Annotated in this window: 52 protein-coding genes and 1 tRNA gene (1 of these 53 cut by a window edge); 32 read left to right on the top strand and 21 right to left on the bottom strand. The window is 66.8% G+C overall.

All coding sequences use genetic code 11. The features are described 5' to 3' along the window. The 5 genes from argH to IEW98_RS13545 all read left to right on the top strand — a co-directional run. On the top strand, window positions 1-161 hold the 3' end of the coding sequence (argH, locus tag IEW98_RS13565; RefSeq protein ID WP_188763620.1) for an argininosuccinate lyase. It extends 1,207 nt beyond the left edge of the window; 161 of the gene's 1,368 nt are visible here — the last part of the coding sequence; its start codon lies beyond the left edge, outside the window; its stop codon occupies window positions 159-161. Continuing rightward, the gene (locus IEW98_RS13560; protein WP_188763618.1) at window positions 158-400 is read left to right on the top strand and encodes a hypothetical protein; all 243 of its coding nucleotides are present in this window, start codon (window positions 158-160) and stop codon (window positions 398-400) included. Before argH ends, IEW98_RS13560 begins: the two co-directional genes overlap by 4 nt. Further along, entirely contained in the window at window positions 400-1,665 is a 1,266-nt protein-coding gene (gene lysA, locus IEW98_RS13555) for a diaminopimelate decarboxylase (protein ID WP_188763616.1), read from the top strand. The genes IEW98_RS13560 and lysA overlap by 1 nt, the downstream gene beginning before the upstream one ends. A 132-nt stretch (window positions 1,666-1,797) precedes the next feature. Beyond that, on the top strand, window positions 1,798-2,676 hold the full coding sequence (locus IEW98_RS13550; RefSeq protein WP_188763614.1) for a UTP--glucose-1-phosphate uridylyltransferase: 879 nt from the start codon (window positions 1,798-1,800) through the stop codon (window positions 2,674-2,676). A 202-nt stretch (window positions 2,677-2,878) separates the two neighbouring features. Continuing rightward, window positions 2,879-3,370: a hypothetical protein gene (locus IEW98_RS13545; RefSeq protein WP_188763612.1), complete on the top strand. Its 492-nt coding sequence runs from the start codon at window positions 2,879-2,881 to the stop codon at window positions 3,368-3,370. On the opposite strand, the gene IEW98_RS13540 is transcribed toward IEW98_RS13545, so the two are convergent. Genes IEW98_RS13540 through IEW98_RS13530 form a run of 3 tightly spaced genes read right to left on the bottom strand, consistent with a single transcriptional unit; the run spans window position 3,303 to window position 7,646 of the window. Next, a complete protein-coding gene (locus IEW98_RS13540; protein ID WP_188763610.1) occupies window positions 3,303-5,624 on the bottom strand; it encodes a CHASE2 domain-containing protein in 2,322 nt (773 codons plus the stop codon). The two genes, IEW98_RS13545 and IEW98_RS13540, sit on opposite strands and share 68 nt — an antisense overlap. Continuing rightward, window positions 5,605-6,939 (bottom strand): FecR family protein, encoded by a 1,335-nt coding sequence (locus IEW98_RS13535; RefSeq protein ID WP_188763608.1) that lies wholly within the window; start codon window positions 6,937-6,939, stop codon window positions 5,605-5,607. The genes IEW98_RS13540 and IEW98_RS13535 overlap by 20 nt, the downstream gene beginning before the upstream one ends. A 2-nt stretch (window positions 6,940-6,941) precedes the next feature. After that, a complete protein-coding gene (locus IEW98_RS13530; protein ID WP_188763607.1) occupies window positions 6,942-7,646 on the bottom strand; it encodes a response regulator transcription factor in 705 nt (234 codons plus the stop codon). Window positions 7,647-7,998: 352 nt separating this feature from the next. On the opposite strand from IEW98_RS13530, the gene IEW98_RS13525 reads away from it, so the two are divergent. From IEW98_RS13525 to IEW98_RS13515, 3 genes are read left to right on the top strand one after another with little or no spacing between them, the layout of a single operon-like run. Continuing rightward, window positions 7,999-8,496, top strand: a complete 498-nt coding sequence (locus tag IEW98_RS13525) for a flavin reductase family protein (protein ID WP_188763605.1) — start codon at window positions 7,999-8,001, stop codon at window positions 8,494-8,496. Beyond that, window positions 8,483-10,105 carry a lipopolysaccharide biosynthesis protein gene (locus IEW98_RS13520; protein WP_188763603.1) on the top strand — a complete coding sequence of 541 codons (1,623 nt, stop codon included), beginning with the start codon at window positions 8,483-8,485 and terminating at the stop codon, window positions 10,103-10,105. Before IEW98_RS13525 ends, IEW98_RS13520 begins: the two co-directional genes overlap by 14 nt. 2 nt (window positions 10,106-10,107) lie before the next feature. After that, complete coding sequence (locus tag IEW98_RS13515) at window positions 10,108-11,949, top strand: DUF885 domain-containing protein (protein ID WP_188763602.1); 1,842 nt, start codon at window positions 10,108-10,110, stop codon at window positions 11,947-11,949. 175 nt (window positions 11,950-12,124) lie between these two features. Here IEW98_RS13515 and IEW98_RS13510 read toward each other — a convergent pair whose 3' ends face one another. Then, complete coding sequence (locus IEW98_RS13510) at window positions 12,125-14,296, bottom strand: primosomal protein N' (RefSeq protein WP_188763600.1); 2,172 nt, start codon at window positions 14,294-14,296, stop codon at window positions 12,125-12,127. Window positions 14,297-14,473: 177 nt separating this feature from the next. Between IEW98_RS13510 and purB the strand changes: the two genes are divergently transcribed. Beyond that, the gene (gene purB / locus IEW98_RS13505; protein ID WP_188763598.1) at window positions 14,474-15,772 is read left to right on the top strand and encodes an adenylosuccinate lyase; all 1,299 of its coding nucleotides are present in this window, start codon (window positions 14,474-14,476) and stop codon (window positions 15,770-15,772) included. 81 nt (window positions 15,773-15,853) lie between these two features. On the opposite strand, the gene IEW98_RS13500 is transcribed toward purB, so the two are convergent. Next, a complete protein-coding gene (locus tag IEW98_RS13500) occupies window positions 15,854-16,528 on the bottom strand; it encodes a fumarylacetoacetate hydrolase family protein (RefSeq protein WP_188763596.1) in 675 nt (224 codons plus the stop codon). 32 nt (window positions 16,529-16,560) lie between these two features. Continuing rightward, window positions 16,561-18,174 carry a hypothetical protein gene (locus IEW98_RS13495; RefSeq protein ID WP_188763594.1) on the bottom strand — a complete coding sequence of 538 codons (1,614 nt, stop codon included), beginning with the start codon at window positions 18,172-18,174 and terminating at the stop codon, window positions 16,561-16,563. A gap of 71 nt (window positions 18,175-18,245) precedes the next feature. On the opposite strand from IEW98_RS13495, the gene IEW98_RS13490 reads away from it, so the two are divergent. Continuing rightward, on the top strand, window positions 18,246-18,890 hold the full coding sequence (locus tag IEW98_RS13490) for a 2-hydroxychromene-2-carboxylate isomerase (protein WP_188763693.1): 645 nt from the start codon (window positions 18,246-18,248) through the stop codon (window positions 18,888-18,890). 1 nt (window position 18,891) lies between these two features. On the opposite strand, the gene IEW98_RS13485 is transcribed toward IEW98_RS13490, so the two are convergent. Both IEW98_RS13485 and IEW98_RS13480 read right to left on the bottom strand, forming a co-directional pair. Continuing rightward, window positions 18,892-18,967 (bottom strand) — tRNA-Thr (locus IEW98_RS13485). A 48-nt stretch (window positions 18,968-19,015) separates the two neighbouring features. Then, window positions 19,016-19,294: a BolA family protein gene (locus IEW98_RS13480; RefSeq protein WP_188763592.1), complete on the bottom strand. Its 279-nt coding sequence runs from the start codon at window positions 19,292-19,294 to the stop codon at window positions 19,016-19,018. Here IEW98_RS13480 and IEW98_RS13475 point away from each other — a divergent pair. The 3 genes from IEW98_RS13475 to cobT are packed head-to-tail and all read left to right on the top strand — an operon-like array spanning window position 19,224 to window position 22,784. Continuing rightward, window positions 19,224-19,922, top strand: a complete 699-nt coding sequence (locus IEW98_RS13475; protein WP_243450767.1) for a J domain-containing protein — start codon at window positions 19,224-19,226, stop codon at window positions 19,920-19,922. The two genes, IEW98_RS13480 and IEW98_RS13475, sit on opposite strands and share 71 nt — an antisense overlap. A 17-nt stretch (window positions 19,923-19,939) precedes the next feature. Further along, entirely contained in the window at window positions 19,940-20,929 is a 990-nt protein-coding gene (gene cobS / locus IEW98_RS13470) for a cobaltochelatase subunit CobS (RefSeq protein ID WP_188763590.1), read from the top strand. Between the two features lie 10 nt (window positions 20,930-20,939). Beyond that, complete coding sequence (gene cobT, locus IEW98_RS13465) at window positions 20,940-22,784, top strand: cobaltochelatase subunit CobT (RefSeq protein ID WP_188763588.1); 1,845 nt, start codon at window positions 20,940-20,942, stop codon at window positions 22,782-22,784. 127 nt (window positions 22,785-22,911) lie between these two features. Here cobT and IEW98_RS13460 read toward each other — a convergent pair whose 3' ends face one another. Next, on the bottom strand, window positions 22,912-23,196 hold the full coding sequence (locus IEW98_RS13460) for a hypothetical protein (RefSeq protein WP_188763586.1): 285 nt from the start codon (window positions 23,194-23,196) through the stop codon (window positions 22,912-22,914). Window positions 23,197-23,358: 162 nt separating this feature from the next. Here IEW98_RS13460 and IEW98_RS13455 point away from each other — a divergent pair, with 162 nt between their 5' ends. Beyond that, window positions 23,359-24,216, top strand: coding sequence for a glycine zipper 2TM domain-containing protein (locus IEW98_RS13455; RefSeq protein WP_188763583.1), 858 nt, complete (start codon window positions 23,359-23,361; stop codon window positions 24,214-24,216). A gap of 24 nt (window positions 24,217-24,240) precedes the next feature. On the opposite strand, the gene recQ is transcribed toward IEW98_RS13455, so the two are convergent. After that, window positions 24,241-26,031, bottom strand: coding sequence for a DNA helicase RecQ (recQ, locus tag IEW98_RS13450; protein ID WP_188763582.1), 1,791 nt, complete (start codon window positions 26,029-26,031; stop codon window positions 24,241-24,243). Between the two features lie 48 nt (window positions 26,032-26,079). Between recQ and IEW98_RS13445 the strand changes: the two genes are divergently transcribed. Beyond that, window positions 26,080-27,105 (top strand): esterase-like activity of phytase family protein, encoded by a 1,026-nt coding sequence (locus IEW98_RS13445; protein WP_188763580.1) that lies wholly within the window; start codon window positions 26,080-26,082, stop codon window positions 27,103-27,105. A 141-nt stretch (window positions 27,106-27,246) separates the two neighbouring features. Here IEW98_RS13445 and IEW98_RS13440 read toward each other — a convergent pair whose 3' ends face one another. The 4 genes from IEW98_RS13440 to IEW98_RS13425 form a co-directional block, all read right to left on the bottom strand. Beyond that, entirely contained in the window at window positions 27,247-27,858 is a 612-nt protein-coding gene (locus IEW98_RS13440; RefSeq protein ID WP_188763578.1) for a GNAT family N-acetyltransferase, read from the bottom strand. A gap of 64 nt (window positions 27,859-27,922) precedes the next feature. Continuing rightward, on the bottom strand, window positions 27,923-28,249 hold the full coding sequence (rpmB, locus tag IEW98_RS13435; protein ID WP_188763575.1) for a 50S ribosomal protein L28: 327 nt from the start codon (window positions 28,247-28,249) through the stop codon (window positions 27,923-27,925). 140 nt (window positions 28,250-28,389) lie between these two features. Then, the gene (locus IEW98_RS13430; protein ID WP_188763573.1) at window positions 28,390-29,073 is read right to left on the bottom strand and encodes an LrgB family protein; all 684 of its coding nucleotides are present in this window, start codon (window positions 29,071-29,073) and stop codon (window positions 28,390-28,392) included. Further along, entirely contained in the window at window positions 29,070-29,423 is a 354-nt protein-coding gene (locus tag IEW98_RS13425; RefSeq protein WP_188763571.1) for a CidA/LrgA family protein, read from the bottom strand. Before IEW98_RS13425 ends, IEW98_RS13430 begins: the two co-directional genes overlap by 4 nt. Window positions 29,424-29,468: 45 nt before the next feature. Between IEW98_RS13425 and IEW98_RS13420 the strand changes: the two genes are divergently transcribed. Then, the gene (locus IEW98_RS13420) at window positions 29,469-29,765 is read left to right on the top strand and encodes a YciI family protein (RefSeq protein WP_243450766.1); all 297 of its coding nucleotides are present in this window, start codon (window positions 29,469-29,471) and stop codon (window positions 29,763-29,765) included. A 113-nt stretch (window positions 29,766-29,878) separates the two neighbouring features. Here IEW98_RS13420 and ptsP read toward each other — a convergent pair whose 3' ends face one another. Genes ptsP through IEW98_RS13405 form a run of 3 tightly spaced genes read right to left on the bottom strand, consistent with a single transcriptional unit; the run spans window position 29,879 to window position 34,397 of the window. Further along, window positions 29,879-32,140 (bottom strand): phosphoenolpyruvate--protein phosphotransferase, encoded by a 2,262-nt coding sequence (gene ptsP / locus IEW98_RS13415; protein WP_188763569.1) that lies wholly within the window; start codon window positions 32,138-32,140, stop codon window positions 29,879-29,881. Beyond that, window positions 32,140-33,171 (bottom strand): NAD(P)H-dependent flavin oxidoreductase, encoded by a 1,032-nt coding sequence (locus IEW98_RS13410; protein WP_188763567.1) that lies wholly within the window; start codon window positions 33,169-33,171, stop codon window positions 32,140-32,142. The genes ptsP and IEW98_RS13410 overlap by 1 nt, the downstream gene beginning before the upstream one ends. Continuing rightward, a complete protein-coding gene (locus IEW98_RS13405; RefSeq protein WP_188763565.1) occupies window positions 33,168-34,397 on the bottom strand; it encodes an aspartate kinase in 1,230 nt (409 codons plus the stop codon). The genes IEW98_RS13410 and IEW98_RS13405 overlap by 4 nt, the downstream gene beginning before the upstream one ends. Window positions 34,398-34,504: 107 nt before the next feature. Between IEW98_RS13405 and ubiG the strand changes: the two genes are divergently transcribed. Continuing rightward, entirely contained in the window at window positions 34,505-35,272 is a 768-nt protein-coding gene (gene ubiG / locus IEW98_RS13400) for a bifunctional 2-polyprenyl-6-hydroxyphenol methylase/3-demethylubiquinol 3-O-methyltransferase UbiG (RefSeq protein ID WP_188763563.1), read from the top strand. On the opposite strand, the gene IEW98_RS13395 is transcribed toward ubiG, so the two are convergent. The 3 genes from IEW98_RS13395 to IEW98_RS13385 form a co-directional block, all read right to left on the bottom strand. Beyond that, window positions 35,263-35,784, bottom strand: coding sequence for an RcnB family protein (locus tag IEW98_RS13395; RefSeq protein ID WP_188763561.1), 522 nt, complete (start codon window positions 35,782-35,784; stop codon window positions 35,263-35,265). The two genes, ubiG and IEW98_RS13395, sit on opposite strands and share 10 nt — an antisense overlap. A 234-nt stretch (window positions 35,785-36,018) precedes the next feature. Next, window positions 36,019-36,819 carry a LytR/AlgR family response regulator transcription factor gene (locus IEW98_RS13390; RefSeq protein ID WP_188763559.1) on the bottom strand — a complete coding sequence of 267 codons (801 nt, stop codon included), beginning with the start codon at window positions 36,817-36,819 and terminating at the stop codon, window positions 36,019-36,021. 16 nt (window positions 36,820-36,835) lie between these two features. Next, window positions 36,836-38,035 (bottom strand): sensor histidine kinase, encoded by a 1,200-nt coding sequence (locus tag IEW98_RS13385; RefSeq protein ID WP_188763557.1) that lies wholly within the window; start codon window positions 38,033-38,035, stop codon window positions 36,836-36,838. 120 nt (window positions 38,036-38,155) lie between these two features. Between IEW98_RS13385 and IEW98_RS13380 the strand changes: the two genes are divergently transcribed. From IEW98_RS13380 to IEW98_RS13330, 11 genes are all read left to right on the top strand, one after another. After that, window positions 38,156-38,779 carry a DNA-3-methyladenine glycosylase family protein gene (locus IEW98_RS13380; protein ID WP_188763555.1) on the top strand — a complete coding sequence of 208 codons (624 nt, stop codon included), beginning with the start codon at window positions 38,156-38,158 and terminating at the stop codon, window positions 38,777-38,779. Between the two features lie 35 nt (window positions 38,780-38,814). Next, complete coding sequence (locus IEW98_RS13375) at window positions 38,815-39,393, top strand: ANTAR domain-containing response regulator (RefSeq protein ID WP_188763553.1); 579 nt, start codon at window positions 38,815-38,817, stop codon at window positions 39,391-39,393. A 2-nt stretch (window positions 39,394-39,395) separates the two neighbouring features. Then, window positions 39,396-40,604, top strand: a complete 1,209-nt coding sequence (locus tag IEW98_RS13370; protein ID WP_188763551.1) for an ABC transporter substrate-binding protein — start codon at window positions 39,396-39,398, stop codon at window positions 40,602-40,604. 196 nt (window positions 40,605-40,800) lie between these two features. Further along, complete coding sequence (locus tag IEW98_RS13365; protein WP_207792575.1) at window positions 40,801-42,180, top strand: MFS transporter; 1,380 nt, start codon at window positions 40,801-40,803, stop codon at window positions 42,178-42,180. Beyond that, a complete protein-coding gene (locus tag IEW98_RS13360) occupies window positions 42,177-43,391 on the top strand; it encodes an alginate export family protein (RefSeq protein ID WP_188763549.1) in 1,215 nt (404 codons plus the stop codon). The genes IEW98_RS13365 and IEW98_RS13360 overlap by 4 nt, the downstream gene beginning before the upstream one ends. Beyond that, the gene (gene nirB / locus IEW98_RS13355) at window positions 43,388-45,844 is read left to right on the top strand and encodes a nitrite reductase large subunit NirB (protein ID WP_188763547.1); all 2,457 of its coding nucleotides are present in this window, start codon (window positions 43,388-43,390) and stop codon (window positions 45,842-45,844) included. The genes IEW98_RS13360 and nirB overlap by 4 nt, the downstream gene beginning before the upstream one ends. After that, complete coding sequence (nirD, locus tag IEW98_RS13350) at window positions 45,841-46,185, top strand: nitrite reductase small subunit NirD (RefSeq protein WP_188763545.1); 345 nt, start codon at window positions 45,841-45,843, stop codon at window positions 46,183-46,185. The genes nirB and nirD overlap by 4 nt, the downstream gene beginning before the upstream one ends. Continuing rightward, the gene (locus IEW98_RS13345; RefSeq protein WP_188763543.1) at window positions 46,182-48,791 is read left to right on the top strand and encodes a nitrate reductase; all 2,610 of its coding nucleotides are present in this window, start codon (window positions 46,182-46,184) and stop codon (window positions 48,789-48,791) included. Before nirD ends, IEW98_RS13345 begins: the two co-directional genes overlap by 4 nt. Beyond that, on the top strand, window positions 48,784-49,584 hold the full coding sequence (cobA, locus tag IEW98_RS13340; protein WP_371870780.1) for a uroporphyrinogen-III C-methyltransferase: 801 nt from the start codon (window positions 48,784-48,786) through the stop codon (window positions 49,582-49,584). Before IEW98_RS13345 ends, cobA begins: the two co-directional genes overlap by 8 nt. Further along, a complete protein-coding gene (locus tag IEW98_RS13335) occupies window positions 49,581-50,396 on the top strand; it encodes a TrmH family RNA methyltransferase (protein WP_188763539.1) in 816 nt (271 codons plus the stop codon). Before cobA ends, IEW98_RS13335 begins: the two co-directional genes overlap by 4 nt. A gap of 69 nt (window positions 50,397-50,465) precedes the next feature. After that, on the top strand, window positions 50,466-50,699 hold the full coding sequence (locus IEW98_RS13330) for a helix-turn-helix domain-containing protein (protein ID WP_188763537.1): 234 nt from the start codon (window positions 50,466-50,468) through the stop codon (window positions 50,697-50,699). 161 nt (window positions 50,700-50,860) lie between these two features. Here the strand turns inward: IEW98_RS13330 and IEW98_RS13325 are convergent, their stop codons facing one another. Beyond that, window positions 50,861-52,684 carry an ABCB family ABC transporter ATP-binding protein/permease gene (locus IEW98_RS13325; protein WP_188763535.1) on the bottom strand — a complete coding sequence of 608 codons (1,824 nt, stop codon included), beginning with the start codon at window positions 52,682-52,684 and terminating at the stop codon, window positions 50,861-50,863. Window positions 52,685-52,774: 90 nt separating this feature from the next. On the opposite strand from IEW98_RS13325, the gene IEW98_RS13320 reads away from it, so the two are divergent. From IEW98_RS13320 to IEW98_RS13305, 4 genes are all read left to right on the top strand, one after another. Further along, on the top strand, window positions 52,775-52,987 hold the full coding sequence (locus tag IEW98_RS13320) for a hypothetical protein (protein ID WP_188763534.1): 213 nt from the start codon (window positions 52,775-52,777) through the stop codon (window positions 52,985-52,987). A 125-nt stretch (window positions 52,988-53,112) separates the two neighbouring features. Continuing rightward, complete coding sequence (locus IEW98_RS13315; protein ID WP_188763532.1) at window positions 53,113-55,317, top strand: ribonuclease R family protein; 2,205 nt, start codon at window positions 53,113-53,115, stop codon at window positions 55,315-55,317. 3 nt (window positions 55,318-55,320) lie between these two features. Further along, window positions 55,321-56,433 carry a calcium:cation antiporter gene (locus IEW98_RS13310; protein ID WP_207792574.1) on the top strand — a complete coding sequence of 371 codons (1,113 nt, stop codon included), beginning with the start codon at window positions 55,321-55,323 and terminating at the stop codon, window positions 56,431-56,433. A 17-nt stretch (window positions 56,434-56,450) separates the two neighbouring features. Further along, window positions 56,451-57,101: a glutathione S-transferase family protein gene (locus IEW98_RS13305; RefSeq protein WP_188763530.1), complete on the top strand. Its 651-nt coding sequence runs from the start codon at window positions 56,451-56,453 to the stop codon at window positions 57,099-57,101. Window positions 57,102-57,202: the final 101 nt, after the last annotated feature.

The following is a 57,202-nucleotide window of genomic DNA, read 5'->3' as shown; positions in this document are numbered from 1 at the left end:
TCACCGACGCGGCCTTGGCCGCCATCGACCCGCGCATCACCCCCGGCGTGCGCAGCGTGCTCTCGGTCGAGGCCTCGGTCGCCAGCCGCACCAGCTTCGGCGGAACGGCGCCCGCCAACGTCCGCGCCGCCATCGCCGCCGCCAGGGAGGCCCTCGCATGAACCGTCTCGCCCTGATCGCGCTCCTCGCCCTCGCCGCCTGCGGCAAGCAGGGCGGCCTCACCCCCGTCCCGCCGCGCCCGGCGCCGCTCCAGGCCAGCGACGCCATTCGCCCCGCGACGCCCACCGAAATGCTCGTGCTGCCGCCCCAATCGCTGCCCAACCGCGTCGATGACCCGCTGCTCCGGTCGCAGGATCGCCCCGACGACCGTTTCAACCTGCCGCCGCCGGGAACCCGCTGATGGACCATTTCGAAATTCGGGACGGCGTGATGCACGCCGAAAAAATCAGCCTCGAAACCCTCGCCGCCGCAGTCGGCACGCCCTTCTACTGCTACAGCTCGGCCACTATCGAACGCCACTACAACGTCTTCGCCGCCGCCGTCGCCGGCCTTGGCGACGGCAACCCCCTCGTCGCTTTCGCCGTCAAGGCGAACCCCAACCTCTCGGTCCTCGCCACTCTCGCCCATCTCGGCGCCGGTGCCGATGTCGTCTCGAGCGGTGAACTCGCCCGCGCGCTCGCCGCCGGCATCCCGGCCGACCGCATCGTCTTTTCCGGCGTCGGCAAGCAGGCCCATGAACTCGCCGCAGGCATCGAGGCCGGCATCCTCCAGTTCAACGTCGAATCCGAAGCCGAGATCGTCATGCTCGGCGAGATCGCTGCCCAGCTCGGCAAGATCGTCGAAATCGCCATCCGCATCAATCCGGCCGTCGATCCCAAGACCCATGGCAAGATCAGCACCGGCGGTGCCGACGCCAAGTTCGGCATTCCCTGGGACCGCGTCCCCGCCGCCTTCGCCCTCGCCGCGGCGCAGACGAACCTGCGCGCCATCGGCCTCGCCGCCCACATCGGCAGCCAGCTCACCGACCTCTCCCCCGTCGAGCACACCATCCGCCGCCTCGGCGACCTCGCCCAGCAGATGGAGGCCGCCGGCCACACCATCACGCGGATCGATTGCGGCGGCGGCCTCGGCGTGCCCTACCGCAACGACGTCCCCGCCCCGCCCAGCCCGGCGCATTATGCCGCCATGGTCGCGCGCGTCACCACAGGCTGGAAGTGGCGGCTGATCTTCGAACCCGGCCGCATGATCGTCGGCAATGCCGGCGTCCTCGTCTCCACCGTCATCCTGACCAAGGAAGGCGCCAGCAAGCATTTCGTCGTCGTCGATGCGGCAATGAACGACCTGCTCCGTCCCTCGCTCTACAACGCCTGGCACGACATCAAGGCGATCCGCCCGCAAGAAACCCGCGTCGTCGCCACCGTCGTCGGCCCGATCTGCGAAACCGGCGACACCTTCGCCGAAGACCGCGACATCGAGGCGGTTACCGCCGGCGACCGCATCGCCTTCATGACCGCCGGCGCATACGGCGCCACCATGGCCAGCACCTACAACTCCCGCCCGCTGGTCCCCGAAGTCATGGTCCACGGCGATCTCTGGTCGATCGTTTCCGAACGCAACCAGCCCGCCGCCATGCTTGCCCTCGACAACCGCGCGCCCTGGCTATGAGCGTGGCTATGAGGGAGCCCCTCCTCCGGAAAACCTTGAAACCGGAACCGGCCGGCGCATAAATCGTAAAGGTGTCAACGGTATCGCAACGCATTCCGGGCAATGACGCGGTGCACAATCCATGGGGTCTCGATGACAATCAAGCCGGTCTCTACCGCAGTCTTTCCCGTCGGCGGCCAGGGCACCCGCTTCCTCCCCGCCACCAAGGCGGTCCCCAAGGAACTCCTCCCCGTCGTCGATCGCCCGCTTCTCCAATACGCCGTCGACGAAGCCCTGTCGGCCGGCATCGAGCGTCTCGTCTTCGTCACCGCGCGCGGTAAAAGCGCTCTCGAGGACTATTTCGACATCGCCAGCGAGCTCGTCTCCAGCCTCAAGGCCAAGGGCAAGCACGCCGAACTCGCCGTCCTCGCCGACACTCAATTGTCGCCCGGCCAGATCGCCTATGTCCGCCAGCAGGAGCCCGCCGGCCTCGGCCACGCCGTCTGGTGCGCTCGTCATATCACCGGCAACGACGCCTTTGCCGTCCTCCTCCCCGATGAACTCCTTTGGAACCCGGCAGCCCCCGCCCTCGCCGAAATGCACACCGCCTATAAAAAATACGGCGGCAACATCATCTCGGTCATGGAAGTCCCCGCCGAACACACCCAGCGCTACGGCATCGTCACTCCCGGCGCTGTCGACGGCCTCATCACCGAGGTCAAAGGCCTCGTCGAAAAGCCCGCTGCCGGCACCGCCCCGTCGCGTCTCGCCGCCATCGGCCGCTACATCCTGCAACCCGAGATCATGACGCTGTTGGCGCGCGGCGAACGCGGCGCCGGCGGCGAAATCCAGCTCACCGACGCCATGGCCCAGCTCATCGGGACCCAACCATTCCACGCCCTGACCTTCACCGGCCAGCGCTTCGATTGCGGCGACAAGGCCGGCCACATCACCGCCAACATCGCCCTCGCCCTCGCCCGCGACGACATCGGCCCCGCGGTACGCGAATGGCTCCGCACGCAGGACATCTAGTCCAGAGAAGTTTGGCAAACCGAACTCTCTCTCTCTTTCTTTCTTTGCCGTGACCCCCACTTTTTCTGCCGTCACCCCGGCGAAGGCCGGGGCCCATCTCCCGACCCAACCGAGTAAAACCCGCACCAGATCCGCGCCGCAGGTGATCCCCCACCCCCACCGATAATTTGCACGGCGCCCAACAACCCGTCACCATAACCCAATGAACCCCGCCCATCTGCTACCGCTCCTCGCGCTCGCCGCCTGCGCCGCCACCCCGCCCCTCGTCACCACCACCGGCACCATCCCCGCAAGCGTCCCCGCCCCCGGCTACACCGTAACCGGCGACACCCCCGCCGCTTCCGAAGTCCGCCGCCAGCTAGCCGCCCGCAATACCGCCGCCGGCCCCACCATCATCCGCGTCGGCTTTGCCACAACCCCGCGCCAGGTCGGCATCTGCACCGCCCCGGCGAACGCCGTCCCCAACACCGCCGCCAAAGGCTGTGCAGAGTGGCTCGACGCCCCCCAATCCGGCTTCGCGCCGTTCGCGCCCAAGCAGCGCTACCGCCTCACCCTCGCCCTCGACACCGGCAGCATCACCGTTCTCCAGCCGGCATCGGGCAAGACCGTCCCGATCGCGGCGATGGTCAGTGCAGCGCTGGCGGCGCTACCCCCGTCAGCGGCGCCGCCAACATCAGCGGCAACCACAGACTGAATTTCGCACCGGCGCCGGCGGTGCTGGTGCAGGTGATCGTGCCGCCATGGCCATCCGCCACGGCGCGCACGAACGCCAACCCGAGCCCGACACCGTCCGACCCGGCTCCCGCCTTCGGCCCCGTGCGGAACCGCCCGAACAACCGCGCCTGTTCCGCGCCCGTCAGCCCCGGTCCCGTATCGATGACGTCGAACCGCCAGCCACCGGCCGCCGCCCCTACACGTGCCGTGACGACCGATCCCTGCGGCGCGAATTTCACGGCATTGCCGATCAAATTGACCGCCGCGCGCAGCAGCAACTGGTAATTGCCCGTCAACAACGCCTCGTCGTCGAGCTGTTCGCCGACCAACCTGACGTCCTTCGCCTGCGACTGCGGCCACAGCTCGTCCACCGCCTCGGTCACGATCGCTGCCAAATCGACTTCCGTCATCGCGTAATCCCCAGCATCGGCGCGCGCCAACTGCAGATACCCGTCCGCCAGTGCCACCGTCCGCGTCGCCAACTGCCGCAATCGCGCCGCCAGGTCGGCGTCGAGCTCGGGATGCCGGTCGAGCAGCGCCAGGATCGTCGCCTGCGGCGCGCGCATGTCGTGCGTCAGCAACTGCAGCGCCTCCTCGCGCGCCATCTCGGCGCGCCGCAATGCGCTGATATCGGCAAATCGCACGATCCAGCCCAGTGGCGCGCCCTGCGCATCGCGCCACGGCGTAAACCGTATATCGCGAATACTGCCGTCGCGCGCGCCGTGCTCGCCCCGCCAGGCCGAATTGGGGTCGGCCAGCGTCGCCGTGCCAAAGCCGGGCAGTCCGGCATTCATCGCGGCATCGACAGACGCCAGCGTTGGCGCCTGCCCGAACAGCGCCGCCGCTGCCCCATTCGCCGCCACGATGCCGCCGCCCCGGTCGACCAGCAACGTCGCATCGGGCAACCCGCGCAGCGCCGCATTGGCCAGTTCGCGTAGCGATTCGACCCGCTCGATCATCGCTTCAAGCAATTCCGTCGTCTTCGTTACCGGATCACGCGTCACCGGATCGGCCGCCGCCGTCCCCGCTGCCACCGCCGCCATGCCCGGTTGCCGGCCCAGCGCCGCCAGCACGGTCAGCATCCCGTCGTTGACCACCGCCAGTCGCCGCCATGCCCATACCGGCTGCGCCAGCAACAGCACCGCCAATGCCGCGCCGGGCCCGATCCACAACCCTGTCTGCCGGAACACCAGCGCCGCGCCCACCGCCGTCATCACCGTCAGCGCCGCGCCGTACATCGCCGCCGCCGCCGGCTGCAGCCGCAACAGCGCCGCCATGCCGAGCCACAGCGCCACCAGACCAAGCCCGATCGACCACCCCCGCCCCGCCCGCCGCAAGTGTCGCCCCTGGATCAGGTCGGCGATGAAACTCGCCTGCATCTCGACCCCCGGCATCTCGGCCGTCGCGCCGGCTGTGGGCGTCGAAAACTGGTCGCCCAGCCCCGCCGCCGTCGCACCGACCAGCACGATCCGCCCGGCGAGCAGTTCCGGCGGCACTTCACCCGCCAGCAACGCTGCAAACGGCACGCTGCGAAATCGTCCGGGCCCACCGCGAAACCCGACCAGCCGTTCGCCCCGCCGAACCAGCGGCGCTCCTGCTTCCGCTGCCACGAATGCCGGCAAGCCGCCGTCTACCCCCGCCAGCAACGCCGCCACATGCCACCGCCGCTCGCTGCCATCCATGGCCAGGTCGAGCGTGCGAACGACGCCGTCTTCCTCCAGATGGACGCTGGCATGGCCGACCCGCGCCGCCGTCCCGCCCACGACCGGCGGCACCGCGTCATAACCCCGCCCATTGCTGCCCGGCACGCGGAACTGCGTCGGCAAAACCACCGGAACCCGGCCATTCAGCGCCGCCGACAGCACCGCATCGCCGGGCCGCGGTTCGGTGAACAGCACGTCATAGCCAATGGCCCGCGCCCCCGCCGCACTGATCCGGGCGATCGCCTCGGCATGGAACCGCCGCGGCCACGGCCAAGGTCCCAATTGCGCCAGGCTGGTTTCGTCGATGCCGATAATGATGATGTCGCCGGGCGGCGGCGGCGGGCGCGTCACCAGCACATAGTCGTACAGGACCTGGTCGAACCGCCGCGCCGCCCCGGTCAACACCAGCGCCGTCAGCAGCAGCGACAACAGCCCGCCCACGACCAGCCATTCGGTCAGCAACCGGCCCGGCTGCCATCCCGGCAACCGGCCCGGCACGTCGGCGGGCGGTTCAGCGTTCCGGACGGGCAATCGTCAATGTCCGCACCGGCAATTCCTTCACGAACCGCTTGCCACCCTCGATCGCGGTCACCGTAATCCGCCAATACCAGACACCCGGCGGCAGCGCCGTCAGGCCGATCTCGGTGCCCGCCAGCCCCGGTGCATCGACGATACGATCGGTCAATGCCGCATCGCGCGCCAGCACGAAATCATAGCTGCGCGTTCCACTCCCCGTCGGCTGCCAGCGGAACAGCGTCCGCCGCGGCTTGCCCGGCACCTCTCCCGCCTCGGCATCGACGCCGCTCAAGAACCGCTCGACTTCGTAACTCGAAGGCAGCCCCTCGACCCCCTCGGCATCGACCGCCGTCACCCGCACATAGATGGTCCCGTTCGCGATCCCCGCGAATCGCACCTCGCCGTCATTGGTCTCGGTTTCGGCGAACAGATCGACAAAACCCGCATCCCGCGCCAACTGGACCAGCCGCCGCACGCCCGCACCGTGCACCGCGAACACCAGTTCCGCATCGTCCTGCACCTTGCCCGGGCGCAGCAATGCCGGCGCCGGCAACAATGCCTTCGTCCGCGCGCTGCCCGCGTCATGAACCGCTGCGGACCCCGCCGGCACCGATGTCTCGCCGGCGAGTGCGTGCGGACGGCTGGCGACATTGCCCTCGACGACGCTGATGACGCTGATCGCGCCGATATGCTTGACCCGAAACTCAGTTCCGCGCACCGCCGCCACCGCCACCGGTGTCTTCACCAAAAACCGGTCGCCCGCATTCTGGCGCGGCGACACGCCGAAATCCGACCGACCCTGCTCGACGACAAAGCGCCGTTCCAGCCGCCCACCCAGCGCCAGCCTGTCGAGCGTCTCGATCCGCACCACCGATTGCGACGGCAGCGTCACCCGGCTGCCATCCGCCAGCCCCAGCGTCACGAAACTATTGGCCCCGGTCGTGATCCGTCCGCCGGCACCGATCTGCGCGCCCAGCCTGGTGGGCCCGCCCGGCTCGAGCCCGACATTGCCGGAAAACGCCACCACATTGGCGACCTGTGCCTCGCGCCGCAACAGCCGGTCCGGGATCACCAGCATTTTGCCGACCGGCAGCCGCCGCGGATCGCCGACGCGATTGACCCGCGCCACCACCCGCCAGTCCCGCGCCCGCGCCAGGACGCGCTCGCCAAGCCCGATCAATGTCTCGCCGGCCGCCACCACATGCACGGCCGGCGGCGGCGCCTTTGCCGTCGCCAGGTTTTGCTTCACCGGTGCCGCCGCCGCCAGCGGCACCATCCCGGCCACCAGCGGCACCATCCCGACCGCCAGCACCCCACGGGCAAATTTCAATGTCAGGCGTCTCCGGGCCGCGATTCCAAGCGTTCCAACCGATACCCGAAACTATACACCGAAGCGAGCCGAAGCCCATGTTCCGGCCGCAGGAACAATCGGCTGCGGATCTGCGACACATGCGCATCGAGCGTTCGGCTGGGAATATCCGGATTGCGGCCCCACACCGATTCCATGATGTGCGCCCGCGACAACGGCCGGTTCAAATTGCGGAACAGCAACAGCGCCAGCCCGAATTCCTTCGCGGTCACGTCCACCGTCTTGCCGCGCACCGTCACCGTCATCGCCATCGGGTCGAACTGATGGTCGCCGAACGTCTCGACGCGCGGTGCGCCCGTGGCGCCGTAGCTGCGCCGCAGCAGCGCATCGACCCGCGCCTTTAGCACCGCGGTCTGCACCGGCTTGGTCACATAATCATCGGCGCCGATATCGAGCCCCTTGACGATATCGCCGTCATCGCTGCGCGCCGTCAGCATGATCACCGGCGGCGGCGACGGCAGATTCGCCCGCGCCCAGGCCAGAAGCTCGACACCCGAAAGGTCCGGCAACTCCCAGTCGAGGATCAACAGGTCATAGCTTTCGCGTCGCAGCGCCCGCCGCAATGCCTCGCCGCTGTGAAACTCAAAGCAGGCATGACCAGCGCTGCGCATGATCGACGCGACCTGGGCGCATAGCTCCCTGTCGTCGTCCAGAATTGCGAGCCGCATAAAATTCCTCTTTCGATCGCGCTTTTCCCCCAAATCGGGGCCAATGCGGCGCTCTATCAGTCAAAAGATGAACAAATGGCCTGAAATTTCGCTATGTTTGCAATGTTTATCATGTTCAAAGATAAATTGCTTACACTTTCGTGACACGCCGCTTTGTTGCGTGCAAGCATCGAATTTTGACACTTTTTTTACAACCCTTTGCGCCGGTACAAATCGCGAATCACCGGCGCGCGCCTGTCGATCTTGAACAGCTACGTCCCGGGCCAGCCCACGGACGCTGCACCAAGCGATAACAGCCCCACACGTCGCTTGCCCGTTGACCCCGCGTCCACAAGCCTTACGGGTGCGGACGATGGACGTATCGCACCCCCAGTTCGACGCCCGCATCCTGCGCGATGCCTTTGGCGGCTTTGCCACCGGCGTTACCATCGTCACCTGCCGCACGCCGGAAGGCGGCCGCACCGGTCTCACCGCCAACAGTTTCACCAGCGTCTCGCTCGATCCACCGCTGCTGCTGTTCTGCCCGGCCAACAACGCCTCCGCCCTGCCCGCGCTGCGCGCCACCGGCCGCTTCGCCATCAACGTCCTCGATACCGACAGCCAGGCCGTCGCCGACCGCTTCGCTCAAAAAGGCATCGACCGCTTCGCCGACGCCGATTGGGACGAATGGGACGGCCTGCCCGTCCTTCAGGGTGCCAAGGCCGCCTTCGCCTGCGTCCTCCACGCCGAGCACGACGGCGGCGACCACCGCATCATCGTCGGCCGCGTCACCCGCCTAGATCACGCCCCCAGCCGCGAATCGCTGCTCTACCTCCACGGCCGCTACCGCCGGGTGCATGGTGGCGGCTGATCTCGCAGCCGACCCGGCAAGCAGCGCAGCCACCAACGCCGCCGAAACCGCAGCCCTCGCCCGCGGCGGCCGCACCAGCTTCCTCGGCTATGTCCTGCGCCTCGCCGCGCGCTTCCCGTTCCTGTTCATCGCCGGCCGCATGGACGGCTATGGCGCCGAGGCCCTTGGCCGCTTTGCCTATGCCACCATGGTCGTCGAACTCGTCGCCATGTTCGCCACCCTCGGCCTCAAGCGCGGCCTGGCGGAAGACATGGCCCGGCGCGGAGCGCCATTTAAAGACGACCGCGGAACCAACAACGAAGCCCCCGCCGCCGCCGAAGCACACGCCCTCTACGACGCCCTCCTCGTCTCGATCCTCGCCGCCATCATCGGCGCCGCAATCCTCATCGCCATCCCGCAGATCGTCTTCCCGTCCTCCAAGATCACCGGCCTCGATCGCTTCTTCCCGCTGATCATCATCGCCATCGTCGTCTCCGACATCTGCCTTGCCGGCCTCGCCTTCCGCCACGATATCGCCGCCACCGTCCGCGCCCGCTCGCTCGTCGAACCCTGGGTGCTCAGCATCGCCGCGCTCGGCCTCGCCTTCACCAACCTGCGCATCGATGGCCTGATCATTGCCTATCTCCTTTCGATGGTCGCCGCCGCGGTCGCCTCGCTCTGGCCCGCCCTGCGCAGCTTCGGCCTCGTCGGCCACTGGCGCCCCAACCCGGTCCTGCTCTGGCAACTGGCGCGCAAGAACGTGCCGCTTGCGGGCGCCGACATCGCCGAATGGGGCGCCCGCCGCCTCGACATCTTCATCCTCGGCCGCTTCGCCACGCCCGAGATCGTCGGCATCTATTATGTCGCCCAGCAGATCGCCTCGCTGCCCCAGCGCCTGAAATCGAGCTTCGACCCCATCCTCGCCCCCGTCCTCACCACCAACCTCGCCGCCCGCAACCTCGGCAAGGTCGCCGCCCATATCCGCCAGATCAGTTTCTGGGTCGGCTCGGCGCAGCTCGGCGTCGTCCTCGCGCTCGGCATGACCGGACAGGCCGGCATGGGGCTGTTCGGGCCAGTCTTCGCCAGCGGCGCGCTGATCCTCGTCGGCCTGCTCATCGCCGAGCTTCTCGCAGCGCAAGCCGCCGTCGCCGAATCGGCGCTGATCTACGTTGCCCGCCACCGCAACCTCATGTGGTCGCTCGCCGGCATCCTCATCCAGATCGGCGTCAGCCTCATCCTCGTCCCGCGCTACGGCGGCGTCGGCGCCGCGGCCGGACTCGCTACCTCCGCCCTCATCCTCTCGGTCGCCAAGTCCCGCCTGCTGGCGCGCACGCTGAACGCCCCTGTGGCCGGCTGGCGCTGGATCATGCTCATCGCCGCCATCCCCGCCTTCGCCGCCGGGTTGTTGTTCATGCAGCTGCCCGAATGGTTCCAGCTGGCCATCGGCCAGTTCCTCATCCTCGCCATCTTCTGCGGCATCATCTGGCGCTTCGGCTTCAAGGGCGCCGACCGCCTGCTCTTCGCCCGTGGCCTTCGAGGCGCGACCGATGCGCCTGGCGGCGGGGACTTCCCGCCCGTCACCGACACGCCTAGCATCCCGCCTATTCAGCCGACCCTGGGGAACAACTGACCATGCTCGAATATTCGACGTCCCGCCGCGCCCTGCTCGGCGGCGCCGCCACCGCTGCCGCCTTCATCGCCATCCCGGGAATTGCGCGTGCCGCAACCGCCACCCCCGCCGGCAACCCGCAACTCGCCGCCACCCTCAAGTCCATCGCCGAGGCGCTCCTCCAGCGCTCGCCCGAACAGGCGACCCTGCTCGGTGCCGACATCGGTCCCAACGCCGTCCTCGCGACCCGCTTTTCCGATATCACCCCCGCCGGCGAGGCCGCAGACCGCCGCGTCTATGCCGACGCCCGCACCAAACTCGCCGCCATCCCGCGCGCCTCGCTCCAAGGCTCCGACATCAACAATTACGACTCCGCCGCCTGGGCGATGAACATCGCCGGCGAGGGCGCCGCCTTCCCGTTCGGCTTCACGAGCTCGTCGGGCGGCACGCCCTATGTCGTCAGCCAGCAGAACGGCACCTACAACCAGGCCGCCGAATTCCTCGATTCCTACCACCGCGTCGAAAATGCCACCGGTGCTGCCGCCTATATCAGCCGACTGAACCAGGTCGCCGGCATGCTCGACGAGGAAACCCGCCGCATCGTCGCCGACGCCGGCAAGGGCGTCATCCCGCCCGATTTCATCATCTCGAACATCCTTGGCCAACAGGCCCAGATGCGCGGCGTCCCGGCCGCCCAATCGCGCTTCGTCACCTCGATCGCCGCGCGCACAAAAAAGCTCGGCCTGCCCGATCCCAGCGCCGGCGCCACCAAAACCGTCGAAAGCCAGATCTACCCCGCGCTCGATCGCCAGATGGCCGCATTGAAGGGCCTCAAGGCGAATTCCGACGCCGGTGTCTGGAAGTTTTCCGATGGCGAAGCCTATTACCAGTTCCTGCTGAAAAGCCAGACGACGACCAGCCTCAGCGCCGCGGAAATCCACAAGACCGGCTGGGAGCAAAACCGCGCCATCGAGGCCGAGATGGACAAGATCCTCCGTTCGCAAGGCTTCACCAAGGGCAGCGTCGGCGAACGCACCGCCGCGCTGACGACCGATCCGCGCTTCATCCGCCCCGATACCGATGCCGGCCGCGCCGCCATCCTCGGCCTCGTCCAGGGCCATATCGACGCCATCCGGCCGTTGCTGCCGCGTGTATCCAAACTCGGGCTGAAGGCTGAAACCCAGGTCAAGCGCGTCCCCATCGACATCCAGGACGGCGCCGCGCTCGGTTACATGAACTTCGCCAGCCCCGACGGAAAACGCCCGGCGATCTACTACATCAACCTCAAGAGCATGACGTCATGGCCGACCTGGACGCTCGCCTCGCTGACCGCGCACGAGGCCGTCCCCGGCCACGCCTGGCAGGGTGCCTTCCTTGCCGAACACCCCGAGATCGTCTCGCCGCTGGCCCAGCTAATGGGCTTCAACGCCTTCACCGAAGGCTGGGCGCTCTACGCCGAACAACTCGTCGACGAGCTCGGCCTCTATGAAAACGATCCTTTCGGCCGCCTCGGCTATTTCCAGGCGCAACGTTTCCGCGCCGTCCGCCTGATCGTCGATACCGGCCTGCATTCGATGCGCTGGACCCGCGACAAGGCCATCGACACCATGGCCGCCGAAACCGGCCGCGACCGCGGTGCCGTCACCTCCGAAATCGATCGTTATTGTGCGAGCCCAGGCCAGGCCTGCGGCTACAAGATCGGCCACAACGAGATCATCAAGCAACGCACCCGAGCCAAGGCCGCCCTCGGCGCCAAATGGGACGTCCGCGACTTCAACGACGCCCTCGTCAGCAGCGGCGGCGTCCCCCTCGACGCCCTCCCCGGCGTTGTCGACCGCATGGTCGCCGGCATCGAGCGCAGCTGACCGCAGCGCCTTGCCGCACAGCAGCCGGGCCCTGTCCTACAGGGCCCGATTGCGCTATCGTATCGGCTGTTCCCTCGATCGCTCTTTGAACGCACTTCGATCCATACGATGAAGCGAGTAAAAAGCGTCGAAAACGGAAAATGCGGAAAATGTTAACGCATGTGACAGCAGCGCCTTAGACGAAGCTATAAGGGTCGACATCCACGACCACCCGCACATTGCCGGGCACCGCCACCGCGCCCAGCCAGTCGCGCAAGACCCGCTGCAATGCCAGGCTCCGCCGCGCCTGTACCAGCAACCGCTGCCGGTGCCGCCCGCGCAGCATCGCCAATGGCGCCGCCGCCGGCCCGAGCACGCTCAATCCCTCCATCTGCGGGGCAGCAGCGCCGATCGCCCGCGCCGCCGCCAGTGCCGCCGCCGCATCCTCGCTCGACACGATGATCGCCGCCAACCGCCCGAACGGCGGCAGCCCCAGGTCCCGCCGCGCCTCGGTCTCCGCCTCGTAGAACGCCGCCGGATCACCCGCCACCAACGCCTGCATCAACCGCGCCTGCGGCTGGTGCGTTTGGATCAACACCTTGCCAGGCTTGGCCCCGCGCCCGGCCCGCCCCGCCACCTGCGCCACCTGCTGGAATGTCCGTTCGCCGGCGCGCAGATCACCCCCCGACAGCCCCAGATCGGCATCGACCACGCCCACCAAAGTCAGTTCGGGAAAATGATAACCCTTGGTCACCATCTGCGTGCCGATCAGCACGTCGATCTCCTTCGCCTCGACCGCGCGCACCAGTTCCGCCGCCCGCGCCGGCGAATTGACCGTGTCCGACGTCACAATGGCCACCCGCGCCTCGGGCCACACCCGCCCGACCTCCTCGGCGATCCGCTCGACCCCCGGTCCGCACGCCACCAGCGAATCCGCCTCGCCGCACTCGGGGCACCGCGGCGGCACCGGCGTCTGGTGCCCGCAATGATGGCACGCCAGCCGCTTCGACAGCCGATGCTCGACCATCCACGCCGTGCAATTCGGACACTGGATCCGCTCGCCGCAGTGCCGGCACAAAGTCAGCGGCGCATAACCCCGGCGATTGAGGAACAGCAGCGCCTGTTCCCCCCGTCCCAGTGTTGCCGTCACCGCAGCCGCCAGCGGCGGACTCAACCAATGCCCCCGCGCCGGCGGATAGCGCCGCAAATCGACCGCCGAGATATCGGGCATCTGCGCCCCCCCGAACCGCGCCGGCAGCTGCAAATGCCGATACGTGCCTTTCGCCGCCTGCACCTGCGTCTCGATCGCCGGCGTCGCCGTTGCGAGGATCACGACCGCATCCTCCTCGCGCGCCCGCATCACCGCGACGTCCCGGGCATGATAATGTACGCCCTCTTCCTGCTTGAAACTCGTTTCGTGCGCCTCGTCGACGATCGTCACCCGCAAGTCCTTGAACGGCAGGAACAGCGCCGACCGCGCCCCGACCACAACCTTTGCCCGCCCATCCGCCACCGCCGCCCACGCCGCCCGCCGCTCGCTCGCCTTCAAATCCGAATGCCACGACACCGGCGCACACCCGAACCGCGCCGCGAACCGCGCCAGCCAAGGCGCCGTCAACGCAATCTCCGGCACCAGCACGAGCGCCTGCCCACCAGCCTCCAAAGCCGCCGCCACCGCCTCGAAATACACCTCGGTCTTGCCCGACCCGGTCACCCCCTCGAGCAGATACGGCGCAAAGCCTCCCGCTCCAACCGCCGCCGCCATCTCGCCGGCAACCTCGGCCTGCGCCGCCTCGAGCACCGGCGGCGCAAATCCCGCATCCGGCTGCGCCAACGCCCCATCCGCCCCCACGACCTCGGCCACCAGCGTCCCCGCCGTCACCAGCCCGCGCACGACCGCCTCCGACACATCCGCCATCCGCGCCAGGTCGCGCACGATCCCCTGCCGCCCCTCCAACCTCTCGACCGCCTGCAACCGCGCTGGCGTCATCCGCCCCGGCAACTGCCCCCCCAATCGATATTCAACAATCTCGCGCTCGCCGAGGAACGCCACCGAAGGCCAAACCATCCGGATCACCCCCGCCAGCGAAGCCAGATAATAGTCCGCCACCCACTCGCAAAGCCGCCGCATCGGCGCGGACAACGGCGGAATATCCAGCTTGCCCGCGACAGGCCGCAACCGCTTCGCCTCGACCTCGCGCCCCTCCAGCCGCCCCTCGTCCCACACCACGCCGCTGATCACCCGCGGCCCCAGCGGCACCGAAACCGCATCCCCCGGCGCCAGCGTCAATCCCGCCGGCACAGCATAATCCAGCGCCCCCAACCCATGCTGGAACACGACGACACGAACGGAGGCGGGAGAAGTCACTACCCGCAGTTAGTGCCTCCCCCCTTGCAATGGAATGCCCACCTCACTTCCCCCCTCCCTTCTTCAAGGGAGGGGTCGGGGGCGGGTCCCTTCCTTCCTTCCCCCTTTCCTGATTCCGCCCGCCTTCCCCACATTCCAACCCCGTGCTAACCCCCGGCCCAACAACGGAGCCCTCCCATGATCCCCCGCTATTCCCGCCCCGAGATGGTCGCCATCTGGGAACCCGAAGCCCGCTACCAGATCTGGTTCGAGATCGAGGCGCACGCCATGGATGCGCTCGTCACCCTCGGCGTCGTCCCCGCCGACGCTGCCAAAGCCGTCTGGGAACGCGGCAAGTTCGAAGTCGCCCGCATCGACGAGATCGAGCGCGAAACCCGCCACGACGTCATCGCCTTCCTGACCAACCTCGCCGAGCACGTCGGCCCCGAGGCCCGCTTCGTCCACCAGGGCATGACCAGCTCCGACGTCCTCGACACCTGCCTGTCGGTGCAACTCGCCCGCGCCGCCGACATCCTCATCGCCGACACCGATGCGCTCCTCGCCGCCATCAAGCGCCGCGCCTATGAGCACAAGGACACGCCCACCATGGGCCGCAGCCACGGCATCCACGCCGAACCGACGACTTTCGGCCTCAAGCTTGCGCAAGCCTATGCCGAGTTCGTGCGCTGCCGTGCGCGTCTCGTGGCTGCACGTGAAGAAATCGCCACCTGCGCGATTTCAGGCGCCGTCGGCACCTTCGCCAACATCGATCCCGCCGTCGAAGCCCATGTCGCCAAGGCGATGCACCTGACCATCGAGCCCGTCTCGACGCAGGTCATCCCCCGCGATCGCCACGCCATGTTCTTCGCCACCCTCGGCGTCGTCGCCGGCTCGGTCGAGCGTCTCGCCACCGAAATCCGCCACCTCCAGCGCACCGAAGTCCTCGAAGCCGAGGAATATTTCGCTCCCGGCCAAAAGGGCAGCAGCGCCATGCCGCACAAGCGCAACCCGGTGCTCACCGAGAACCTCACCGGGCTAGCGCGCCTCGTTCGCGGTTACGTCACCCCGGCGCTCGAGAATGTCGCGCTCTGGCACGAACGCGACATCAGCCATTCGTCGGTTGAGCGCATGATCGGCCCCGACAGCACGATCACCCTCGATTTCGCCCTCCACCGCCTCACCGGCGTCATCGACAAGCTGCTGATCTACCCCGATCGCATGCTCAAGAACCTCAACAAGATGGGCGGCCTCATCCACAGCCAGCGCATCCTGCTCGCCCTCACCCAGGCCGGCGCCAGCCGCGAGGACAGCTATCGCCTCGTCCAGCGCAACGCCATGAAAGTCTGGGAATCCGACGGCCAGCTCCAGCTCTTCGACCTGCTCATCGCCGACCCCGAAGTCACCGCCTGGCTCCCCGTCGCCCAGCTCGAACCGCTGTTCGACCTCGGCTACCACCTCAAGCACGTCGACACGATCTTCAACCGCGTCTTCGCGTAGCTCGTCCCCTCTCCCCTTGAGGGAGAGGGCGACTCGCGCCCCAGCGCGGCGGGGAGAGGGGTCTCGCCTTCCCCGAAAAACTCACCCCAAAAACCGCACCTCGACCACCCCCGCCCCCGCAATCGCCGCCCGCACAACCTGCCCAGGCAAGATCGGCCCAACCCCAGCCGGCGTTCCCGTGTAAATCAGATCTCCACCCCGCAGCGTCACGAACGCCGACAATTCCGCGATCACCTCGGCGACATTCCAGATCATCTGCCCCAGATCGCCCCGCTGCCGAACCTCACCATCAACCCACAGTTCGATCGCCCCACCAGCCGGCGGCACCCCCATCACCAGGTCCCCGAGCGGCGCCGACTGGTCGAACCCCTTCGCCATGTCCCACGGCCGCCCGGCCTTTTTCGCCTCGGCCTGCAAATCCCGCCGGGTCAGGTCGATGCCCACCCCAAAGCCGAAGATCAGCTTCTCGGCCTCGTCGACCCCGACATTCGCCCCGCAACTTCCCAGCGCCACGACCAGCTCGACTTCATGATGCAGGTCAGCAGTCCGCGGAGGAAACGCCAACACCGCGCCGTCCGCCACCACAGCGTCAGCCGGCTTGCTGAAGAAAAACGGCGCCTGCCGATCCGGATCCGACCCCATCTCGCGCGCATGATCGGCATAATTCTGCCCGACACAAAATATCCGCCGCACCGCGAACCGTTCCCTGCTCCCGGCGATCGCGACAGTCGGCACCTCAACGATGGGCAATTTCATAACAATCCTAAATTTGGGGTCCCTGTCACTCCCTACCGAGGCGGCGAAACCCGAGCCGGCAAGTCACGCCCTACCTTGGCAAACGCCGCCTTCACATCCGTCCGCGCCTTCAACGCCCGCATCCCGGCGCGTTGCTTCGGGTCGTTCGCTCCCGGCCGATCGTTGATCAGGAACGGCTGCAGTTCAAACAGCATCTCGTTGCGGCCGTCCTCGCTGGCCAGCTGCTGCACCACCGCTGCCGCCGCGTCGTCCATGCGGTCGAGACAGATCATTGCCGAGATATAGGCGCTATCGTTGATCTCCGGCTTGGCCGCTAACGCCGCGACGGCTGCGTTCGCCTCGGCCGGCTTGCCCAACTGCCGCAGCGCACAAGCCCGCACCTGCGCCGTGTAAGCCCGCGCAAATTCATTGGCGAACGGCCCCTTGCTGTCCGCCATGTCTGCCACCGCCAGCGCTTTTTCGGCGCGTCCGGCGCCTTGTGCAAACAGCCCCTGGTTGATGATCGTGCCGATCAGCCCCGGCCGACCCTCGATCGGCGCCGCATTGAGCGCATCGTAGCGCGCCAGCGCCTCGTCGACCTTGCCGGTATCACCCAGCAGCGCCGCCTGCAGGTTCACCAGCCAGATTTCACGATCGTTGAGCGCCGCCAGTTCCGCCGGCGTCTTCACCACGTCCGACAGCAAGGCCAGCGCCTCGGGCTCGCGCGACGCGATATTGAGCGCTTCGGCATAACCCAGCCGGGCAATCAACGCTTGTGGCGGCGCCTGTAGCGGGGCCTGCACCAGGGCCTGCGGCTGCCGCTGCGCTGGCGGCGCCGCGGGCTTCTGCGCCGCATCGTACCTCGCCTTGGCCGCGGCAACGAACACCGCATCGGCGATATCCGCGCCGGGCCCCAGCCGCGTCTCGACCTCGGGCCACAAGGCCTGCAATCGTTTGTCGATGCCGATCCGGACCAGGATAATCGGGTTGAGCACATCGGCCAGGATCGCCCGTGCATCGTCGACGCGCTCGCGCTTGACCAGTTCGACGACCAACCGCAACCGCAACTGGTCGAGCGACGATATGGTGGCGTCGTCGGGCAGCCAATTGGCCTGCACCAGCGAATAATCGACCTCGAACGACCGCACCGGATCCTTCGCCACGGCCCCGATGACCCCGCTGACAATCTCGGTCGGCAGTTCCGACAGGCCCTCGGGATCGGTGGCGGCGATCAGCTGCAACGTCTCCGATGCGCCCGGTGCATCGCCGTTGAAGGCTCGCAACAGGAACAGCTGCCGCAGCAACAGCATCGTCGGGGCCGGGCTGCTGGCCACCGCCGCCTCGATCGCCTTGCGCGCTTCGGGAATCCGGTTCAGGCGCGCCAGCGCAAAGCTGCGCAGCCCCTCGATCTTGCCCTTCTCGATCGGCAGGTCGGTCTGCCCCAGCATCGAATCGAGAAGCACCAGCGCCGCCTCCGCCTTGCCGGCATCAACGAGGATCGCCGCACCGGAAATATTCTCGTCGAAACTCCGCGGTTCGGTCGCCGGGACCTGCCCGGGAACGGTCGTCGTCCCGGTCGTCGTGGCAGTCGTCGTCGCGGCCATCAACAACACCGCGATCGGCAACATCGCGGTCCGCAAAATTCCGGCTTTGGTCTGATATCTCATCCTGCCATGGTAACGCGGTAACGGCGCACCACAATGCCCAGTATGCGGCGCGCTACAGGGGAGTGACGACGATGCCGCAGGTTGGCCCACCCAAGGTTGAGTTCTTCTTCGATTGCAGCAGCCCCTGGACGTATATGGGCTTCGAAGCGCTGGTCGCCGCCGCGCGCGAGGACGGCTTCACCATCGCTTACCGCCCCTTCCTCGTCGGCGGCGTCTTCAACACCGTCAACAAATCCGTCTACGAGATGCGCGCCGCCGCCGCCAACCCCAAGACCCGCTACTTCTGGAAGGACCTCAACGACTGGATTGCCCGCTCCGGCCTCGCCATAAAGTTTCCGCCCAGCATTTTCCCGGTCAATTCGGCCCGCGCCATGCGCGCCTGCATCCTGGCGGACGACGCCGGCGTCCTCGAACCCTTCACCCGCCGCGTCTTCCAGCTCTACTGGAGCGAGGATCGCGACATCAGCCAGCCCGATGTGCTCGCCGAAGCCTGCGCCGCCGCCGATCTCGACGCTGCGGCCACCCTCGAAGCCGCCGACTCGCCCGAGCTCAAGGCCCGCCTGCGCGCCAACACCGACGAAATCATCGCCCGCGGCGGCTTCGGCACGCCGACCTTCTACATCGGCGGCACCGACATGTATTTCGGCCAGGACCGCATCGGGTTGGTCCGTGAAGCGGTCGGACTTGTCCGCGAACCCATCGCGAGGAAAGGATGAATGGTGCCGGTTGCAGGAATCGAACCCGCGACATCCAGTTTACAAAACTGGCGCTCTACCAACTGAGCTAAACCGGCGCTGCCCCGCGGTAACAACTTTGCTGCGGATTCTCAACCGATCTCGCATCAACCACCCTCGCCCGGCGCCGACGCCTTGATGATCAACGCATGCACCCGGTCGGGCGCGATCAAATCCCCCAGCGCTGCATAAACCAGCCGCTGCCGCGCCACCCGTGACAGCCCGGCAAATGCCGCCGCCGTCGCATGCACCGTGAAGTGGCTCTCGCCGCTGCCGGAATGCCCGGCATGACCGCGATGGCTCTCGCTGTCGTCGATGATCTCGAGCGCATCCAGCGCCAGTGCGGCACGCAGCCGCGTCTCGATTTCGCCCGCCACAACACCCATATCGACCCTTTCGCGTTATGCGCCCCATCTATATCGAACACATCCCACCGCCAAGGACCGACCGATCACGACCGACCCTCCCCGCCGCACGCAGCGCCTCCACGGCCGCCTCGATCGCGAGGCGCCGTGCGATCATGTCGGTTGCCCGAACCCGGGTGAATTCCGCGCGCCGCGCTCAAACCGTGCGCCGGGGTCCGATGCCGGCTGGCAGTTCCTGTGCCTCGAACATGTCCGCGCCTTCAACATCGGCTATAATTTCTTCGACGGCCTCAGCCCCGACGAGATCTACGAGGCGCAATCCCCCCTCGCCGGCTGGGAACGCGCCGCATCGCCCAGGGGCCGCGAAGCCTTCACCTTCGGCGATGCCCATGACCTGTTCACCACCGAATCGCGTCCCCGCCCGCCGGTGCGCAAATGGTCGGGCTTCGGCGATCCACAAGCACTTGGTGCCCTCGGTCTCGACGACACCGCCACGGCAATCGACATCCGGCGCGCGTATAAACGCCTCGTCAGGCGTTACCACCCTGACAGCAATGGGGGGGACCGCGCGCAAGAAGGGAAGTTGCAGGCGGTCGTCAACGCCTATACGCACCTGAAATCCGCGTCCGCATTCAAATCGGAGTCCTGAGACCAGTGGCTACAGCAATGTCAGATTCCCACATCACGGCCCTGATGGCGCCGGATACGACCGTCGACGCCCGCGAAGTCTTCGGCGTCGATATCGACATGGCCGTTCCCGCTTTTTCGATGGCCGACGAACGCGTCCCCGATCTCGACCCCAGCTACGTCTTCGATCCGGACACCACCCTCGCCATTCTAGCGGGCTTCACTTTCAACCGACGCGTCATGATCCAGGGCTATCACGGCACCGGCAAGTCGACTCACATCGAACAGGTCGCCGCGCGCCTCAACTGGCCCTGTGTGCGCATCAATCTCGACAGCCACATCAGCCGCATCGATCTCATCGGCAAGGACGCCATCGTCCTGCGCGATGGCCAGCAGATCACCGAATTCCGCGAAGGCCTGCTGCCCTGGGCACTGCAGACCCCGACCGCGCTCGTCTTCGACGAATACGACGCCGGCCGTCCCGACGTGATGTTCGTCATCCAGCGCGTCCTCGAAGTCGAAGGCAAGCTGACCCTGCTCGACCAGAACCGCGTCATCCGCCCGAACCCGTATTTCCGCCTGTTCGCTACGGCTAATACCGTCGGCCTCGGCGATACCACCGGGCTTTATCACGGCACCCAGCAGATCAACCAGGGCCAGATGGACCGCTGGAACATCGTCACCACGCTGAACTATCTGCCGCACCACACCGAAACCGCGATCACCGTCGCCAAGGTCAAGGAGTTCGACACCGATCTCGGCCGCAAGCAGGTCGCCAACATGGTCAAGGTCGCCGACATGACCCGCGCCGGCTTCATGGGCGGCGACATCAGCACCGTCATGTCGCCGCGCACGGTCATCACCTGGGCGCAAAACGCCGTCATCTTCAGCAACAATATCGGTTTTGCTTTCCGCCTCAGCTTCCTCAACAAGTGCGACGAAGCCGAACGCGGCATCGTCGCCGAATATTACCAGCGCGTGTTCGGCGAAGAGCTCCCCGAATCGGTCGCGGTCAAAGGCCGGAAGTAACGCCAACGCGATGCCCCAGCCCGAAAACCCGATCGAAGACTTTCGCGCCGCCGTCGCCGCAACTTTGCGCGCCCTCGGCCATGCCCCCGGCGTCGAGCTTGCCTATACCGCCGACAAGCCATCGTGCTTCGGCGACCAGGCGCGCGTCCCGCAACCCGGTCGCGCTCTTCCCGCCGAGCAAGTCGCCGAAGTTCGCGGCTGGGCCGACAGCTTCGCGCTGCGCCGCCTCCACCACGACGCCAAGATCCATAATGTCGACCAACCCGACGCCGGCCTCGCCCGCGACATCTGGAACGCCGTAGAACAGGCGCGTGTCGAAGCCATCGGCACCGCCGACATGGAAGGCGTTGCCAAGAATCTCGACCGCATGACCGAAATGCGTATCCGCGCCGACCCGATCGTCCGGGCCCGCAGCGCCGATGAAGTCCCAATGGCAACGGCGCTCGGCCTCCTCGTTCGCGAGCGACTGACCGGGCAGCCGGTCCCCCGGATCGCCGAGACCGCCATCGATCTCATCCGCGGCAGCGTCGAAACCGCCGCCGGCAACCACCTCGACGACCTTGTCGCGGCGCAAGGCGATCAGGCCGCCTTCGCCCAGGTCATGCGCCGCATCCTGTCGGACCTCGGCCTCGGCGCCGACCCCGACGCCGAGCCCGAACAGTCCGACGAAACCGACGACAATGCCGAGGAGGACCAGCCCGGCGAGGACGGCGAAGAGCAGGAACAGGACGCCGGCGGCCAGGACCAGTCGACCGAGACACGGTCGGAGGAAACCCAGGACGATTCCGAATCGAGCGAAACCCGCGAGACCGAGATGGACACCGACATGGTGTCCGAAGCCGAGATGGGCGAGGACGGCCAGGAGGGCATGGCCCCGTGGCGGCCCAACACGCCGATGTCGGACCTGCCGCCCGAATTCGACTACAAGGCCTACACCAGGGCGCATGACGAGATCGTCGGCGCCGAGGAGCTTTGCGACGCCGAGGAACTGACGCGGCTGCGGGCCTATCTCGACCAGCAGCTGACTCCGCTGCAATCGGCGGTAACCAAGCTCGCCAACCGGCTGCAACGCCGGTTGATGGCCCAGCAGAACCGCAGCTGGGATTTCGACCAGGAAGAGGGCATCCTCGATGCGGCGCGCCTCGTCCGCATCGTCACCAACCCGTCCTATTCGATGAGCTACAAGGTCGAGCGCGACACCGAGTTTCGCGACACCGTCGTCACCCTGCTCATCGACAACAGCGGCTCGATGCGCGGTCGCCCGATCAGCATCGCTGCCATCTGCGCCGACATCCTCGCCCGCACCCTCGAGCGCTGCGCCGTCAAGACCGAGATCCTCGGCTTCACCACCCGCGCCTGGAAAGGCGGCCAGGCCCGCGAAAAATGGCTCGCCGATGGTCGCCCCGCCAAGCCCGGCCGCCTCAACGACCTGCGCCACATCATCTACAAACAGGCCGACGCCCCGTGGCGCCGCGCCCGCAAGAACCTCGGCCTGATGATGCGCGAAGGCCTGCTCAAGGAAAACATCGACGGCGAGGCGCTGCTCTGGGCGCACGACCGCCTGCTCGCCCGCCGCGAGGACCGCCGTATCCTGATGGTGATTTCCGACGGCGCGCCGGTCGACGATTCAACCCTCAGCGTCAACACCGGCAATTATCTGGAACGCCATCTGCGCCAAGTCATCAAGCACATCGAAACCCGCTCGCCGGTCGAGCTTATCGCCATCGGCATCGGCCATGACGTCACCCGCTACTACGCCAAGGCGGTGACCATCATGGACGCCGAACAGCTCGGCGGCACGATCATCGACCAGCTCGCCAATTTGTTCGAAACGAACCCCCGCGCCAGGAAATGACTTTGTCCTCCCCCTCGAGAGGGGAGGCGAGAGCCGCGCCTTCGCGGACCTGGGGGTGAAAGCCCCGCAGAACAATTGACGGCGATGAATCCCGCGACGATCGTCGCCGCGGGATCGAGGCATCAGGTCAGCACTTCTTGCTGTTCTTCCCGAGCTGGTTGCCAACCACTGCGCCACCACCGGCGATCAGCGCGCTTTCGCCGAGATTGCCGCCGAGCAGCGCCGCACCAGCGCCCGCAGCGATCGCGCCGACGACAGTACCACGCTGCTGCGCGCGCTTCTTCTCGGCCCGGCACGCCGACAGGCTGTTATACGTCCGGCCATTATATTCGTACTTGGTCTTCGCGACCGCCGGCAAAGCCGGAACGCCTGCCGCCAGCGCTGCAATGATGATCGTGGGAATCAGACGCATCTTGTCCTCCTTGTTTGACGGCACATCCTCGCACAGCCATGCTTAACCTTTGCTAACGAACGAATTCACAAAATGTTCACCGCCGCAAGCCGACTAAGGCGAGACAGGCAAGTTGCCCCGATCTGGATCCGAACAGGTTTCCCGGACTTTGGAGTTTGGCACATGAGGAATTTGGTCGTCGCCTTCACCCTGGCGGCAACGCTTGCCGCACCGGTACTGGCGCAGGATCGTGGCAATAGCGGCAATAACGGTCGCCCAGGCTATTCGAACCAGGGCGGCGGCCGATCGGGCAACGACGGCAATCGCGGCGGCTACAACGGCAACCAGGGGCGTGACAACCAGCGCCAGGGTTACCAGGTCCAAAGCAACCGTAATCAAGGCTATCAAGGCGAGGACAGCTATCGCGGCAACGACAACCGCAACGTCAACTACAATCGCGGCAACCACGGCTATGGCCAGCCCGGCTATGCCTACAACCGCGCCGGCTACAACATCAACCGTCCCGGCTACAACGGCGGCTATTACAACAATCGCTCCGGCTACGGCCATGGCGGTCCCGGCTACGGTTATGGCCGTCCCGGCTACGGCTATGGCCGTCCCGGCTATGTCGGCAACGGCTATTATGGTCGCCCGGTCGTTCGCTACCGCCCGGCCTATTATCCTGTCCCCGGTTATTACGCCAACCAGGGCGGCTATTACGGCGGCGGCGGCTACTACCCCGGCGGCTATGGCGGCGGCTACTACCCACCGGTCTATGGCGGTCAGGTCGGCTACGGCCAGGTTGCATACGGCGGCCCCGTATATGTCGGCGGCGGCTATAACGACGGCGGCTATAACGGCCGCTATTACGGCAACTGCCAGTCACTGGGCGCCGGCGCTGTCCTCGGTGCCATCGCCGGCGGCATCATCGGCAACGGCGTCGCCGGTCCCTATGATGGCGGCCTCGGCACCATCGTCGGTGCCGGCCTCGGCGCGGTTACCGGCACCGCCATCGAGCGCAACCAGCGCTGCGGCTACTAAACCCTTCCCACCCGCGCCTGCCGATCAGGCGCGGGTGATGGCCCGCAGAAACGCCTCGCCATACGCATCGAGCTTGCGCGCGCCTACCCCCGGTATCCGCCCCATCTCGGCCATCGTCCGCGGCCGCGTCGACGCCATCGCCCGCAGCGTCGAATCGTGGAAGATCACATAAGGCGGCAGGCTCGCCGCCGCCGCCAGCTCGCGGCGCACCACGCGCAGCGCCTCGAACAGCGGCAAGTCGCCCACATCGACCGCCGCCGTCGTCGCTGTCGTCCCCCGCAGCCGCTTTGGCCGCTCCGTCACCACTTTCAGGCTGACGGGGACTTCGCCCTTCAGGATCGCCCGCGCCGACGGCCCGAGCATGAGCCCGCCGAACTCGCCATCGCGCACCAGCGCCTCGCTCGCCTCCAGCTGCCGCGCCAGGCTTTTCCAGCCCTCGCCGCTCAATTCGGTGCCGATGCCATAGACCGACAGCTGGTCGTGGCCGAACTTGGTGACCTTCTCCGCCGGCTTGCCCATCAGCACGTCGATCAGATGCCCGACGCCGAAGCGCTGCCCGGTACGATACGCCGCCGACAACAGCTTGCGCGCGGCTTCGGTCGCATCCTGCAACGCCGGCGGGTTGATGCAATTGTCGCAGTTACCGCACGGCGCCGGGCGCGGCTCGCCGAAATATTCCAATAGGGGTATCCGCCGGCAGCCGCCGGTTTCGAGGAAGGCGATCAGCGCGTTCAGCCGCCGCGTCTCCTCGGCCTTGCGCTGCTCCCCGGCGTCGCTTTGCGAGATGAACTGCCGCTGCCGGGCGATGTCCTCCGCCCCCCACAACAGATGCGCCACCGCCGGATCGCCGTCGCGGCCGGCGCGGCCGGTTTCCTGGTAATAGGATTCGATCGATTTCGGCAGGCCGATATGCGCGACGAAACGCACGTCGGGCTTGTCGATACCCATGCCGAAGGCAATCGTCGCGACCATCACCATGTCTTCGCTCGAGACGAATTCGGCCTGGTTGCGCGCCCGCACCGACCCGTCGAGCCCGGCGTGATAGGCCCGCGCGTTGACGCCGTCCTTGACCAGCCAGCCCGCAACTTGGTCGGTCACGGCGCGGGTGGGGGCATAGACGATCCCCGGCCGCCCCGCTTGCGAGGCGATGAACTGGCTCAGCTGGCGGTGGCTGTCGTGCTTGGCAGCGACCTCGTAGCGGATGTTGGGCCGGTCGAATCCCGCCACCACCATCCGGTCGGGCGCGATGCCCAGCTGCTGCAATATGTCGGCGCGGGTCGCGACATCGGCGGTCGCGGTCAATGCCACGCGCGGCACCCCCGGCAAGGCATCGCACAGCGATTTCAGCTGGCGATATTCGGGGCGGAAATCATGGCCCCATTGGCTGACGCAATGGGCTTCGTCGATGGCCACCAGCGCGATCTCGGCGCGGGCCACCAAGGCCCGGAAACCCTCCATCGCGGCGCGTTCGGGCGCCACGTACAGTAAATCGAGCTCGCCATCCCGCAGCGCGCGGATCACCGCATCGGCATCGTCCGACTGGCTGTTGAGCGCCCCGGCCCGAACCCCGAACGCCCGCATCGCCCGCACCTGGTCCTGCATCAGCGCAATCAGCGGCGAGATGACCAGCCCGCAGCCCGGTCGCACCAGCGCCGGGATCTGGTAACACAAGGACTTGCCCGAACCCGTCGGCATGATCGCCAGCACGTCGCGCCCGGCGCTGACATCGGCGATGATTCCTTCCTGCTGCCCGCGAAAGGCGGGAAAGCCGAAAACCGAACGCAAAACATCATGGGGAGTGGTGGCGGCAAGCATCTGCCGGCAGCGATAGCGGTTACACAGGTCCGCTGCTATGGCCGTCTCATGCAATTCGACCGTATCGCCGCTGCCGTCACACTCACCGCCGCACTCGCCATCGGCGCGTCGATGCTGCGCGCCGAGGCCGCCGTCGTCGTGCCCCTCGGCGCCGTGCCGGTCTCGACGACGATCCTGCCGCTCGATCGGGGCGATCCCGCGCTCAGCAGCATCGGCGCGCTGAAATTCCTCGGTGCCGTGCAAATACGCTCGTCGGACCCGCTGTTCGGCGGCATCTCGGGGCTACGGAGCGGCCCCGGCAACACCATGCTGGCGGTCACCGACACCGGCAATTGGCTCGCCTTTGCCACCACCGAGAACCGCAATCGCCTGACCGGCATCGCCAACGCCGTGCTGGTGCCGATCCTCGGAGCCGATGGCAAGCCGGCGCCGACCAAGGCCGCCGGCGACGCCGAGGCGCTCGAATGGGACCCCGCCACCGGCACTGCGACGATCGTCTATGAACAGGACCACCGGCTCGTGCATTTCGCCGGCATCGACCCGGCGCGTCCGGCGACATTGGGCCAGTCGCCGCAGCGCACCGAACGCCTGACGGCGATGACCGGCTGGACGCTCAACGGCGGCGGCGAGGCCATGGCGGTGCTGCCCGGCGGCACGCGGATCGTCATGTCCGAATCGGCCCGCCGCGATGATGGGGCGATCACGGCTCTGGTTACCAGGGACGGCAAAACCTTCGAGATCGGCGTCGAAGGTGTCGACGGCCATAGCCCGACCGATGCGATTGCCTTGGATGACCATCGTATCCTTGTCCTCCACCGGCGGTTTACCGTGATGATGGGACAGGGTGCGGCTGTCACCCTTGTCGATCTTGCGCCGCTGTTTTCGGGCACGCCGCCCGCGACATTACCTGCGAAGATCCTGGCGCAATGGCAGCCTCCAGTGACGCTCGACAATATGGAGGGCCTGGCGGTTCGCAAGATCGGCGGGCGGACTTTCCTCTATGTCATAAGTGACAATAATCTCAATAGCATACAGCGCACGATCCTGATGAAGTTCGAGCTCGAAACACCCTGAGCGGGCACGGTCACAACCATTAACATTTTCCGCATTTTCCGCTTTCGCAGCTTTTGTCGGGGCCGCTGGTCCGTCGCGTTTGCGGGTGGCTCGGTCCGATGGTTCCTTAGCCGAAATGCCGCGTGTAGGACAGGCTGGCGTTTAGCGAGGCTCGCGCCACATCGTCCAGAAGGTCAGCGTATTGCCGATCGGGAAGCTGTCGGTGATGACGAAGCCGAGCGACCGGTAGAGGCCCAAGTTCGACTCGGTCGCGGTTTCGAGTGCTGCAGGCAGCCCTTCGGCATCGCACTGCGCCAGCCGATCGCGAATCGCGGCGCCGCCGTAACCCTTGCCCTGCTGGGCGGGAACGCAGCCGGCATATTGGAGATACCAGTGCGGCGCGGTCGGATGATGCGTTTCGAGGACCGATTGCAGCGTCAACGCGCGCGGTAGCGCCGTGCCGAACACGCTGACCAACCGGGGCAGGAAGCGCAGCATCGCCGATGCCGGCGTCGCCCACGATCCCGGCGCCCGCCATGTCGCCGCCGCGACCGGGACGCCGTCCTCGAGCGCCAGCGACCAGTTCGAAGCCTCGGCATCGACGTCACTCATCAGGGCGAAGAATCTGGCGAGGCGGTTGTCGCGCCCGGCCGCGCTGCGAAACAGATACGCCATCGCCGGATCGTCGATGAACGCCTGTGCCAGCACGCTCGCGGTCGCGGCGCGATCGGTATCGGTGGCGGCGCGCACGATGATCGGCGGCCGCTCCATCATCTCGCCCGGATATGAAAACGGCCCGGGATTACCGGGCCGTTATCAAATCGGGTGAGCCGGAAGCTCAGGCAGTCGCCTCGGCGACAGCTTCGGGCGCTGTCAGGGCCAGTGCGGCCTGCTTCTTGACAATTTCACGCTTGAGCTTGAGAGCGCGGTCGCTGAGCTTGACCGCCTTGGTCTTCACGAGCCAATTGTCGAGCCCGCCGACATGTTCGACCGAACGCAGGCCGTTCATCGAGACGCGCAGCTTGACCGAACGCCCGAGGGTGTCCGAAATCAGCGTGACGTTCTGCAGGTTGGGCAGGAAAACGCGCTTGGTCTTGTTGTTGGCGTGGGAGACGTTGTTCCCGACCTGGCGACCCTTGGCGGTCAATTCGCAAACGCGCGACATGGTTGAAGTCCTTGGATATATCTGGCGGCTGATCTGAACCGGCGATCCAACGGACCAACGGCAAGCGCGGGCCATTACCCCGTCATGCGCCGCGGGTCAACCATCTAGCGGCCCCCATGAGCTACGCTCACCACATGCGATCAGCCAACCGAGCCCCATATAAGCGGCACCACCAGCGCCGCCAGCAGGCCGGTCAGCACGAACGCCAGCGCCGCCAGCCCGCCGGCGCGCGGGTTGCGCCGGGTCAGCCACTCGGTGCCGACGATGTGCGACGACACCCCCAGCCCCAGCGCCCGCGCGCTCTCGTCGCCGATGCGCAGCCGATCGAACAGCCACGGCACCAGCAGCGCGCCGATGACGCCGGTCAGCACCGACAGCGCCGCCGCCAGCCCGATCGGCCCGCCGGTCGCCGTCATGATCGCCACGACAAACGGCGCCGTCACCGTCTTTGTCGACAGTGCCTGGGCCAGCACCGAATCGAGCCCAAGCAATCTGGCCATGCCGACGGCGCTGCCAAACCCCACCGCCGCACCCCCTGTTACCGCCAACAGGATCGCCGCACCGCGCCGGCGCAGCAATTGCCGGTTGCCCTCGATGACCAGCGCCAGCGCCACCACCGCCGGCCCGAGCAGCCAGCGCAACGGGCGCGTCGCCGCATCGAACTGCACGAGCGGCACGTTCGCCGCCGCCAGCACTGCCGCCGCCGCCAGCGCCGTCATCAGCACCGGGCTCGCCCAAGGCGGATGCCCGAGCCGCCCCGACAGCCAGCGCGCGCCAGCGAACCCGAGCAGCACCGCTGCACACACGCCCGCGGAAACGATCATCGCCCACCGCCGACAAATCGATAGATCAGCGCCGTCGCCAGCGCCGTCACCAGCGTTGTCGTGACCAGGACGGCCACTACCGCCGGCACCGCCCCGCCGAGCACGCCGGCAAACGCCTGCAGCCCGACCAGCGCCGGCACGATCAGCGCGCCGATCCAGCGCAGCAACAGCGCCGCACCGCGCCGGCTCCAGCCGATGCCGCGCCCCGACAGCAGCCAGCCCAGATAGGCAAGCAGGCCCAATGCCGCCCCCGGCACCGGCAGACCGGCCCATGCGGCCACCGCGTCACCCGCCACCGCGAGACAGCAGCACAACAGCACGCCCGGCGCGATTTCGATCAATGCGCGCATGTCCTCTTTCCCCCGCCGTCCCGGCAAGCTAGACCTTGTGACCCATTGGACAGGTTCGCGATGCCCTATTTCGCTATCCACTGCATCGACAAGCCCGATTCGTCGGCCCTGCGCGCCGAAACACGCCCGGCACATCTCGCCCATATCCATACGCTGGGCGATGCAGTCCTGGTGGCGGGGCCGCTGCTGCGGCCGGACGGGCGTGCGATGGGGAGCCTGATGATCATCGATTTCGACGATCGTGATGCGGCGATCGCATTTTCGAGCCAGGATCCTTATCACCTCGCCGGGCTGTTCGAGAGCCGGTCGGTGACGAACTGGCACAAGGTTTTACCGGCATAAAAAAGGGTTCGTCATGCTGAATTTGTTTCAGCATCCATTGTTCGACCAAGGGAAATTTCGCGTGTGGCGCGATGGATGCTGAAACAAGTTCAGCATGACGAAGTACTTTTTCCTCAGAGCTCGACGCCCTGCGCCAGCGCCATCGCCAGCAGCTCCGTCCGCACGTTCACCCCGGGCGAATCGAGCCATTGCGCCATCGCCGCCTGCAATGGGGCCAGTTCCGCCGATCGCACCATCGCCTTGATCGGGCCGACGCCTGTTGGCGTAATCGACAGCGTCTCGACTCCAAGCGCCAGTAGCGCCAGCGCCTCCAATGGCCGCCCGCCCATCTCGCCGCAGATCGTCGCCGGCACGCCCGCCGCCTTCGATTCGCGGACGATCCGCCGCAACACCCGCAAGATCGCCGGCGACAACCAGTCATAGCGATCGGCAAGCCGCGGGTTGGCGCGGTCGGCGGCGAACAGGAACTGCGTCAAATCATTGGTTCCGACGGAGACGAAATCGGTCATCGGCAACAGCACGTCGAGCGCCTCGATCAGTGCCGGCACCTCGATCATCGCACCATAGCGAACCGCAACCGGCAGCTTGTGCCCCTGCCGCCCAAGCAGCAACCGCTGCGATTCGACCAGCGCCTTCGCCTCGGCAAACTCCCATGGCTCGCTGACCATCGGGAACATCACCGACAGCGTGCGGCCGGCGCTCGCCTCGAGCAGCGCGCGCGCCTGGACCTTCATCAATCCCGCCCGGCCCAATGCCAGCCGCAGCGCCCGCCAGCCCATCGCCGGGTTTTCTTCGTCATCGCCGCCCGACAGATACGGCACCGCCTTGTCGCCGCCGATATCGACAGTGCGGAACACCACCGGCCGGTCGCCCGCCGTATCGAGCACCGTCCGGTACAATGCCTGCTGCCGTTCGCGCCGAGGCAAGGTCGTCGAAACGAGGAACTGGAACTCGGTGCGGAACAGCCCGATGCCGTCGGCGCCGGTCAGGTCGAGCGCCTGCGCGTCGTCGGCCAGCCCGGCATTCATCATGATCGCAACGCGCTTGCCGTCCTTGCTGACCGCGGGCAAGTCCTTCACCGCCGCAAATTTCTGCGCCTGCCTGGCCTTGAGCGCGCTCATCGCCTTGTAGGACGCGATCATCGCCGCTTGTGGCCGTACCAGCAGCGCGCCATTGGCCGCGTCGACGATCAGCTCGTCGCCTTCCGAGACATCGGCGAACAGTCCGCGCACCCGCCCCAGCACCGGCACGCCCATCGCCCGCGCCACGATGATGACGTGCGCCGTCAGGCTGCCTTCCTCGAGCACGACGCCCTTCAGAAACCGCCGGTCGTATTCGAGAAGTTCCGCCGGCCCCAGATTGCGCGCGATCAGGATGGTGTTGCCGCGCAGGCCCACCGCGGCCGCGGTGCCCAACTGCCCGGAAACGATGCGCAGCAGCCGGTTCGACAGATCGTCGAGGTCGGTCAGCCGCTCGCGCAGATAGGGGTCATCGATCGACCGCATACGGGCGCGGGTGCGGGCCTGAACGCGCTCGATGGCGGCCTCGGCGGTCAGCCCGGTCTCGATCGCCTCGTTGATGCGCCGGGCCCAGCCCTCGTCATAGGCGAACATCTTGTAGGTATCGAGGACGTCGTGATGGTCGCCGCCGCCGGCGAATTCGGCCTGGCCCATCATCGTGTCGATCTGCTCGCGCATCCGGCCAAAGGCGCCATAGACCCGCGCGCGCTCGGCATCGACGTCGTCGGCGACGGTATGCTCGACGATGACGCGCGGCTGGTGGAAGACCGCAGCGCCGCGGCCGAGCCCGTCGACAAGTTTCAGCCCGGTCAGCCGCAGCGGCCCCGAGCTTGCGGCCCGCGCCTGTGCGGCCTGCGCATCGTCGACCAGCCCGGCGCCGTGGATCAGCTCCGACAGCACCATGGCGACGGTCTGCAGCGCCTCGATCTCGACTTCGTCGTAATCGCGTGGCTCGCGGTGCTGGACCCCGAGCACGCCAATCGCCGATTCGCGCCGCACGATCGGGACGCCGGCAAAACTGTGATAATCATCCTCGCCGGTTTCGGGACGATAGGCGAAATCGGGGTGTTCCTTGGCTTCGGCGAGATTGAGCGGCTCACGCGTCGCGGCGATGACGCCGACCAGCCCCTGCCCCATGCTCAGCCGGGTGACGTGGACTGCTTCCTGCGCCAGGCCTTGCGTGGCGTACAGCTCGAGCATGCCGTCGCGGAGCAGGTAAATCGAGGCGACCTCGCTCGACAGCGCGTCGGCGACGATGCGCACGACCTGGTTCAGCTTGGCCTCAGCGCCGGTCTTGGCCGCCATCACCTCGTGAAGGCGGCGCAAGATCTCACGGGCGGCGCTGACTGCGGCCATCAGGCAGCCGTTACCAGCCGGACGGGGCCGGCTACACGCGTATCGAGCGCGGCCTCGGCCTCGGCGACGAGTTCGTCGATGATTTCGGCGACGCCCTGTTCCTTCGTCACCATGCCGACCGACTGCCCAGCCATGACGCTGCCGTTCTCGATGTCGCCATCGACCACGGCGCGGCGGAGGGCGCCGGCCCAGTAATGTTCGATGGCCAGCTGGCCGGCGGCGAGATCGAGGTCGCCGCGGTCGACCTGTTCGGCGATCTCGCGCTGCTTGGCGGTGAAGGCCTCGGTGCCGGCGTTTTTCAGTGCGCGCACGGGGATGACCGGCAGGCGCGCGTCGAGCTGGACGCTGGCGACGGCGTCGCGGGCCGAGGCGCGGAAGAAGGCCTTTTTGAAATTGGCATGGGCGACGCTTTCGGACGAGGCGGCGAAGCGCGTGCCGAGCTGGACGCCGGACGCGCCCATCTCGAGCCAGGCGGCGATCGCCGCGCCGCGGCCGATGCCGCCGGCAACGAAGACCGGCACGTCGCGGATGACGGGCAGGATTTCCTGCGCAAGGACGCCGAGCGAGACCGGGCCGATGTGGCCGCCGGCCTCGGAACCCTCGATGACGATGGCGTCGACGCCCGAACGGACGAGCTTCTTGGCCAACGCCGCGGTCGGCGCAAAACACATCAGCTTGGCGCCAGCCGCCTTGATCGCCTCGATCGCCGCACCCGAAGGTAGCCCGCCGGCGAGCACGATATGGCTGACCCGGTGGCGCGCACAGACGGCGATCAGCTCCATCATCTGCGGATGCAGCGTGATCAGATTGACCCCGAACGGCTTGTCCGTCAGCGCTTTCGTCGCTGCAATCTCGCCATCGAGCAGTGCCGGGGTCATCGACCCGCAGGCAATCACCCCGAACCCGCCGGCATTCGAGATCGCGCTGACGAGGTTGCGTTCCGAAACCCAGGTCATCGCGCCGGCCATGATGGCGTGGCGCGAACCAAGGAATTCCCGCCCGCGTGCCGAAAGATCGTCGAGACGTGTCACGCGGCAACCTCCGAATCGAGGCCGTATGCCGTGTGCAGCACCCGCACCGCCAATTCGACATATTCCTCGGCGATCAGCACGCTGACCTTGATCTCCGACGTGGTGATCGCCTGGATGTTGATCCCTCGATCGGCCAGCGCGCGGAACATGGTCGCTGCGACGCCGGCGTGGCTGCGCATACCGACGCCGACCACCGAAATCTTCGCCACATTGGCATCCGACAGCACCTGGGCATGGCCGATATCGCCGTGCGCCTTGCCCAGTACATCGAGCGACAGCGGCAATTGCGTCCGCGGCACGGTGAACGTCACGTCGGTCGTCCCCTCGCCCTTGGCGATGTTCTGCACGATCATGTCGACGTTGACGTTGGCGTCGGCCAGCGGCCCGAAAATCGCCGCCACGACGCCGGGACGATCGGGCACGCCGACAAGCGTCACCTTGGCCTCGTTCTTGTCATAAGCGACGCCGGCGATCAGTTCGCGTTCCATTTCTTCATCCTCATCGACAACCAGCGTGCCCGGAGCGTCGCTGAAACTCGACAGCACCTGGACCCGCACTTTTTCCTTCATCGCCAGCTCGACCGAGCGGGTTTGCAGCACCTTGGCCCCCACCGACGCCAATTCGAGCATCTCCTCGTAAGTAATGCGATCGAGTTTCCTCGCCCGCGGCACGATCCTCGGGTCTGTCGTATAGACGCCATCGACATCGGTATAGATGTCGCAGCGATCCGCCTTCAATGCCGCCGCCAGCGCCACTGCGCTCGTGTCCGATCCGCCGCGCCCCAATGTCGTGATGCGGTTCTCCGCCGACAGTCCCTGGAAGCCCGGCACGACCGCGACCTCGCCGCGCGCCATCGCCGCCAGCACGCCATCGGTTTCGATGCCCTCGATGCGCGCGACGCTGTGCGCGCTCGAGGAATGCACCGGCAATTGCCAGCCGAGCCACGACCGCGCCGGTACGCCCGCCGCCTGCAGCGCGATCGCCAGCAACCCCGATGTCACCTGCTCGCCGGCCGCCACGACGACGTCATATTCGCGCGGATCGGCGAGCGGCGACGCCTCGCGGCAGAAGCCGACAAGCCGGTCGGTCTCGCCGGCCATCGCCGACACCACGACGGCGACCTCGTTGCCTGCGTCGATTTCGCGCTTCACCCGCGCCGCGACGCCGCGAATACGCTCTGAGCCGGCCATCGAGGTCCCGCCGAATTTCATCACGATGCGGGCCATGGTCTGCGGCTATCCTTGCGGGCGTATTTGTAACAAGCTGCCGGTCTGATAGAAATGCACGTGCCCGATGGCAAGCAAGCCAGCCTATCGGGCCCAAGAGGATCTCAATGACCAGTGCGCTGACATCTGTCGATGCCCCTGGCGGCGCGCCCAGCGTCTCCCCCGCCGAAGCCGCGTTTTTCGGGAATCTTGCGGCCGACTGGTGGAATCCGCGCGGCTCGTCGGCGATGCTCCACAAGATCACGCCGGTCCGCAGCGCGCTGATCCGCGACGCCGCCGTCGTGCGTTTTGGTGCCAACCCCCGCAGCCGCCACCCGCTCGAAGGCCGCACCGCGCTCGATATCGGCTGCGGCGCCGGGCTGATGACCGAGCCCCTGGCGCGCATGGGGGCCGTCACGACAGGCATCGATGCGGCGCCCGAAAACATCGCCGCGGCACAGGCCCACGCCGCCGTGTCCGGTCTCGCCATCGATTATCGCGCCGTCCCTGCGGAGGCGCTCGCTGCGACGGGCGCCCGCTACGACATCGTCACCTGCCTCGAAGTCGTCGAGCATGTCGCCGACCGCGCCAGCTTCTTCGCGGCGCTGGCGTCTCTCGTCTCCCCCGGCGGCATCGCCATATTGTCGACGCCGAACCGTACCGCCGCATCCTGGGCGGTGCTCATCGGCGGGGCGGAGATCGTCACCCGCAGCATCCCGCGCGGCGCGCATGACTGGCAGCGTTTCATGACGCCGCCTGAGCTGTCGGAATCACTCGTCGCTGCCGGGCTGCGCGTCACCGCCACCACCGGGCTGACCTGGCGTCCGGGCAAGGGGTTCAGCCTCGGCCCGGACACCTCGATCAACTATTTCCTGACCGCCGAGCCTTACCAGTAAAGCCCGCGCACCGCCTGCAGGACCTGGCCGTTGATCCGGCTAATCAAGAGCGCATCGGGCCCGACCCGAACCCAGCGCGTGCCGCGATAGGCCGGCGGCAGGCGATACTGGCCCGGATTACCGATCCAGTAGCGATCGCCGTAATAGGCCTGCGGCACACGGTAGCCGACGCCCCAGCTCCGATAGCCATAGCCGCGCGGATGCATGTAGGCCGGGCCGCGATAGCGATTGCCGCTCCAGCGGTAGTCGCGCCGGTAGTCGTTGCGATAATCGCGTCGGTCGTCGCGCCGGTCGTCCCGGGCGTCACGCCAGTAATCGCGCCGATCATCGCGCACGTCACGCCGATAATCGCTGCGATCGTCGCGTCGTTCGTCGCGCCACTCGTCGCGCCGATCATCGCGCCACTCGCGCCGGTCATCGCGCCGGTCGTCGCCGCGACCATCCCTGTCGTCCGCCAGCACCGGCCCGGCCATCATCAGGGCCGTTATCCCGGCCAGCAAAAGCTTGCGCATTCCACTCTCCCTCAACACCCATCTGCGGGCATGAGCAAAGTGCCGCGACGCCCCTGAACAATTTCTGAAATACCTGTTAGGCTAGCGTTCAACCGCGGGGGGCGGGTTGAGACCCCCACACACAGTTAGTCATGCTGAACTTGTTTCAGCATCCATCGCGCCGCAAAGGTTAGCCTGGCCCGGTCGCACGATGGATGCTGAAACAAGTTCAGCATGACGAAACCACATTGGGTCTCAAAGGAACCGCGCCACGACCTCGCGATAGCTCCGGCTGACCTTGACCTGCGTATTCGACCCCAGCACCAAAAAGCATTCGCCATTGGTATGCGGCTTGACGCTCTTGATATTGTCGAGGTTGACGATCGTCGACCGGTGGATGCGCTGGAACTTGCGCGGGTCGAGCCGCTTCTCCAGGTCCTTCATCGTCTCGCGCAGGATCAGCGTCTGCTCGGCAGTATAGATGCACATATAGTCACCGGCCGCGTCGATCCGCTCGATATCCCCGACGTCGATGCGGAAAATCTGGCCGCGATCCTTGATGTTGAGCACCCGTTCGTACCGGCTCGCCGACGGTGCATCGCCCTCGGCCGCCAGATCGTCGGGAATCGCATCGGGCGCCACTTCGGTCAGGATGCCTTTCAGCCGCTCGCTGTCCTCATGACCGCGCTTCTCGGCCAGCCGCTGGCGTACCCGCTCGATCGTCGCCGCCAACCGGTCCTCCTCGACCGGCTTCATCAAATAATCGACCGCCTGCGCCTCGAACGCCTTCAACGCATGCTGGCCGAACGCCGTCACGAACACGAACAGCGGCGGCTCGATATCGGCCAATCCGGCGACGACCGAAAACCCGTCGAACCCCGGCATCTGGATATCGAGAAACACCAAGTCGGGCTTCAAGGTCTTGATCGCGCGAATCGCTTCGCGGCCATTGGCGCAGCGATCGATGATCTCGACGTCGTCGAAGGCCTGCAGGCGTAGTTCGAGTCCCTGGATGGCAAGCGGCTCGTCATCGACGACAATGGTGCGGATGGGCATGTTTTCTGGCGCTTTTCTATTGGTCCGCGAAGCTCTGCGGTCCTGACACGGACGGTACTGGTGGCGCCCCCAGTTTCGGTTCAGTCTTCAGTTCGGCACGACCATCGCCCCCGACGGTCGCTCCGACATTCTGCGTCTGATATGGAATGTCGATCAGGACGATCAAGCCCTTGGGGGCGTTTTCGGCCAGCTCGAAACGGTGGTTCTCCCCATAAGCCTGTGCCAATCGGTCGCGAATATTGGCAAGCCCGATCTGCGTGCCGCCGGCGTCATGGCTCGTCGTCGGCGCTGCCAGCGTCGCCGCCAACCCCGGCCCGGTATCGGCGATGGTGATCACCAGCCGGTCGCCCATCCGCCGCGCATCGACGAGGATGTCGGCGCCGTCCTCACTCGGCGTCACGGCGTATTTGATCGCGTTTTCGACAATCGGCTGCAACAGCAACGACGGCAACCGCGCCTCCATCACGTCCGGCGCGATATCGAACCGGGTCCGCAGCCGGCTCTCGAACCGCGTCCGCTCGATGTCGAGGTAAAGCTTCAACGCCTCGGCCTCCTGCGCGATCGTCGCCAGCCCCTCGCGCTCGCCGACAAGGCTGTAGCGCAGGAACGACGCCAGCCGCGACAACATGGCATTGGCGCGGTCGGTCTGTTTCAACAGCACCAAAGTCGAGATCGAATTCAACGTGTTGAACAGGAAATGCGGGTTGAGCTGGTAGCGCAGCATCTCGAGCTGCGCCGAATTCGCCTGCCGCGCGACATTGGCCATCCGCTCCGACTGTTCGGCGAGAAGCAAATAATAATTGATCCCGTAATACAGCCCGGTCCACGCCCCCAGCACCGAGAAATCGAGCAGGATGGCGCCGAGGAACTCGATGCCCTGCGGCTTCCACCCTGGCTGGTAGAACGTCGCGTGCGCCCACACCTCGAGCACCGAGAAGATCGCCGACGCCGCCAGCAGGATGATCGGGTTGAGCGTCCAGACATGAATCGGCTTCATCGCGATGATCCGGCGATAGGCGGCGGCCATCAGCAGCGTCAGCGAGAACCCCGTCGCGGTCACGATGATCGCCGGCAGGATGAAGCTGACGCCCATCGAATTGGCCAGCCCCGACAGCGCGCGCAGCAGCAGATATGCTCCCCAGCCGCCGCCCTGGAGGATCCAGAAGGCACGATTCTTGTCGGCAAAAAAGCGTTGGCTGCGCAGGTCTTCGAACATGGTCGGCGGGGTTGTAGCCGATTCCGGCCCCGGCTTCATACCCCGTACCGTCGAAGGTGCGTTGCGGCACCGCCGCGGGGGGGGTGTCGAACCGCTGCGCCCGCCGCTACAAGCGCGCCCATGTCGCTCACCGCCCAGCAACTTCGCGTCTCTCTCGATCACATCGCCGCCATCGACCCGGCGCTGGCGATCGGCCTGGCGGCTTCCGGCTATCCCGAGCCGCGCGGGCGCCCGCGCGGCTCCGCCACCATGATGCGCGCCATCGTCGGCCAGCAGGTCAGCGTCAAGGCCGCCTCCAGCATCTGGGACAGGCTCGAGATCGCCTGCGGCGGCGACATGGACGATCACGCCCGCGTCACCGCCACCCCTAACGAAGCGCTCCGCGCCGCCGGCCTGTCGGGACAAAAGGCGGTCTATGTCCACGCCCTCGCCGAGGCCGTCGCCAGCGGCCAGCTCGATTTCGCCAGCCTGCCGGCCGACGACGACGAGGCCATCGCCGCACTGACCGCGATCAAGGGCATCGGCCGCTGGAGCGCCGAAATCTATCTGCTGTTCGCCGAAGGCCGCCCCGATGTCTTCCCCGCCGGCGACCTCGCCGTCCAGATCGAGCTGGGCAGGATTCTCGGGCTGAAATCCCGACCGACCGAGAAACTGACCCGCGAACTCGCCGAGCCCTGGCGCCCCCACCGCGGCGCCCTCGCGGTTTTCCTCTGGCACAGCTACAGCGCAGCTGCGATGCTGTAGCTGTGCCCCATGCCGCAACGCGGTGAGGATCTGGTTTGCGGATTGCGATTGTCGATGAAAGCGCTGCCCGTGCAGCGGTGATCGAGGAAGGCCTGCGCGATGCCGGCCTGAGCGACGTCACGATCTTTGTCGATCGCCACGGCATCGCCGCCCGTCTGGAGGAGATGTCGCCCGACGTCGTGCTGATAAACCTCGCCAATCCGCACCGAGACGAACTCGAGGAGCTGTTCGCCTTGTCGCGCGCCATGGCACGGCCGGTGGCGATGTTCGTCGACCAGAGCGATGTGGCCGGCATCGAGGCGGCCATCGATGCCGGTGTTTCCGCCTATGTCGTCGATGGCCTGAAAAAGGAGCGCATCCGCCCGGTAGTCGAACTCGCGATCCGGCGGTTTCGCGCCTATTCGCGGTTGCGCACCGAATTGGCCGAGGCGCGATCGGCGCTGGCCGAGCGCAACACGCTGGACGCCGCCAAGCTGCTGCTGATGAAACGGCGCGGCATCGACGAACCGGCGGCTTATGCGGCGCTGCGCAAGGCCGCGATGGACAGTGGCCGGCGCATCGTCGACGTCGCCGATGCAATCGTCACCGCCGACCGCCTGATGGGGGATTTGTGACCATGGTGCCGCTGCGCATCGGATTTATGCCGCTGGTCGATGCCGCCCTGCCGATCCTGGCGCGCGAACTCGGTTTCGGCGAGGACGAGGGGCTCGACCTGACGCTGGTTCGCGACCTCAGCTGGGCGACCGTCAACGACCGCTTGCTTTACGGCCACAGCGATGCCGCGCACATGCTGGCGCCGCTGGCGATCGCGACGACGCTCGGCCTGGGCCGCCCCGCCACGAGCATTTCGGTGCCGTTCGTGCTCGGGCTGAACGGCAACGCCATCACCATGCGCCCCGGTGTCGCCGAACGGGTGACGACGGCCGGCCGGCCGGGCGATGTCGCCGCGATCGGTGCGGCGCTGCGAACCGTCGCTGCCGAGGCGCGCGCGGACGGCAAGCCACTCAGGTTCGGCGTCGTCCACCGCTTTTCGAGCCACAACTACATGCTGCGCTATTGGCTGTCGGGCTGCGGCATCGATCCCGATGCGGACGTCGAGATCGTCACGGTGGCGCCGCCCTTCGCCGCCGATGCGCTGGCGGAGGGCGAGGTCGACGGCATCTGCGTCGGCGAGCCCTGGAACAGCGTCGCCGTCGATCGCGGCGTCGGTGTCATCGTCGCGGTGACGTCGCAGATCTGGCTGCGCGGCGTCGAAAAGGTGCTCGCGATGCGCACGTCGCGGATGGAGGACCGCGCGCCGACCGAAAAACTGCTGCGGGCCTTGTACCGCGCCGGCCTTGCCTTCGTCGATCCGGAGCGGCTCGACACCATTGCCGCAATCCTGTCGCGAGCCGAGTATCTCGACGGTCCGGCGCGCCTCATTCGCGGCGCCATTTCCGACCAGATCATTTTCGCCAAGGGACACGGCGCCGTCCACGTCCCCGATTTCATGTTCCAGCACCGCGAGGCGGCGAATTTCCCCTGGACCAGCCAGGCGGCCTGGCTCTACGCGCAGATGGCGCGGGCCGGGCATGTGACCGCCAACGCGGCGGATTACCAGGTCGCGCAGGGGGTGTTCCGGCCCGATGTCTATCGCGCGGCGCTGCGGCCGCTCGGGGTGCCGTTGCCCGGTGCCAGTTCGAAACTTGAGGGCGGGATCGCCGATCCGCTTGCTGTCGGCACGACGCAGGGCCGGCTGATCCTCGGGGGAGACCGCTTTTTCGATGCGCGCAGTTTCGATCCCGATCAGCTCGACCGCTACCTGTCGATCGGTGCCGGCAAATAGTTTGCTGCACTGCAAAATAATCGTTGCGTCCCTAGAGAATCGCGCACACCTTGGCAGTCGATCGGCGAGCGCTGCAATGACGTAGCGAACGCGATCACCTGACAATTGGCAACGTTGCCGTCGCACCCCGTTCAACCGGGCGTTCGGCGGCTTTTTTGCGTCTTTTTTCGCCCGCATCCAGCCCAGGGGGGTTCTCATGCTGTTCGCATCACCGGCCATCAACGCGATCGAGCCCAAGGCGACGCGTATCGACCTGTTCAGCTTTTCGACCCCCCAGATGCGGGCCTTCCACATCACCTGGATGGCGTTCTTCGTGTGCTTCTTCGCCTGGTTCGCCGCTGCCCCGCTGATGCCGTTAATCAAGGCCGAGTTTGGACTTTCCAAGGACCAGATCGCCAATATCAACATCGCAGCGGTGGCCGTGACCATCCTGGTGCGGCTGGTCATCGGCCCGCTGTGCGATCGCTTCGGGCCACGCCGCGCCTACACCTGGCTGTTGCTGCTGGGGGCATTGCCGGTGTTCGGGCTGGCGTTCGCTCAGACCTATGAAGCGTTCCTGTTCTTCCGCCTCGCCATCGGCGCGATCGGCGCCTCGTTCGTCATCACCCAATATCACACCAGCGTGATGTTCGCCCCCAACGTCGTCGGCACCGCCAATGCGACCGTTGGCGGCTGGGGCAATGCCGGCGGCGGCGCCGCGCAAAGCCTGATGCCGCTGGTCGTCGCCGCCATGATCGGCCTCGGCGTCGAACAGGCGTTCGGCTGGCGCGCCGCGATGTTCGTGCCGGGCGTTGCGATGCTCGCCATGGCGTTCGTCTATGCCCGCTACACCCAGGACACCCCGCAGGGCGACATCGTCGACATGCGGGCTGCCGGCATGGACATCCACGGTGGCAAGAAGGGCGGCTGGGGCATCTTCAAGCAGGCAGCGGCGAACTACCGGACCTGGTTGCTGGCAATCGCCTATGGCGCCAGCTTCGGGGTGGAGATCTTCATCCAAAACATCGTCGCCAGCTATTATGTCGACACGTTCGAGCTGTCGCTGGCCAACGCCGGATTTGCAGCCGGCATCTTCGGCGGGCTGGCGCTGTTCGCCCGCGCCCTTGGCGGCATCGCCAGCGATCGCATCGCCTTGCTCAAGGGCCTCGATGGCCGGACTCTGCTGCTGTTCACGCTGATGCTCGGCGAAGGCATCGGGCTGCTGTTCTTCGGCCATGCGGCGACGGTGACGACGGCGATCATCGCCATGACGGTGTTCGGGCTGTTCACCCATATGGCTTGCGGCGCGACCTATGCGCTGGTGCCGTTCGTCGACAGGAAGGCGCTGGGCGGTGTCGCCGGCCTGATCGGTGCAGGCGGCAACATCGGCGCCGTGGCGGCGGGTTTCCTCAACAAGGCCTCGGCGACCCCGCAGGATTGCCTGATCGTCCTTGGCTATGTCGTCGCCGGCTGTTCGCTGTGCGCGCTGGCCGTGCGGTTTTCGCCGGCGCACAAATCCGCCGAGCGCGCCCTGCTCGATGAAGCGCTCGAACTGCGCCGGACGGGCGCGGCGGTCGGCACCGGATTGCCGGCATGAACGCCGCGCGTATCGCAATAGTGCTCTCCCTGAGCAGTTCCCCGGCGCTGGCCGAAAAAATCACCCTCAAGCCGCTGATCGATGCCCGGCTGCGCTATGAAAATGTCGAACAGGCCGGCTTTGCCCAGGGCGCCGATGCAGTGACCATGCGCGTCCGCGCCGGCATCGAGGCCCGCACCGGCGATTTCAGCCTGCTCAGCGAGGCGGTGGGGACGCTGGCCATAGTCGAAAACTACAACAGCGGCGTCAACGGCCGCACCGCCTTTCCGATCGTGCCGGATCCGCAGACGATCGGGCTCAACCGGCTGCAGCTGCAATATCGCGGCCTGCCCGGGACCGTCGTCACGCTGGGCCGCCAGCGCATCAATCTCGACGACCAGCGCTTTGTCGGCTCGGTCGGCTGGCGCCAGAACGAACAGACCTTCGACGCGGCGCGGGTCGAGTGGACGGGGATCAAGAACCTCAAGGCGGATGTCACCTATGCCTGGAGCGACCGCACCATCTGGGGCATCAACGGCGGCAACCGCCATGGCCCGGCGCGCTATGCCGCGATCGGCGGCGATAATGTCTTCGCCAACCTCGCGCTGAAGACCGCGATCGGCACGCTGACCGGATTTGCGTATTTGATCGACCAGGACGAGCCGCTGGTCCTGCGCAACAGCAGCGCCACCTATGGCGGCCGTTTCGCCGGCGCCCGGCCACTGGGGGACGGCGTCAAGCTCAACTATGTCGCCAGCTACGCCCACCAGACCGACCATGCCCGCAACCCCAATCGCTACGCCGCGAACTACTATCTCGGCGAACTGGCGCTCAATGTGGCGGCGCTGCGCTTCGGCGGCGGCTACGAGGTCTTGGGCGCCGACAATGGCGTGCCGCTGACCAGCTTCCAGGCACCCCTCGGCACCCTCCACAAGTTCAACGGCTGGGCCGACAAGTTTCTCGTCACGCCGCCGAACGGCCTGCGCGATGCCTATGCATTGGCAGGTTACGGCTGGAAAAAACTCGGCCGCTTCGAAGCGATCGCGCTGACCGCCAGCTATCACCGCTTCGACAGCGACAGGTCCGGCCAGCATTACGGCAACGAGATCGACCTGCAGGCCAGCGCCCGCTCCGGCCGCGCCACTGTGCTGGCCAAATATGCCGATTATCGCGCCGACAAGTTCGCCACCGACACACGCAAGTTTTGGCTCTCGCTGGAGTGGGCAATATGATCGACAAACCGCACCTGGTCGTCATCGGCAACGGCATGGCCGGCTGCCGCGCCGTCGAGGAAATCCTGGCGCGCGACGCCGACGCCTATCGCATCACGATCTTCGGGGCCGAGCCGCGGGTCAACTACAACCGCATCATGCTGTCGCCGCTGCTCGCCGGCGACAAGGGCTTCGACGACATCGTCATCAACGACCACGCCCGGTACGCCGACAATTTGATCGACCTCGTCGCCGGCGATGCGGTCGTGGCGATCGATCGGTCCGCGCAGACGGTGACGGCGCGCTCGGGCCGTGTCGAACATTACGACAAGCTGCTGCTGGCCACCGGTTCCGACCCGTTCATCATCCCGTGTCCCGGCCATGACCTGCAGGGCGTGGTGACCTTCCGCGACATGGACGATGTCGGCAAGATGCTGCGCGCCGCCGATGCGGGCGGCGATGCCGTCGTCATCGGCGGTGGCCTGCTGGGACTGGAAGCGGCACATGGTTTGGCGCTGCGCGGCATGAAGGTGACGGTGCTGCACCTGATGCCGACCCTGATGGAGCGGCAGCTCGACGAAGCCGCCGGCTGGCTGTTGAAGGAAGCCCTTGAGGCGCGCGGCCAGGTCATCCTGACCGGCGCCGATACCGCCGAGATCATCGGCCACGGCCGGGTCGAAGGCATCCGGTTGAAGGATGGCCGCGAGATCCCGGCGTCGCTGGTGGTGATGGCGGTCGGCATCCGGCCCAATGTCGCGCTGGCCCGCGACGCCGGGCTCGCCATCGGCCGCGGCATCCATGTCGACGATCACCTCGTTACGTCCGACGCGAACATTCTCGCGGTCGGCGAATGTGTCGAGCACAATGGCCTCGTTTATGGCCTCGTCGCGCCGCTGTGGGAGATGTGCCGCAGCCTCGCTGACGGGCTGGTCGCGGTACCGAGCGGCTACACGGGCTCGGTCACCTCGACGAAGCTCAAGGTTTCCGGGATCGACGTGTTTTCGGCCGGCGATTTTTCGGGCGGCGCGGGCTGCGAGGATATCGTCATGCGCGACGCCTCCCGCGGCGTCTACAAGCGCGTGGTGGTCAAGGGCGACCGCCTGGTCGGCGCCGTGCTGTACGGCGATACCCGCGACGGCAACTGGTATTTCGACCTGCTTAAACGGCAGGACGATGTCTCCGATATCCGCGACGCGCTCATTTTTGGCCAGGCCTTTGCATCGGGAGGTGGAGCCGACGCAAACCCTGATGCGGCCGTCGCGGCGATGTCCGACGACGGCGAGATCTGCGGCTGCAACGGCGTTTCCAAGGGCAAGGTGGTCAGCGCCATCGTCGGCGGCGCGGTCACGCTCGATGCGGTGCGCGCCTGTACCAAGGCGTCGGCGTCGTGCGGCTCATGCACCGGGCTGGTCGAAGGCCTGTTAAGCCTGACGCTGGGTGACGCCTTCGCCGGCGAGCGGGCGGCGCCGACAGTGTGCAAATGCACCAGCTTCACCCATGAAGAGGTGCGCAGGCTGATCGTGGAGAAGGCCCTGAAGGTCATCCCTCAGGTCATGCAGGCGCTGCACTGGACGACGCCCGACGGCTGTGCCTCGTGCCGGCCGGCGCTCAACTACTACCTGCTCTGCGCCTGGCCGGGCGACTATGTCGACGACCAGCAGAGCCGCTTCGTCAATGAACGCATGCACGCCAATATCCAGAAGGACGGCACCTATTCAGTGGTGCCGCGGATGTGGGGCGGCATCACCAACCCGCGTGAACTGCGCGCCATCGCCGATGTCGTCGACAAGTTCAAGGCGCCGCTGGTCAAGGTCACCGGCGGCCAGCGGCTCGACATCTTCGGTATCAGGAAAGAGGATTTGCCCGCCGTCTGGGCCGATCTCAATGCGGCCGGGATGGTGTCGGGCCATGCCTATGGCAAGACCCTGCGGACGGTGAAAACCTGTGTCGGCTCCGACTGGTGCCGCTTCGGCACGCAGGATTCGACCGGCCTCGGCGTGAAGATCGAGCAGATGACCTGGGGGTCGTTCATGCCGCACAAGTTCAAGATCGCCGTGTCGGGCTGCCCGCGCAACTGCGCCGAATCCACCATCAAGGACTTCGGCGTGATCTGCGTCGACAGCGGATACGAGCTGTCGATCGGCGGCAATGGCGGCATCAAGGTCCGCGTCACCGACCTGTTGTGCAAGGTCGCGACCGAACAGGAAGCGATGGATTACTGCGCGGCGTTCATCCAGCTGTACCGCGAGGAAGCCCGTTACCTCGACCGCACCGCGCCGTGGGTCGAGCGTGTCGGTCTCGATTACATCAAGCAACGGATCGTCGAGGACGCGGCCGGACGCGAAACATTGCGCGACCGCTTCCTGTTCTCGCAATTGTTCATGCAGGACGATCCCTGGGCCAAGCGCGCGGCCGGCGAAGACTATAAGCTGCACCAGCATCTCGCCGAGATCCGCCCGATGGTGCCGGCATGAGCCTCCAGGCAGAATGGTTGGATATCGGCCCGGTCGACCAGCTGCCGGCGCTCGGTGCGCGGACGCTGCCGGTGCGCGGCGGGCGGGAAATCGCGATCTTCCATACCGCCAACGGCGAGGTCTATGCGCTGGTCAACGCCTGCCCGCACAAGGCCGGCCCGCTCAGCCAGGGCATCGTCCACGACACGACCGTCACCTGCCCGCTGCACAATTGGCGGATCTCGCTGGTCACCGGCCAGGCGCTGGGCAGCGACGTCGGCTGCGTGCCGGTCATCCCGGTAAAGATCGACAACGGCCGCATCCTGATCGGCCGCGCCGCCGCCCTGGCGGGGGTCGTTTGAGCCCGGTCAAGACCACTTGCCCGTATTGCGGCGTCGGTTGCGGGGTCCTCGCCACCCCGGCCGGCACGCCGAACGCTACCACTGACGCTGCGCGCGCTGCCACGATCGCCGGCGATCCCGACCATCCCGCCAATCGCGGCAAGCTGTGCTCCAAAGGCACCCACCTCGGCGAGACGATCGGCCTGGAGGGGCGGCTGCTGCAGCCGATGATCGGCGCGAAAATCGCCGAATGGCCGGCCGCGCTCGATCTCGTCGCCCGGCGCTTTGCCGCCGCCATCGCCGAGCACGGCCCCGACAGCGTCGCCTTCTACGCCTCGGGCCAGATGCTGACCGAAGACTATTACGTCGCCAACAAGCTGATGAAAGGTTTCATCGGCACCGCCAACATCGACACCAATTCGCGCCTGTGCATGGCCAGCGCGGTGGCCGCCCATGTCCGCGCCTTCGGCGAGGATATCGTGCCGTGCAGCTACGACGACCTCGACACCGCGGAACTGATCATCCTCGTCGGATCGAACACCGCCTGGTGTCACCCGGTGATCTGGCAACGCATCGAGGCAGCACGCGCGGCGCGCGGTACGAAGCTGGTCGTCATCGACCCGCGCGCCACCGAAACCGCGCGCGCCGCCGATCTCCACCTCGCCATCGCGCCCGATACCGACGTCGCGCTGTTCAACGGGTTGCTCACCGAGGCCAAGGCGCGCTGGCGGCTCGACGGCCGCGCACTGGCCGAGCGGGTGACGGTACCGGACGGCTTCTGGCCGGCCATCGCCGTGGCCGATGTCGCCGCCACCTGCGAGATAAGCGCCGACGATTTGCAGGCCTTTGTCGACCTGTTCCTCGACAATCCGCGCACCGTCACGCTGTTCAGCCAGGGCGTCAACCAATCGACCAGCGGCACCGACAAGGCCAACGCCATCATCAACCTGCACCTGGCGACCGGCCGCATCGGCAAGCCGGGCGCCGGGCCGTTCAGCATCACCGGCCAACCCAACGCCATGGGTGGCCGCGAGGTCGGCGGGCTGGCCTCGATGCTCGCCGTCCATATGGGCTTCAGCCCCGAGGAGCGCGACCGCGCCCAGCGCTTCTGGCAATCGCCGACAATGTGCGCCGGCCCCGGCCTCAAGGCGGTCGAGATGTTCGAGGCGATGGCGTCCGGCAAGATCAAGGCGGTGTGGATCATGGCGACCAACCCGGTGGTCTCGATGCCGGACCGCGCCCTGGCGCGAAAGGCGCTGGCAATCTGCCCGTTCGTCGTCGTCTCGGATTGCATCGCCGCGACCGACACCGGATTTTATGCGCAGGTCCGGCTGCCGGCCCTCGCGTGGGGCGAGAAGGACGGCACCGTCACCAATTCGGAACGCCGGGTGTCGCGGCAACGCCGCTTCATGGCGCCGCCGGGCGAGGCGCGCGCCGACTGGTGGGCAGTCGCCGCCGTGGCGCAGCGCATGGGGTTCGCAGGGTTCGACTATCCCGATGCCGCCAGCATCTTTCGGGAATTCGCCGCCCAGACAGGGTTTGAAAACAACGGCACCCGCGTTCTCGATATTTCGGACCGGGCGACGATCACCGACGGCGAATATGCGGCGATGGCGCCCTTTCAGTGGGGCGGCGCCTCGCCTTTTGCGACCGGCGCCTATCCGACCCCCGACGGCAAGGCCCGAATGGTGGCGGTGCGCTACCAGCCGCGTGCCGATGGCAGCCGGGATTTCCCGCTGCGCCTCAACACCGGCCGCTACCGCGACCAATGGCACACGATGACCCGGACCGGCCTGTCGCCGAAACTGTCGCAGCACCGCCCCGAGCCGCTGGTCGAGGTGCATAGCGACAACGCGCGCCGCCATGGCGTTGTCGACGGTGGCCTCGCGCGCGTCGCGACCGAGCAGGGCAGCAGCATCTTTCGCGTCGCGGTCACCCCCGACCAGCGCCTGCGCGACCTGTTCGTGCCGATCCACTGGACCGACCAGACCAGTTCCGAGGGCCGCGCCGGCCGGCTACCGGGACGCGATCGCGATCCTTTGTCGGGCCAGCCGGGGTTCAAGAACACCCCCGCGACGATCGCCCCCTATCGCCCCGAATGGACCGGCTTCCTCATCACCCGCGAGGTCGGCGCCAACCCCGACTGCACCTGGTGGACGCGCATCCGGACCCGCGGCGGCTGGCTGACCGAACTGGCCGGGCAAGGCGACCCCGGGGTGCTGACCGGATTGCTGCCTGTCGGCGACCGCGCCGAGATGATCGACACAAGGCGCGGCGTCGTCCGCTCGGCGGTGCTGGTCGCCGGCCGCTTGCAGGCGGCGCTGTTCGTGTCGCGCAACGCCGGCCTGCCGCCGCGCGAATGGCTGGTCGAACAACTCGGCGCCGACAATTCATCGTCGATGGAACTCCTCGCTGGCCGGCCGGCGACGCCCGCGCCAAGTCGCGGCGCCATCATCTGCGTCTGTTTCGATATCGGCCTCGACACGATCACCCGCGCCATCGCCGACCAGTCCCTCGTCAGCGTCGAAGCCGTTGGCAAGGCGCTCAACGCCGGCACCAATTGCGGTTCGTGCCGCCCGGCCATCGCCGCCCTCTTGCCCCTCCGGAAGGACCTTGTGCATGGCTGATCTCATCGCGCCCGGCGAAGTCTGGCTTGTCGGCGCCGGCCCCGGCGACCCCGACCTGCTGACGCGCAAGGCCGAACGACTCATCGCCGCCGCAAGCATCGTCTTCCACGATGCCCTGGTCGGGCCGGGCGTCCTCGACCTGATCCCGCCGCACGTCGCCCGCGTCTCGGTCGGCAAGCGCGCCGGCCGCCATTCGCGCACCCAGCCCGCCATCGATGCCTTGCTCGTCGAGGCCGCGCAGGCCGGGCACCGCGTCGTCCGGCTGAAGGGCGGCGACCCCTCGATCTTCGCGCGGTCTACGGAGGAAATCGACGCGCTCGCCCGCCATGGCATCCGTGTCCGCATCTGCCCGGGCATCACCGCCGCCAGCGCCGCGGCCGCCAGCGCCGGCATTTCGCTGACCTTGCGCGGCACCGCCCGGCAATTGCGCTTCGTCACCGCGCACGCCCGCGACAGCGACCCGCTCGACCTCGACTGGGCGACACTGGCGGCACCCGGCGGCACCTTGGCGTTCTACATGGGCCGCGGTGCGGCGCGGCATATCAGCCAGCAACTCATCGCCCATGGTTTGGACGCCGCAACGCCGGTGCTGGTCGCGACCAGCGTCAGCCTGCCCGGCGAATGCCTCGTCCACACCCGGCTCGACCTGCTCGCCCTCGTTATCGGGAAGGCGCCGGACATCGACCCCGCGCTCATCCTCGTCGGCGAAGCCGTCCGGCGGCGCGCCCCCGCCGAAATCGAAAAACAATTGTGCAAGTCTTCGCCGCCAGGGCTACAGCATCGAAACCCATGATCACCGACATCACCAGCCCGGCCAACCCGGTCTTCAAGAGCCTCAAGTCGCTGACCGAGAAAAAGGGCCGCCGCGAACACGGGCTGTTTCTGGCCGAGGGCCTGCGCGTCTGCACCGAAGCGCTGCAGACCGGCCATGTCCCGAAATACCTGATCTTTTCGGTCGATGCCGAGGGCCATCCCCTCACCCAGGCGCTCATCGCCGCCACAGAAGCGGCCCACGGCATGGCCATCCGCAGCACCCGCGACCTGCTCCACCGCCTGACCGGCAAGGACAATCCCGGCGCCGTCGCTGCTGCCTATGCCATTCCCGACACCGGCCTCGCCAACATCGATCGCGGCACCGCGCCGATCTGGGTCGTCGCCGAAAACCTCAAGGACCCCGGCAACCTCGGCACCATGCTGCGCACCTGCGACGCGGTTGGCGCCGGCGGCGTCATCCTCCTCGACCAGTCCTGCGACCCGTTCAGCCTCGAGGCCGTACGCGCCTCGATGGGCGGGCTGTTCACCCGGAAAGTCGCCCAGACGACCGGCGACGAATTCTTCGCCTGGCTCCGCACCGGCCCCGGCCAGCTCGTCGGCGCTGCATTGGACGGCCACACCATCGACTACCGCGCCCATGAATTCGCCGCCCCGACCTTCCTGTTCATGGGCAACGAACAATCCGGCCTCCCCGCCGAATATGCAGCGCGGTGCGACGCGCTTGTAAAGATGCCGATGAAGGGCACGGCGGACAGCCTCAACGTCGCGGTGGCAACTGCTGTGCTGCTGTATGAGGCACTGAACCAGTTTGAGTCGCTGGCCCACAAATAGCGATCGTCATGCTGAACTTGTTTCAGCATCCATCGTGCCTCAGGCGAATGTTTGCTATCTGCACGATGGATGCTGAAACAAGTTCAGCATGACGAGTGGTTTCGGGTAAAGCTGCAGCGACAGCGAGGCATTGCCGTGACCAACAATACCATCCCTTGGGATGCCGTGAACTATCTCAACACCGAGACCGATATTGCCGAATATCTGGCAGCCGCGTCGGAAACCGGCAATCCTGAAGACATAACCCACGGTCTTGCCGTCGTCGCGCGGGCACTCACTAAAAAGCTGTCATCCCGGGCTTGACCCGGGACCCAGTTGCTTCGCTGCGCAGCCAAGCCAGAAAAGGCACGGGCAAAGCCCGCGCTGACGTCAGACGGGTTCGGTCGGCGAAGGGCCAACCGCCCCGCTGGCCGGTCTTGCGCCTGTCGGCGCGCTGCTACGCTGCGCGCTCGCGGCGCTACGACCTATTCCGCCGCCATCGCCTCATCCACCGCCGCTTCAGCCTGCTGCAGCGCCCACATCTCCGCATAAAGCCCGCGCGCATCGAGCAAAGCCTCATGCCGCCCGCGCTCCACGATCCGTCCCGACGCCATCACCAAAATCTCGTCCGCATCGGTCACCGTCGACAACCGGTGCGCGATCACCAGCGTCGTCCGGCTCTGCGAAACTGTCCCCAATGCCGACTGGATATCCGCCTCCGTCGCCGAATCGAGCGCACTCGTCGCCTCATCCAGAATCAATATCGCCGGGTCCTTCAATATCGTCCGCGCGATCGCCACCCGCTGCTTCTCGCCTCCCGACAGCTTCAGCCCGCGCTCGCCGACCTGCGTCGCATAACCATCGGGCAGCGACACGATGAAGTCGTGGATCGCCGCGCCTTTCGCCGCCGTCTCGATCTCGTCCTGCGACGCTCCCGGCCGGCCATAGGCGATATTGTAGCCGATGCTCTCGTTGAACAGCACGGTATCCTGCGGCACGATCCCGATCGAGCGCCGCAGCGAATCCTGCGTGACCTTGGCGATATCCTGCCCGTCGATCGTCACCGCGCCGCCCTGGATGTCGTAGAATCGGTACAATATCCGCGACAGCGTCGACTTGCCCGCCCCCGAATGCCCGACGATCGCCAGCTTCTTGCCCGGCGGCACCTCGAACGACACGTCGTGGAGGATCTGCCGCCGCGACTCATAGCCGAATTCGACATGCGAAAACCGCACATGGCCACCGACGACCTGCAACGGCGGTGCTCCCGGCACATCGGCAATCTCCGCCGGCGTATCGATCAACCCGAACATCGATTCCATGTCGATCAGGCCCTGCTTGATCTCGCGATAGACCATGCCGAGCATGTCGAGCGGCCGGAACAGCTGCGCCAGCAGCGTATTGACCAGCACCACGTCACCGATGGTGAACTTGCCCTGGCTCCAACCCCACACCGTATAGCCCATGGCGCCGGCCATCATCAGGTTGGTGATGATCGACTGGCCGACATTCAGCCACGCCAGCGACACCTCGTTCTTCGTCGCTGCGTCGGTGTATTTCTTGACCGCCAGCCCATAATTGCGGTTCTCGTGGTCCTCGGCGTTGAAATATTTGACGGTTTCGTAATTCAGCAGCGAATCCACCGCGCGTGCCACCGCCTTGTTGTCGCTTTCGACCATCTCGCGGCGCAGCTTGGTCCGCCATTCGGTAACCTTCTGGGTATAAGCGATATACAGCACCACCATGGTGAGCACCGCGACGACCATCCACGGACCCATCTTGATCCAGAAGATGACGCACACGGCCGTCAGCTCGAAGATCGTCGGAAAGATGTTGAACAGGATGAAATACAGCATCGTGTCGATGCTCTTGGTGCCGCGCTCGACGATCCGCGTCAGCGACCCGGTCCGCCGCTCCAGGTGAAAGCGCAAACTTAGCCGGTGGATATGCGCGAAGACGTCCTGCGACAGCCGCCGCGCTGCAGTTTGCCCGACCTTTTCGAAGATAGCGTTGCGCAGATTATCGAACAACACGCCGCCGAACCGCGCCAGCGCATAGGCAGCGACCAAAGCCACCGCGATCTGGATGCCGTCCGGGACCCCCGCCGCCATCCGGTCGATAGCGCCCTTGAAGGCAAACGGCATGACCAGCGTCGTCGATTTCGCCAACAGCACCAGCACCATCGCCGCCACCACCCGCGATCGTAGCCGCGGCTCGGCCTTGGGCCAGAGATAGGGAAGGAAGCGCTTCAGGGTCGCGAAATCGGCGGTGCCCGTCTGCGGCCCGGGAGGCGCCGACATATATTGCATGAGCCCAATGTGGCGATGCCGCGCCCCCGGCGCAATTGGAACCGTTACGCCGCGTCACTTGTTCAACCTTTGCAAAGGGAAAGGACAGTCATGCCCACCGGTCTCATCGTCATGATCCTGCTCGGCTGCGCCGACGGCTCGGACCAGTGCGACCGCGTCGGCGTCGCGCCGGCAACCTACGCCACCGTCGCCCAGTGCGTCGAAGCGATGCCGAATGTCCTCCCCACCCAGTCGAGCTACGCCTACCCCACGATCGCCGCCCAATGCGAACCCGCCCCCCGCACCGAAATCGCCGCCCGCTAAATTTTCCCTCCCCCTAGAGGGGGGAGGCGAGAGACGCGCCTTCGCGGCCCGGGTGGGGGTGTCTCCCCTCCCCAAATAACGCGAACCCGTTTGCCTCGCCCCCCAACACCGCCCATGGTCGCGCAATGCCCCGTCGCTCACAACAATCCGCCCCCAGCCTCCCCACCCGGGACGCCATCCTCGCCTTCATCCGCAGCCAGACCAGTGCTGTCGGCAAGCGCGAAATCGCCCGCGCCTTCGGCCTCCATGCCCAGGACAAGATCGCGCTGAAGTCCCTTCTCAAGGACATGCAGGACGAAGGCGTCCTCGATCTCGGCCCCGGCCGCAGCCTCCACAAGGGCGGTGGCCTGCCCCCCGTCGCGGTCATTCGCATCATCGAGGCCGGCGACAACGGGCCAATTGCCGTCCCCGACCGCTGGGACCACCCGCAACCACCGCCGCGCATTCGCGTCCTCGAAGGCAAGCGCCGCGCCGCCCACGGTGTCGGCGACCGCATCCTCGCCCGCATCGAAGAACACGGCGGCGGCTGGCAGGCCTTCCCGATGAAGACCCTGGCAAAAACCGAGGAATTCGTCCTCGGCATCCTGCGCAAGGAAGCGCTCGGGTTCCGCCTCGTCCCCGTCGACAAGCGCGCCCGCGCCGATCTCGCCGTCTCCGACCCCGGCGAAGCCAAGCCCGGCGATCTCGTCCTCGCCGAACCCGGTGGCCGCCCGCCGCACCAGCACGCCCGTGTCGTCGAGATCCTCGGCGATCCGTTCGCGCCGCGCTCCTTCTCGCTGATCGCCATCCACGCCAAGGGCATTCCCCACCGCTTCGAACAGGAAGTCCTCGATCAGGCCGACGATGTCGCCAAACTGCCGCTCGGCGACCGCGAAGACCTGCGCGCGCTGCCATTCCTGACCATCGATCCCGCCGACGCCCGCGACCATGACGACGCCATCTGGGCCGCCCCGGACCCGGCCAATCCCGGCCAGTTCAAGGCCATCGTCGCCATCGCCGATGTCAGCTTCTACGTCCGCCCCGGCACCGCGCTCGATCGTTCGGCGCGCAGCCGCGGCAACAGCGTCTATTTCCCCGATCGTGTCGTTCCCATGCTGCCCGAAACCCTGTCGGCGCATGTCTGCTCGCTGGTCGAGAACGAGGACCGCGCCGTCCTCGCCTGCCACCTCGAGATCGCCGCCGACGGCAAGATCCTCACCCAGCGCTTCACCCGCGCCGTCATCCGCTGCGTCACCAATATCGCCTATGAGGACGCGCAAACCACCTTCGACGCCCAGACCGGCGAATTCCTGCCCATCCTGAAGGACCTGTGGGCGACCTGGGGCGCGCTCACCATCGCCCGCAACACCCGCGAGCCGCTCGCCCTCGACCTGCCCGAGCGCCGCGTCGTTCTCGACAGCGCCGGGCGCATCGCCAGCATCGAACTGCGCGTCACCTTGGATGCCCACAAGCTGATCGAGGACTTCATGATCGCCGCCAACGTCGCCGCGGCCAAGGCGCTCGAGGCGAAGAAATCGCCTTGCATGTACCGCGACCATGAACCCCCCGGCCGCGAAAAGCTCATCGCCCTCAAGGACTATCTCGAAACCTTCGGGCAGAATTTCGCCATGGGCCAGGTCATCCAGCCGGCAACCTTCAACCGCGTCCTCGCCCGCGCCAAGGGTGAGGAATACGCCGAACAGGTCATGGAACAGGTCCTCCGCACCCAGACCCAGGCGTACTACTCCCCGGACAACAAGGGCCATTTCGGCCTGTCGCTCGGCAGCTACGCCCACTTCACCTCGCCGATCCGCCGCTACGCCGATCTCGTCGTCCACCGCGCCCTCGTTGCCGCCTACAAGCTCGGTGATGGCGGCCTCAGCGATGCCGACGGCGCCTCGATGGGCCGCACCGCCGACCACGTCAGCATGACCGAGCGCCGCGCCATGGAGGCCGAGCGCGACACCACCGACCGCTACGTCGCCGCCTATCTGTCGTCGCGCATCGGCGAGACCCTGCCGACGCGCATCACCGGCGTCGCCAAGTTCGGCTTTTTCGCGCAAGTCGTCGGCCTCGGCGGCGACGGCCTCGTCCCCGTCTCGACGCTCGGCGACGAACGCTTCATCTACGACGAGGGCACCCGCGTCCTCGAAGGCATCGAGACCGGCACCCGCTTTACCGCCGGCATGCGCCTCGACCTCGTCCTCGCCGAAGCCAACCCGATCACCGGCGCGCTGCGCTTCGAACTGCCGCTCGGCGAAGGCCAGACCCGCCCCCGCAACGATCGTGTCCGCACCGGCCGCCGCGTCGGCCAGTCTCGTATCCCCAAAGGCATCCGGCGCGGCCGCTGACAGTTGAAAGCGCTCGCCGTCCCCTCTCTCCGCCCGGCCTGGAGCTGGCTCGCGCTCGTCCTCGGCTGGATAATCGTCGCCATCACCACCACCACCGCCGATCCGCGGGGTGATACCTTTGCCGTCCTCATCCTGACCGTGCTGATCGCTGCCGTCCTCGCCAGCGTCCACCACGCCGAAGTCATCGCCCACCGCATCGGCGAACCTTACGGCACCCTCGTCCTCGCCATCGCCGTCACCATCACCGAGCTGTCGCTGATCGTCACGCTGATGCTGGCGGGCGGCGAGGAAGCCTATGCCCTTGCCCGCGATTCGGTCTTCGCCGCGCTGATGATCGCCGTCACCGGCATCATCGGGCTCTGCCTGTTCATCAGCGGGCTGAAGTTCGGCGAGGTCCGGTTCGAGGGCCGCGGCGCCTCGGCGGCACTCTCGGTGCTGACCGCGCTCGCCGTGCTCACCCTGGTGCTGCCCAATTATACCAAGCGCACCAACGAGCCGATCTTTACCCCGACCCAGCTCGCCTTCGTCGCCGTCATCTCGCTGGTCCTCTACCTCACCTTCGTCTTCGTCCAGACCGTCCGCCACCGCAATTATTTCGTCCTCGCCGCCGACGTCGAAGCCAGTGACGATGACGACCTCATCCACCAGCCCCGGCCCTCCGCCCGCGACGCCGCCATCGCCCTCGCGCTACTTCTCGCCGGGCTGGTCGCGGTCATCCTGCTCGCCGAGGCACTTGCCCCCACCCTTGACCTCACCGTCGCCGCCATCGGCGCCCCCAGCGCCGTCGCCGGCATCGCCATCGCCTCGCTCGTGCTGCTGCCCGAGGGACTGTCCGCCGTCCGCGCCGCCCGCCGCAACCAGCTCCAGACCAGCCTCAACCTGGCACTCGGCTCGGTCCTCGCCAGCATCGGCCTGACCATCCCGGGCGTCGCGCTGTTCGCCTGGCTTTCGGGCGAGCCGCTCATCCTCGGCATATCCCCCGAGCATACCGTCCTCCTCGTCCTCACCCTCCTCGTCAGCACCATCACCCTCACCAGCGGCCGCAGCACCATCCTCCACGGCGCCGTCCATTTGACCATTTTCGGCACCTACCTGCTGCTATCATTCAGCCCGTAGCCACCCGGAGCCCAGCGATGACCATCACCATCACTGCTTTCGAACACTCTCCCGATCGCGGCATCGGGCTGGCGCGCGACATGCGCATCCGCTGGGCGCTCGAGGAAGTCGGCCAATCCTATGCCGTCCGGCTGGTGTCATTCGAGGCAATGAAGGCCCCCGCGCACCTCGCCCTCCGCCCGTTCGGCCAGATCCCCACCTATGAGGACGGCGACCTCGCGCTGTTCGAATCGGGCGCTATCGTGCTCCATATCGCGCAGCACCATGCTGGCCTGTTGCCCGCGGAACCCGGCGCCCGCGCCCGCGCCATCACCTGGATGTTCGCCGCCCTCAACACTGTCGAACCGCCGATCGTCGAGCGCAGCATGGCCATCGTCACCGAAAGCGACCGGCCCTGGTTCGCTGCCCGCCAACCCATCCTCGATGCGCGCGTCCGCGATCGCCTGAGCCAGCTTTCGGCCCGGCTCGGCACCAGCGACTGGCTCGACGGTCCCTTCAGCGCCGCCGACCTGCTCATGGTCACGGTCCTGCGCCGCGTGAACAACCCAACCTTGCTCGGCGAATACCCGAATATCGCCGCGTACATCGCCCGCGGCGAAGCCCGCCCCGCTTACCAGCGCGCCTTCGCCGACCAGCTGGCGGTCTTCACCTGCATCCCCGCTTGCTAGGGTTGGGACCCATAAACAGGATTCACATCTGGTCTGAGGTGTGATTCAAGCTTCCGAGGCATCGGGAGCGCGGCATGGCAGGCGAGTTTTGGTTGGACGAC

It is taken from the genome of Sandarakinorhabdus glacialis (assembly GCF_014643455.1).
In the GTDB taxonomy this organism is placed as follows: domain Bacteria; phylum Pseudomonadota; class Alphaproteobacteria; order Sphingomonadales; family Sphingomonadaceae; genus Sandarakinorhabdus; species Sandarakinorhabdus glacialis.
The sequence above is the reverse complement of the archived record's forward strand: the minus strand, read 5'-3'. Positions and strand labels throughout refer to the sequence as shown.

Coding starts and splice junctions, on each gene's coding strand:
- lysA (WP_188763616.1), top strand. CDS start 400: ATGGACCATTTCGAAATTCGGGACGGCGTGATGCACGCCGAAAAAATC.
- IEW98_RS13335 (WP_188763539.1), top strand. CDS start 49,581: ATGATCACCGACATCACCAGCCCGGCCAACCCGGTCTTCAAGAGCCTC.
- purB (WP_188763598.1), top strand. CDS start 14,474: ATGATCCCCCGCTATTCCCGCCCCGAGATGGTCGCCATCTGGGAACCC.
- IEW98_RS13525 (WP_188763605.1), top strand. CDS start 7,999: ATGGACGTATCGCACCCCCAGTTCGACGCCCGCATCCTGCGCGATGCC.
- IEW98_RS13405 (WP_188763565.1), bottom strand. CDS start 34,397: ATGGCCCGCATCGTGATGAAATTCGGCGGGACCTCGATGGCCGGCTCA.
- IEW98_RS13385 (WP_188763557.1), bottom strand. CDS start 38,035: ATGTTCGAAGACCTGCGCAGCCAACGCTTTTTTGCCGACAAGAATCGT.
- IEW98_RS13550 (WP_188763614.1), top strand. CDS start 1,798: ATGACAATCAAGCCGGTCTCTACCGCAGTCTTTCCCGTCGGCGGCCAG.
- IEW98_RS13390 (WP_188763559.1), bottom strand. CDS start 36,819: ATGCCCATCCGCACCATTGTCGTCGATGACGAGCCGCTTGCCATCCAG.
- IEW98_RS13545 (WP_188763612.1), top strand. CDS start 2,879: ATGAACCCCGCCCATCTGCTACCGCTCCTCGCGCTCGCCGCCTGCGCC.
- IEW98_RS13325 (WP_188763535.1), bottom strand. CDS start 52,684: ATGCAATATATGTCGGCGCCTCCCGGGCCGCAGACGGGCACCGCCGAT.
- IEW98_RS13560 (WP_188763618.1), top strand. CDS start 158: ATGAACCGTCTCGCCCTGATCGCGCTCCTCGCCCTCGCCGCCTGCGGC.
- IEW98_RS13500 (WP_188763596.1), bottom strand. CDS start 16,528: ATGAAATTGCCCATCGTTGAGGTGCCGACTGTCGCGATCGCCGGGAGC.
- IEW98_RS13360 (WP_188763549.1), top strand. CDS start 42,177: ATGAACGCCGCGCGTATCGCAATAGTGCTCTCCCTGAGCAGTTCCCCG.
- ptsP (WP_188763569.1), bottom strand. CDS start 32,140: ATGGCCGCAGTCAGCGCCGCCCGTGAGATCTTGCGCCGCCTTCACGAG.
- ubiG (WP_188763563.1), top strand. CDS start 34,505: ATGACCAGTGCGCTGACATCTGTCGATGCCCCTGGCGGCGCGCCCAGC.
- IEW98_RS13440 (WP_188763578.1), bottom strand. CDS start 27,858: ATGATGGAGCGGCCGCCGATCATCGTGCGCGCCGCCACCGATACCGAT.
- nirB (WP_188763547.1), top strand. CDS start 43,388: ATGATCGACAAACCGCACCTGGTCGTCATCGGCAACGGCATGGCCGGC.
- recQ (WP_188763582.1), bottom strand. CDS start 26,031: ATGCTTGCCGCCACCACTCCCCATGATGTTTTGCGTTCGGTTTTCGGC.
- IEW98_RS13460 (WP_188763586.1), bottom strand. CDS start 23,196: ATGCGTCTGATTCCCACGATCATCATTGCAGCGCTGGCGGCAGGCGTT.
- IEW98_RS13490 (WP_188763693.1), top strand. CDS start 18,246: ATGCCGCAGGTTGGCCCACCCAAGGTTGAGTTCTTCTTCGATTGCAGC.
- IEW98_RS13365 (WP_207792575.1), top strand. CDS start 40,801: ATGCTGTTCGCATCACCGGCCATCAACGCGATCGAGCCCAAGGCGACG.
- IEW98_RS13530 (WP_188763607.1), bottom strand. CDS start 7,646: ATGCGGCTCGCAATTCTGGACGACGACAGGGAGCTATGCGCCCAGGTC.
- IEW98_RS13425 (WP_188763571.1), bottom strand. CDS start 29,423: ATGCGCGCATTGATCGAAATCGCGCCGGGCGTGCTGTTGTGCTGCTGT.
- cobS (WP_188763590.1), top strand. CDS start 19,940: ATGTCAGATTCCCACATCACGGCCCTGATGGCGCCGGATACGACCGTC.
- nirD (WP_188763545.1), top strand. CDS start 45,841: ATGAGCCTCCAGGCAGAATGGTTGGATATCGGCCCGGTCGACCAGCTG.
- IEW98_RS13515 (WP_188763602.1), top strand. CDS start 10,108: ATGCTCGAATATTCGACGTCCCGCCGCGCCCTGCTCGGCGGCGCCGCC.
- IEW98_RS13480 (WP_188763592.1), bottom strand. CDS start 19,294: ATGGGTGTTGTGGCGGGCGAAATCGAGACGCGGCTGCGTGCCGCACTG.
- cobA (WP_371870780.1), top strand. CDS start 48,784: ATGGCTGATCTCATCGCGCCCGGCGAAGTCTGGCTTGTCGGCGCCGGC.
- IEW98_RS13430 (WP_188763573.1), bottom strand. CDS start 29,073: ATGATCGTTTCCGCGGGCGTGTGTGCAGCGGTGCTGCTCGGGTTCGCT.
- IEW98_RS13495 (WP_188763594.1), bottom strand. CDS start 18,174: ATGAGATATCAGACCAAAGCCGGAATTTTGCGGACCGCGATGTTGCCG.
- IEW98_RS13305 (WP_188763530.1), top strand. CDS start 56,451: ATGACCATCACCATCACTGCTTTCGAACACTCTCCCGATCGCGGCATC.
- IEW98_RS13370 (WP_188763551.1), top strand. CDS start 39,396: ATGGTGCCGCTGCGCATCGGATTTATGCCGCTGGTCGATGCCGCCCTG.
- IEW98_RS13445 (WP_188763580.1), top strand. CDS start 26,080: ATGCAATTCGACCGTATCGCCGCTGCCGTCACACTCACCGCCGCACTC.
- IEW98_RS13315 (WP_188763532.1), top strand. CDS start 53,113: ATGCCCCGTCGCTCACAACAATCCGCCCCCAGCCTCCCCACCCGGGAC.
- IEW98_RS13320 (WP_188763534.1), top strand. CDS start 52,775: ATGCCCACCGGTCTCATCGTCATGATCCTGCTCGGCTGCGCCGACGGC.
- IEW98_RS13395 (WP_188763561.1), bottom strand. CDS start 35,784: ATGCGCAAGCTTTTGCTGGCCGGGATAACGGCCCTGATGATGGCCGGG.
- cobT (WP_188763588.1), top strand. CDS start 20,940: ATGCCCCAGCCCGAAAACCCGATCGAAGACTTTCGCGCCGCCGTCGCC.
- IEW98_RS13520 (WP_188763603.1), top strand. CDS start 8,483: ATGGTGGCGGCTGATCTCGCAGCCGACCCGGCAAGCAGCGCAGCCACC.
- rpmB (WP_188763575.1), bottom strand. CDS start 28,249: ATGTCGCGCGTTTGCGAATTGACCGCCAAGGGTCGCCAGGTCGGGAAC.
- IEW98_RS13380 (WP_188763555.1), top strand. CDS start 38,156: ATGTCGCTCACCGCCCAGCAACTTCGCGTCTCTCTCGATCACATCGCC.
- IEW98_RS13475 (WP_243450767.1), top strand. CDS start 19,224: ATGATCTCGAGCGCATCCAGCGCCAGTGCGGCACGCAGCCGCGTCTCG.
- IEW98_RS13330 (WP_188763537.1), top strand. CDS start 50,466: ATGCTGAAACAAGTTCAGCATGACGAGTGGTTTCGGGTAAAGCTGCAG.
- IEW98_RS13455 (WP_188763583.1), top strand. CDS start 23,359: ATGAGGAATTTGGTCGTCGCCTTCACCCTGGCGGCAACGCTTGCCGCA.